Raw genomic sequence first — 56,732 nt, forward strand, 5'->3', positions numbered from 1 at the left:
CCGCGCAGGGCGTTGGGCATCAGCACGCAATACCGTCCCGCCAGCGAGATGTAAGTCGTCAGCGCCGCACCCTTGTTGCCGCGCTCTTCCTTGACGACCTGCACCAGCAGGACCTGACGCCGGCGGATGACCTCCTGGATCTTGTAGCCGCGCAGGAAACGAGCGGTGCGACGGGCCGCGGCGCTCTCGTCGCCGGTGTCGTTCTCGCCGCCGACCGTCTCGGGCGCACGCCGCCGCGCGCCCTCGTCGGACTCGCCCTCGGAACCCGCATCGGCCGCCTCGTCGGAGGCGTCCTCGGGGGTCTCGTCCTCGCCGTCCTCGGGCTGATCTTCCTCCTGCAGCGCCAGCAGCTTCTCGCGGTCGGCGACAGGGATCTGGAAATAATCGGGATGGATCTCGCTGAAGGCCAGGAAGCCGTGGCGATTGCCGCCATATTCGACGAAGGCGGCCTGAAGGCTCGGCTCGACCCGGATCACCTTGGCGAGATAGATGTTACCCTTGAGCTGCTTCTTGGTCGACGTTTCGACGTCGTAGTCTTCGAGCCGCTCACCATCCATCACGACCACGCGGGTTTCTTCCGCGTGGGTCGTATCGATCAGCATACGCTTGTTCATAAATCGGGGGACTCCGGTCGTCGCCCCGCGATGCACGTGCGCGGCCGCCGAAGCGGCGCGAGGCGGGCACTGGGCAAGGGGCGGACTTTGTATGGGGAGAGGTCGGGCCGCCATGATGCCTGCGCCGCCCGATGCAACGAACGGCGCGGCTTGCGGCGGCGCTGTCCGGTACTGTCGGAAGTGGCGGGTGGCTGGAACGCGGCATCGTGCCTCGACGGGTGAAAACGACCGGTCGGGACGACGCGCGCCAAGACCGGGAAGAGTGTAGCGGGGCGGGCGCGCATGTCGGCGCGGCACGATGCCCGAGGGGCCTGCGTCCGGTCTGCGGGATCGCCGGGAATGCCGGAAAAAGGGGCATCCTCGCTTGGCGATCGGACCGCTGAGGGACAGACCTTGCTCCGGTCAGCATGAACGATCCGTGACAGCACGGCAAGAGGCAGCATCGCACGCGCATCCGGTAGCGCGTATGCCATTGATCTGCCACGATCCTGCCGTCATCCTGAACCCGTCATGCAACCGGAGGGCGCCGCACCTCCCTGGAGATCCGCCCCATGTCTGCGGCAGACCCCGATCGCCGTTCGTCTGGTCTGGCACAATACCATCCAACCCGGCGCGGTTTCGTTGCCGCCGGACTGGCTGCGGTTTCTGCTCCGGCCGTTGCCGCCACGGTCCGCCATGGCCATCACACGCTGCATACCCTGTCGGCACCCGGCGCGGCTTCGCATGGCCTTCATGCGCCGGCCGTCCTGCGTGCGGCCCCGGCGCCGCTGCCGCTCGTGATGCTGGATCCGGGACACGGCGGCAAGGATCCGGGCGCGATCGGCGTTTCAGGTACCTATGAGAAGCATATCGCGGAGGCGGCCGCGACCGAACTGCAGCGCCAGCTCGTGGCCACCGGCCGCTATCGTGTGCAGATGACACGCAGCGAGGACCGGTTCATTCCGCTCGAAGGGCGCGTGGAGATCGCGCAGGACGCGCGGGCCGGCCTGTTCGTCTCGATGCATGCCGATGCGCTGCACGACCCGGGCGTGCGCGGCGCCAGCGTCTATACATTATCGACCGGCGCTTCCGATGCGCAGACGGCAGCGCTGGCGCGCCGGGAGAACAGTGCGGACCGGTTCGCCGGGCCTGCGTTTCACGGTGTCTCGCCGGAGATCCAGGAAATCCTGGCCAGTCTCGTTTCGGAAGAGACGCGACGGGGGTCGGCGCACATGGCCTCCAGCGTGGTGGCATCGTTCAGGAGCCGGATCGGCCTTTTGACCAACCCGTCGCGTCACGCGGCGTTCGTCGTGCTGAAATCCGCGGAAATTCCATCCGTTCTCGTGGAGATGGGCTTCATGTCCAATCACCTGGATGAGCAGGCGCTTCGCCAGTCAGCCCATCGCACGCAGGTTGCCTCGGCGATGTGCACCGCCATCGAGCGCTACTTCGCCCAGGGGCCGGGCCTTGCGCGGATGGCAGGCTAGGGCGATCGTCCCGGCCGTTTCGCAGGGACCGGGTTGCAGGAGAGAGTGCGCATGAAGATGCTTCGGATCATGGGAATGACGGCTGTGCTTGCGTCGGTCGGGGCGTGCGGACCGGTATTCGCGGCGACGATCACGGGCCAGACCAGCTGCGCCGATGCCCTGCGGATGCAGGAGCAGGCAGGACCGCAAGGCGAGGCAGAGCTCAAGCAGCGCATCGCAGTCGTCCTGAAGACGTATGCGCCTGAGGGCCTCGATGGAAAGGGCGGTATGCCAAGCCCGCAGACGACGGATGTCGCCATGGCCTATGGGAAGCACTGGTGCCAGCGCCATCCCGATCGCACACTGGCCGATGCAGCGCGCGCGGCGCAGCGTTCGCAGAACAAGTGGATGTCTCTACTGCAGAATGCCCGGCAATCGTCGGACGGACATTGAAACAGGCTTCCCACCCGTAGCCTGTTCGGGTTAGAGACGCGGCCATGACTTCGATCCTGACCTCCAGCGCGCGCCTGAACGGCCGCCGGCTCGTGCCGGCGCCGACGGCTTGCGTGCAGCGTCGGATTCGCGCGCTCGGCGCACGGCTCGAGCTTCGACTTATCGGCCCCTGAGCGTATCTCGCGACGCAGCAGGCTGCGTTGTCATGCTCAGGGGAGACAAAAAACAGGTGCGGAGCGGTCATGACGCTCCCGAATGTCCGATCAAGTCAGCAGGAAGTCCCGACACCATGAGCATCCAACATCCGTCCTTCGGCCGTATCGACAGCGATCGGATCATTTTCTTCGATACCACGCTGCGTGATGGCGAGCAGTCGCCGGGCTTCTCGATGAATCTCGACGAGAAGCTGCGCATGGCGCAGGCGCTGGCCGATCTCGGTGTCGATGTGATCGAGGCGGGCTTCCCCGTCGCCTCCGAAGGCGATTTCGAATCCGTCCGGCAGATTGCTGAGAGCATACGTGGCCCGGTGATCTGCGGACTGGCGCGCGCCTCCGTCAAGGATATCGAAGCCGCCGGCCGCGCGGTGGAAAAGGCCGAGCGCCGACGCATCCATCAGTTCATTTCGACGTCCGATCTGCACATGAAATACAAGCTGCGGATGGAGCGCGAGCAGGTTCTCGAACTGATCGCCATGGGCACGCAGACGGCCCGTCGCTTCACGGACGATGTCGAGTGGTCCGCCGAGGACGGCTCGCGCACCGACCCGGACTTCCTGTGCCGGTGCGTGGAAGTTGCAATCAGGAACGGCGCGACCACAATCAACATTCCCGATACCGTCGGGTATGCGACGCCCGAAGACATGCGCCGCATCTTCGCGATGGTGCGCGAGCGCGTGCCGGGGGCGGATCAGGTGATCCTGTCCACGCACAACCATAACGATCTGGGCCTGGCGGTCGCGAACACGCTGGCTGCGGTCGAAGGTGGCGCCCGACAGATCGAATGCACCATCAACGGCATCGGCGAGCGCGCGGGCAATGCGGCACTCGAGGAAACCGTGATGGCGCTGCGCACGCGGGCGGATGCGTATCCGTACCGCAACGGAATCGAGACGACGCGCCTGCTGTCCGTGTCGCGTCTGCTGGCGAACATCACGAGTTTCGACGTGCAGCCCAACAAGGCGATCGTCGGGCGCAATGCCTTTGCGCATGAGAGCGGCATCCATCAGGACGGGATGCTGAAGAATGCGCAGACCTACGAAATCATGACGCCGGAGAGTGTCGGCTGGAGCAAGTCGTCGCTGGTTCTGGGCAAGCATTCGGGCCGCGCCGCCTTCCGCGACAAGCTGGCAACCCTCGGTTATGCCGATCTGGACGATGTGACGATCAACCAGGCGTTCCAGCGGTTCAAGGATCTCGCGGACTCGAAGAAGATCGTTTTCGACGCCGATGTCGTGGCGCTGGTCGACGACGAGACGCGCGATCACGAGCGGGTACGGTTCGTGGCGCTCGACCTGATGGCAGGGTCGACCCGTCGTGCCGAAGCGACGCTGACGTTGAATGTGGATGGCAACGAGACCACCGCGACACGCGAGGGCAATGGCCCGGTGGATGCGGCCTTCAACGCCGTCCATGCGCTGTTTCCGCATGAAGCCACGCTGGCGCTCTACTCGGTGGGCGCCATCACCGAAGGGTCGGATGCCCAGGCGCGGACGACCGTTCGTCTGGAGGAAGCCGGCAAGCTCGTGGACGGACAGGGGGCGGACGCCGACACGGTCGTGTCAGCCGTGCGCGCCTATGTTCATGCGTTGAACAAGCTCATTGCCAAGCGCACGCGGCGCGAGCCGGAGGCGCTGAGCGCCTGAGGCGAACAGTGGGTCTGAGTAAAAAGAACCCCGGTGGAGACATCCGCCGGGGTTTTTCCTGTCAGTAGCCGTAACCGTAGCCGCCCTGGGTATAGCTGCCCTGCGGATACCCGCCCTGCGGGTAGGCATTGTTGTATGCGGGCGGCGGGGCTGCATTGGCGCCGTAGCCGTATTGCGGCGCCGGAGCAGCCTGCTGCGGCGGAGGTGCTGCATAACCGTATCCGCCCTGCGTCCAGTTGTTCTGGCCGTAGGCCGGGCGATAATACGGCTGCGCGTAGCCATTGGCCCCGGCGCCCGGCTGGTTCGGCGTCGTCACGGCACCTGCACCGGCGCCAAGAACGCCACCGGCCAGCGCCCCGATGGCGGCACCCCGGCCACCGCCCGCGAGCGCGCCGATGGCAGCACCTGTCCCGCCGCCGATCAGGCCGCCGCCGAGTGCGCGGGAGCCCGGGTTGTAGTCATTGGCACAGGCCGCCAGCATCAGCGGTGCGCAACCGAGCAGCACGACGGCGCGGGTCGCCGTGCGTCCGTTCAGGTAGTTCATGATGTCGCTCATGACGCAGCTCCGTGGCGGGTCTGATCGTAATTCAAGTCGCGGTCCATCGTTGCGTATCAATATCCGCGACGGTTGGGTGTCGTGGCCGCGCCGCCGGCTGCACCGACCGCACCGCCTGTCAGCGCGCCGATGGCAGCGCCCCGTCCACCGCCCGCCAGCGCGCCGATGGCTGCACCGCCGCCTGCACCGATGAGCGCTCCCGAACCCGCACGGGCGCCGGGATCATACGGATCGCCGCAGCCGCTGAGCGCGATTGGCGCAACCGTCAGGGTCGCCAAGGTCAGGGCGGTTGCAAATACTCTCTTAGAACGTGACATGATCATGTGGTCTCCTGTCGTTCCCGGGGCGACGTAGTTTTGCTCGTCGCATGCGGGCACGGTCGCGATATAAACGGATGAGCGATCCATTGGGTTGCGCGTGGGAGCGCGTCGGCCGCCGCCGGATGCCTGACCTTTGTAACGGGCCGATCGTGGCAGAACGTGACGCGGATGGGGCCGAATTCGGGCGCATCGCTACCGGATCGTGACATATGGGCCGGGTTTTCTGCCCGGCGCTCTTGCCGCGCGCCGGTGCCACCGCTAATGCCTGCGCCGGATCGCCATCTCGAGCCTGCGGGCAGGGCGTTTTGAGTCAGCCTGGAGGCTTGCAATGTTTTCTCGTTTGCTGGGTCTCATGTCGGCCGACATGGCGATCGATCTCGGCACCGCCAACACGCTCGTCTATGTGAAAGGCCGCGGCATCGTCCTCGATGAGCCGTCCGTCGTGGCGATCGCCGATGTCCGCGGCAAGAAGGTGGTGCTCGCGGTCGGCGAAGAGGCCAAGCAGATGGTTGGCCGCACGCCGGGCAACATCACGGCCATTCGTCCCCTGCGCGACGGCGTCATCGCCGATTTCGAGGTCGCGGAAGAGATGATCAAGCATTTCATCCGCAAGGTTCACAACCGCCGCGCCTTCGCCAGCCCGCAGATCATCGTGTGCGTACCGTCGGGTTCGACGGCCGTCGAGCGTCGCGCGATCCAGGAGAGCGCCGAGAGCGCCGGCGCGCGCAAGGTGCTGCTGATCGAGGAACCGATGGCGGCGGCGATCGGCGCGGGCCTTCCTGTGACCGAGCCGTCCGGCAGCATGATCGTCGATATCGGTGGCGGCACGACGGAGGTCGCCGTCATTTCGCTCGGCGGCATCGTCTATGCCCGCTCGGTCCGCGTCGGCGGCGACAAGATGGACGAGGCGATCATCTCCTACATCCGCCGCACGCATAGCCTGCTCGTCGGCGAGAGTTCGGCCGAGCGGCTGAAGATCGAACTTGGCTCCGCCATGATGCCGGATGACCCGCGCGATCCGGGACCGATCAAGGAGGTCAAGGGACGCGACCTCATCAACGGCGTGCCGCGCGAGGTTCTCGTCAGTCAGGCACAGATCGCGGAGAGCCTTGCCGAGCCGGTCAGCCAGATCGTCGATGCGGTGACGACAGCGCTCGAGAACTGCCCGCCGGAACTGTCGGCCGACATCGTGGACAAGGGCATCGTGCTGACGGGTGGCGGTGCGCTGCTCTATCGTCTGGACGACGTGCTGCGTCTTGCAACAGGGCTTCCGGTCACTGTGGGTGAAAACGCCCTGTCCTGCGTCGCGCTGGGAACCGGTCGCGCGCTCGAGGAGATCCGCAAGCTGCGCAATGTGCTGACCAGCATGTACTGAAACCATCCGGCCATCCGGCCGGGGCGGATCAAGCGGAGGGGTTGATCGAGGGTGCTGTGGTTGTCGATCCAGGCGCGGCAGGCTCTGGGCAAGCTCGTTCTGCCTGCATTGTTCGTGCTCGCCGTGGGATTCGTGATGCTGGGGTTCGCGCGACGCGGATGGATCGATCAGGCCCGCATGACGGTCGCGGATGTTCTGGCCCCGGCCTACGGTCTTCTCGTTCTGCCGGGAGAGCATGTGCGCGCCGCCCTGACGGACCTTCGCGGGGCGGCTGATCTGTCGTCGGAAAATGCCCGTCTTCGACGGGAGAACGACGGGCTGCGACGCTGGTATGACGTGGCGGTCGCGCTGGCGAACGAAAACGCGCAGCTCAAGGCCGCACTGAACTGGATCCCGGACGATGCGCCGGCTTTCGTCACGGGTCATGCCATCCGTGACGCCGGAGGTGTCTATGCACGCGCCATCCTGCTGCAGGTCGGCCCCGGCCATCAGGGACATGTCGGAGACGTGGCGCTCGATGCCGGCGGCCTGATCGGGCGCGTGACAGAGATCGGCGGACGCACGCTGCGCATCCTGCTGATCACGGACGAGGCCAGCCGGATTCCGGTGGCCCTGTCGTCATCGCATGGCAGCGCGATCATGGCGGGCGACAACTCGGCACTGCCGCGCCTGATCTTCTTCCCGCAGGACAACCCGCCACTTGAAGGCGAACGCGTCACCACGGGCGCCCAGAACGGCGGCCTGCCGCAGGGGCTGCCCGTCGGACGCGTTCATTACCGGCATGCGGGCGATCCCGTGGTGGTGCCGGATGGCGATCTCGGCCATCTCGATATCGTGCGTGTCTTCGAATATGCGACGCGGCCAGTCACAGAGCCTGAGGCGCCGGGGCGCGTGCCTGCGGGCGGCACGACCAGACCCACTCCCGGCGCGCCGGCTGCGGCGCCGGCACCCTTCGGCGCCATCGGGCCGGCCGGGCCGCGATCCGGCCTGCTCGATGGCCGTTATCTCCCGCAGCGGTCGCTCGGCTGACGCGATGGTTGCGGAACATTCCGGAAGCGGCATCAGACCGGAAATCAAGCCGCGCGCCAGTCTGCGGCAGCGGGCCGATGCAGGATTGCGGGCGGCAACGCCGGTCGGGTTCGCGTTCCTCTCGACGCTCGTCTTGTCCGCGCCCTTGGGCCTGCCCGGACAATCCGAACTGCTGTTCTCGGTTCTGTTCGGGACCGTGTTTTTCTGGTCGGCGCAGCGGCCGCGGCAGATGCCGCCATGGGCGGTCTTCGCGCTTGGCCTGTTTGCCGAAATGGTGACGTTCGGTGCGCCGGGCTCGATTCTGTTCATGCTTCTGGTGGTGCATGGAATTGCCCATCTCGGACGTCACAGTCTGACGGCGGCGAGCTTTCTGACGACATGGGCCATTCTCTCGGTGCTGGCGACGATTTCCGGCGTGGTCCAGTGGACGATGGCGTCCGTCGAGGCGTTTCATCTGCTCGGACCTGCGCCAAGCCTCTTCCAGACGACGCTGACAATCGGTATCTATCCGATCCTTAGCGCAGTGTTCGCGTGGGCGAACCGGACGGTCGCCAACCCCGAGCGAGCCTGAGATACCATCCGGCATGAAATTCAGAAAACGTCAGATCGGCCGCCTGATGCCGAAACGGGACCAGAGCAACCCCGTGCGCGGCGTCTTCTCCCGGCGTGCGCTGATCGTGCTCGGGGGGCAGGCCGCCGTTCTCGGCGTGCTCGGGCGGCGTCTGTACGATCTGCAGGTGACCAACGGCGCGCATCTGAGCCAGCTTGCCGAACGCAACCGGACCAGCAAGCGCCTTTTGGCACCGGCGCGTGGAATCGTGGTGGACCGGTTCGGGACCCAGCTCGCCAGCAACAAGGTCAGCTGGCGCGCCCTGCTGATGCCCGAGGAAACCACGGACATCGTGGGGACGATCGCACGGTTCTCCGAAATCGTGGCGCTGGACGATCGCGATCATGCGCGAATCGAACGCGATCTGAAGCATGTCCACAAATACGTCCCGGTCACGCTGAAGGACTTCCTGTCCTGGGATGACATGGCGCGGATCGAGCTGAACGCGCCCGGTCTGCCGGGTGTGCTGATCGACGTGGGTTCGAGCCGCCAGTATCCCTCGGGGCCGCTGACCGCCCATGTCGTCGGCTACGTAGCGCCCGCCAATGAACACGATGTCGCGGCCGACCCGACCATGGCGCTGCCGGGCATGCGCGTGGGGCGTGCCGGTCTGGAACAGACACAGGACACGGTACTGCGCGGCACGCCGGGCTCCGTCGAGATGGAAGTCAACGCGCGCGGCCGCGTGATGGGCGAGCTGGATCGCGTCGAGGGCCAGCAGGGCGCACAGGTCGCGCTGACGCTGGACGTAGGCCTTCAGCAGATGGTGCGCGACCGGATCGGCGATCAGTTCGCGAGTGCCGTCGTCATGGACTGCCGGAACGGCGAGGTGCTGGCGATGGTCAGCACGCCGTCCTTCAACCCGGCGCTGTTCGACAGCGGCGTCAGCCGGGGCCAGTGGGCACAGTGGGCATCCGATCCCGAGACCCCGCTGATCGACAAGACGGTGGCCGGTCTGTACCCGCCGGGCTCGACGTTTAAGCCCGCTGTGGCTCTGGCAGCGCTCAAGGCCGGGTCCGTTTCGCCGACCGAGCGGTTTCACTGCCCGGGCTACTACGACATGGGCGGCGTGCGCTTTCACTGCTGGTCGCGGTGGGGGCATGGCAACATCGACATGCATGATGCGATTAAGCTGTCGTGCGACGTCTATTTCTACCAGCTCGCGCGGGCGACCGGCATGGACCCCATCAAGGCGATGGGCAACGATTTCGGCCTTGGCTCGAAGCTCGGGATCGAGCTGCCGCATATCCGCACGGGCGTGATCCCGACACCGGACTGGCGACGGGCGCACGGGTTCCACTGGAACGGTGGCGATACGGTCAATTCGGGGATCGGCCAGGGCTTCGTCCAGGTCACGCCGATGGAACTTGCGACGTATGTGTCGCGCATCGCGTCCGGCCGCATGATCCAGCCCCATCTTGTGCGCAAGACAAACGGACAGGCCGACCCGCTGGGCGCGCTTGATGCCGCCGCGGCGCTGGATATTCCGACAGGCCACCTCGACGTGGTGCGTCAGGGCATGTTCGCGGTCGTGAATGCGTCCGACGGCACGGCGCCGAAGGCGAAGCTGGACCTGCCGGGTGTCCAGATGGCTGGCAAGACAGGCTCGGCGCAGGTGCGGCGCGTCTCGCGCGCGGTGCGCGAGGGGGGGCATTTCAAGTCGGCCGATCTGCCGTGGGAAGACCGGCCGCACGCCCTGTTCATCTGTTTTGCGCCGTTCGATGCCCCGCGCTATGCGGTTGCGGTCGTCATCGAGCACGGCAATGCGGGTGCCGATGCCGCAGCACCGCTGGCCCGCGACATCATGACGGATACGCTGATGCGGGATCCGGTGAACCACATCCATCCGCCGGGCGAGCGCGTCGCGGAGAACGACTTAGGCGAATTCTGATGCTGGGACCGCTACGCCACGAGAAACGGCTCTGGCGTCCCGAGCCCAGCTTCCGCCTGCTGTCCAAGCTCTGGCAGATCAACTGGCTCTACGTGCTGCTGATCTGTGCCCTGGCGGGTGTCGGGTATCTGGCGCTGTATTCCGCAGGCGGTGGTTCGTCGAAGCCGTTTGCGGCGCCGCAGGCGACGCGGTTCGGGTTCGGCCTCGTCCTGATGATCGGGACAGCTTTGCTGAGTCCGCGGCTTCTCATGCGCCTGTCCGGACCGATCTATATCGTAGCGATGGCTCTTCTCGTGCTCGTGCTGCGCATGGGGCATGTGGGGAAGGGGGCCGAGCGCTGGATCAATCTGGCCGGCCTGCAGTTCCAGCCGTCCGAGTTCGCCAAGATTGCGCTCGTGCTCCTGCTGGCAAGCTGGTTTTCAAGGCTCGGGCACCGCCGCATGGGCAATCCGCTCTGGCTGATCCCGGCGGCGGTGGCCGTCCTGCTGCCGGTGGGCCTCGTGTTGAAGGAGCCCAACCTCGGCACGGCATCCATCATCGGGGTGATTGGCGCGATCCTGTTCTTCGCGGCGGGCATGCGCTGGTGGCAGATCGTGATCCTGGTCGCGCCGGTGCCCTTCCTGGGCAAGTTCGTCTACGCCCATCTGCACGACTACCAGAAGGCGCGGATCGACACGTTCCTCCATCCTGACCACGATCCCTTGGGTGCCGGCTACAATATCATCCAGTCGAAGATCGCGCTTGGATCGGGTGGCATGTGGGGCGAGGGATATCTGCATGGAACGCAGGGGCAGCTGAACTTCCTGCCTGAAAAGCAGACGGACTTCATTTTCACCATGATCGGCGAGGAATGGGGCTATGTCGGCGCGATCTCCGTCATTGGCCTGCTGGGTCTGCTGGTCCTCGGCGGCATGTTGATCGCCCTGCGCAGCCGCAATCAGTTCGGTCGGCTGCTCGGTCTCGGGATCGCGATGGATTTCTTTCTCTATTGCGCGGTCAACCTGTCGATGGTCATGGGGGCGATCCCGGTCGGCGGCGTGCCGTTGCCACTGATTTCCTATGGCGGCTCGGCCATGCTGACGATGATGTTCGGCTTCGGACTGCTGCTGTCGGCTTATGTTCACCGTAACGAGCGGCTGGGGCCGCACGACCAGCCGACGGTCGAGTGAGGACGCGCCGCGGAGCGGCTCCGTGAGGGCCGTGCGCCCGCTGACGCCTGCGCTGCGACGGGCCTACGCCCGCAGCGCGTATGAGGCGGGTGGTCTGCACGTCAGGATCGGGAGGCGCCCTGTCGGATCCTGGCCGTTCCGAAGCGATGCCTTCGTCATCCTCGGCGCCTGCAATCCCGGCGGGCGGCGTGCGGCAGACGGGATCAACGCCCGCATGATGTGCGCGTTGGCCGAGCGACTCCGGCACGTTCCGTCGGTTGCCGGGCGAGGCGGCCTTGGCCAGTGGTGGGAACCGATGACCGGTGTCTGCATGCCTCTGGCACCTGCGAAACGGCTGGCGCGCGTATTCGGCCAGAACGCCGTCGTGCTCGTGCAGCGGGGCAGGTCCGCGCGTCTGGTTCAGGTCTGATCCGGCAAAGTTGAGTTGCATCCAAAGGGGCACGCGCGCGTCTTAGGCAGGACGAAACCCGTTTGGAGACGCGTGTCATGAGCATGTCTGAGATGATGACCCAGATGGCGGATAAAGGGGGTTTTATCGCCGCCCTCGACCAGAGCGGCGGCTCGACACCGGGCGCGCTCAAGCTCTATGGTATCCCTGAGAGCGCCTATTCGAACGAAGAAGAGATGTTCGCGCTGATGCACGAAATGCGCGCGCGCATCATCACGGCGCCTTGTTTCTCGGGCGACAAGGTCATCGGCGCCATTCTCTTCGAGCGGACGATGGACGGAGAGATCCAGGGAGTGCCGACCCCGCGCTATCTCTGGCGGGAGCGTGGCGTCGTTCCGTTCGTGAAGATCGACAAAGGGCTCGAGGCCGAGAATGACGGTGTGCGGCTGATGAAGCCGATGCCAGGGCTCGACGACCTGCTGGCCCGGGCTGCAGGGCTCGGTGTTTTCGGCACCAAGGAACGTTCGGTCATCCGCCTGCCATCCGAAACCGGCATTGCCGCCATCGTGCGGCAGCAGTTCGAGGTGGGCGAGCAGGTGCGCAAGCATGGGCTGGTCCCGATTCTCGAGCCGGAAGTCCTGATCGACAGTCCGGACAAGAAAAAGGCCGAGCAGATGTTGCATGATGCGATCGCGGCCGAGATCGAGAAGCTGCCGTCCGATGCGCGGATCATGCTCAAGCTGACGATCCCCGAGGTTGCGGGCCTTTATGACAACCTTGCGCGGGACGAGCGGATCGTTCGTGTAGTGGCGCTGTCGGGCGGCTATCCGCTGGATGACGCCTGTGAGCGGTTGAGCCACAACCGCCTGATGATCGCGAGTTTCTCGCGCGCCCTGATCGGCGACCTGCGCCACGAGATGGACGAGAAGCAGTTCGACGACACGCTCGCCATTGCCGTGAACAAGATCTACAAGGCGTCGGTCGACAAGGTCTGATCCGACCGCGCGTGAAAACGCCCCTCTGGCCCGGCCGGCAGGGGCGTTTTCATGTCAGCCCTCGATCTGCCCGAAATCGGCGATCGGCGTCAGCGTGTGACGCAGCGCGGCGAGCAGCGCCAGGCGGTTGGCGCGCAGAGCCGGATCGGCATCGTTGACCGTGACGTGCTCGAAGAACCGGTCGAGGCTGGGTCGCAACCCGGCCGCGGCCCGCATGGCTTCATCGAAGCGTTCATGCATCAGGGCAGCATGGATGGTGGGGACGGCCTCCGTCAGCGCCTCGGCCAGCCCGCGCTCGGCAGGTTCGCGATAGAGCGACGGGTCCGGCCGGCCATCATGCGGGCCGTCCTTCTTCTCCTCGATCCTCAGGATGTTGGCGGCCCGCTTGCTGGCTGCCAGCAGGTTCCGCCCGTCCTCCGTTTCCAGCATGGCCGCGAGTGCTTCGGTCCGGGCCAGCAGGCGCGTTAGATCGCCGTCGAGACCGCCGGCGAGCACGGCGGACAGGACGTCATGCCGGGCTCCCTCGCTTCGGAGCTGGACGCGCAGGCGGTCGGCCAGGAACGCGATCAGGCCGGTATCCGCCGCAGGACGTATGGCGTCGGGGAAGCCGCCTTCCGCCGCCGTGATGACCGCGCGGAGATCGAGACGCAGCGCGTTGTCACGCACGATGCGGATGACGCCGAGGGCTGCGCGACGCAGCGCGTAGGGATCGCCGGATCCGGTCGGCGTCTCGCCGATGGCGAAGAAGCCGGCCAGCAGATCGAGCCGATCCGCAAGGGCCACGGCAATCGAGACCGGTGCGCGCGGCGTGTCGTCGGCTGCGCCTTTGGGCTGATAATGGGCCGAAACCGCTTCGGCGACAGCCGCATCTTCCCCGTCATGCAGCGCATAGTACCGGCCCATGACGCCCTGAAGCTCGGGGAACTCACCGACCATGCCGGTCGTGAGGTCGGCTTTCGCGAGCCGCGCGGCGCGCGCCGCATGCGACGGATCCGCACCGACCAGCGGTGCGATCTCGGCTGCAAGGCGTTCGATCCGGGCGACGCGCGCACCTTGCGATCCAAGTTTCGCATGGAACGTAACGGCATCGAGCGCCGCAACGCGGCTTTCGAGCGTGCGTGCGCGATCCAGATCCCAGAAATGGCGGGCATCGGCGAAGCGGGCCCGCAGGACGCGTTCGTTGCCGGCAATGGTCAATTCGCCGTCGTCGGCGAACGTCATGTTGGCGACGAACGCGAAATGCGGGGCAGCGGCGCCTTCGGCCGTGCGCAGGGCGAAGTAACGCTGGTTCACCCGCATCGAGACCTGCATGACCTCAGGCGGCAGATCCATGAACGCCGCATCGATCGAGCCGAGCAGCGGAGAGGGATACTCGGTCAGGCCCGCGACTTCCTCGACGAGACCCGGATCGTCCACGACGCGCAGCCCCGCACCATCGGCCAGGGCCGCGATCCCTGCGGAAATCCGCGATTCCCGTTTGGCGGCTTCCACAACGACGTGACGCGCGGCCAGCTCTGTCCGCCACTGCGCGGCAGACGTCACGTGGAACGGCTCGGGCGCCAGGAAACGATGGCCTTCGCTCAGGTCCGACGACGCGAGACCATGCGCGTCGTCGCCCTCGCGCGCGAGCGAGAACGGAACCACCGCCCCATCGAGCAGGCACAGGATCCGGCGCAGTGGGCGCACCCACGTGAACAAGCTGGACTGCGTGGTGCCCTCATCGCCCCAGCGCATGGATTTCGGCCACGGGAAACGCCAGAGCAGATCGGGCAGGGCGGCTGCGATCCGGTCGCGTGCGGAGACCGCCGGGATTTCGCGGTTCAGCACCCAGAAGCCGTTCTCCTGCGTCAGCATCTCCCGCGTGGCGCCATGCTTGCGCAGGAACCCGGCCAGCGCCTGCTCGGGCGCGCTTTCGCGCGGGCCGCGTTCGCTCTGGGTGGATGCGGGAACGACATCGTCGACCGTGAGGATCAGCGCGATCCGGCGCGGACCCCAGACCGGGGTCGCATCGCGCGGGTTCAGGCTGTCCAGTGCGCGCGTGACAAGGGACGACAGGTCGTTCGCGGCGCGCGCCTGCAACCCGGCCGGAATTTCCTCGCAGAACAGTTCGATCAGGAGCTCAGCCATTGGTCTGTGCCTCCTTGGCCGCGACTTCAGGGGCCAGCCACGTCTCGCAGCAGAGCTTGGCCAGCGTCCGGACGCGCCCGATATAGGACGCGCGTTCGGATACCGAGATCACGCCGCGCGCGTCGAGCAGGTTGAACAGATGACTCGCCTTGACGCACTGGTCATAGGCGGGCTGCGCCACGCCGGCCTCGGCCAGTCGGACGGATTCCGCCTCCGCATCGCGGAAATGGCGCATCAGCATGTCGGTATCGGCCAGCTCGAAATTATGCCGCGAGTAGTCGAACTCGGCGCGCTTGAAGACATCGCCGTAGCGCAGACCGCGACCGTTGAAATCGAGGTCGTAGACGTTCTCGACGCCCTGAACGTACATCGCGAGACGCTCGAGCCCGTAAGTCAGTTCCGTGGACGGGACCGTGACCGGAATACCGCCAACCTGCTGGAAGTAGGTGAACTGCGTCACCTCCATGCCGTCGCACCAGACTTCCCAGCCCAGGCCCCAGGCGCCGATCGTCGGGTTTTCCCAGTCGTCCTCGACGAAACGGATGTCGTGAAGGTCCGGATCGATGCCGATCGCGCGATAGCTCTCGAGCAGGAGGTTCTGGCTCTCTTCGGGCGTCGGCTTCAACAGCACCTGATACTGATAATAGTGCTGCAGGCGGTTCGGGTTGTCGCCATAGCGTCCGTCCGACGGGCGGCGGCAGGGCTGCACATAGGCCGCTTTCCACGGAGCATCGCCAAGCGCGCGGAGGGTCGTGTGCGGAGAAAGCGTGCCGGCGCCCAGTTCGGTATCGTAGGGCTGGAGGATCGCGCAGCCCTGATCGGACCAGAACTGGTGCAGGCGCAGGATCAGCGCCTGGAACGAGAGGGGCGCATCGGCGCGGCCGGAACGTTGGGTCAAGAGGCGGGCTCCGGTGTCGGGGCAGGACCAAAAGGGGCTGCATCCTAGTGGCGGGTGCCGAACGCCACAAGGATGTGTCCCGGCGAACGGCTACGCGCGAGGCTCTGCTGGAACCTGCATCTTGCTCGCGCGTCATCGCATCGCCACATTGGAATCGTTTCAGGAAGCCGTATGCGGCTTTCATCCGAATTGTGCGGAGTGTCTGAGAATGAATAACGAAGAACGCGATCTGATCGCCCGGTTCGTGGCGCGGGTCGGCGGTGCACCGTCCGGCGGCGCTTTCGGTGGTTCGTCACAGGCACCGAGCCTGCCGCCGATCGATCCCGAAGCCGATCGTTTCATCGCCGAGAACTTCCAGCGCTATCCCGAGGCGCGCTACCGCGTGACGCAGATGGCTGTCGTGCAGGAAGCAGCGCTCGTGGAAGCGCAGAACCGCATCCGCCAGCTCGAGTTCCAGCTTCAGCAGGCCCAGAGCCAGCTGGCGCAGTCTCAGCAGCAGCGCGGTGCGTCCGGCGGTGGCGGCGGTCTGTTCGGTGGCCTCTTCGGTGGCGGCAACCGGCAGCAGCAGGCCGCGCCGCCTCCGGGCTGGGGCGGCCAGCAGGGCTACGCGGCACCGCCGCCTCCGCAGGCGAGTTTCCCGCCCGGCTATCAGCCCGGCATGTTCCAGAGCCGCGGCTCGGGCTTCCTCGGCTCGGCGTTGACCACGGCAGCAGGCGTTGCGGGCGGCATGCTGACGGCCAACGCGCTCGAGGGGCTGTTCAGCGGCCACCATGACGGCCTGGGCGGCGGCTTCGGTGGCGCTGGCGGCGGCAACGAGACCATCATCAACAATTATGGCGACTCGGGTGCCGATCCGTTCGGCGGCGCGGGCACGGATGTCGATCCGGGCTTCGACGCCGGCAGCTTCGGTGACAGCGGCGGCGGCTGGGGCGACGATCAGTTCTGATCGCAAGGCACCCTGCCAGGTCATCCTGACCTGATGTCCGGGACATGACCCGGCGCACTCCCTGATCGGGGTGCGCCGGGTTTTTTGTGTTCGGAACTCTCGCATCCATCGTCGGGGTCGGGGCGTTCGCATTTGCGGAACGGCCAGCGGAGATGCCTGATGATCGATACCAGTGCGTTATTTCATGATGTCATCGCGGAAGCAGACGTTGCACCGGGACAGATTGCAGGCGCTACGATCGGAGACCGAAAAGTCGCTCTTATCCGGGACGGAGAGACGATCCGCGCATTCAAGGGGACATGTCCGCACAAGGGCGCACCGATGGAGCAGGGGGCGCTCTGCGCGGCCGGAGACGAGTCCTGGCTCGTCTGCCCATGGCACAAGGCCGCGTTCAATGCAGCGGACGGTGCGCTGCGCGAACCTCTGGCGCTCGATCCCCTGCCGCAATACCCGGTTCAAGTGGTTGATGGTCGCGTGCTCGTGGCCCTGACCGAGATCGAGCGAGCCGAGCCTGCCAGGTGTGCCGAGCAGAAAAGCGTGCTGATACTCGGCGCCGGTGCGGCCGGCGTGGCTGCCGCGTGCGCGTTGCGGGAGAAGGGGTTCGCGGGAAAGATCACCATGGTCTCGGCCGAGGCGACCGCACCCTATGATCGCACGGCACTCAGCAAGATGACGATCGGCAAGGACGATCCGAAGGCGTCCGCGCCTCCGCTGCGGTCTGTCGCGTTCTACGAAGAGAACCGCATCACGCGCATCACGGGCAGGATCACCGCTTTCGATGCGGCATCCCGGACCGCCACGCTGGAAAGCGGGGACCGTCTGCAGGGCGATGATGTGATCATTGCGACGGGCTCGGTCGCGCGGACGATCGATGTGCCCGGCGCCGACCTGCCCGGTGTCCTGACACTGCGCACCCAGGAGGATGCAACACAGATCATCGAGACCGTTGATCCGGCAGGATCCGTCGTGGTGATCGGCGCGAGCTTCATCGGCATGGAGGCCGCATCCGCCCTGCGACAGCGCGGCGTCGGCGTGACTGTTGTCGGTCAGACGAAGGTGCCGTTCGAAAAACAGTTCGGCCGCGAGATCGGCGAACGGTTGCGCGCGCTGCATGCCGAGAACGGCGTCGCCTTTATCGGCGGCCGTTCCGTCGAACGCATTCAGGGACAGGACCGGGTCAGCGGCGTCGTGCTGGATGACGGCACCGAGTTGCGAGCCGACGCCGTGCTGGTCGGTATCGGTGCGAGGCCGTCGCTCGACGCGTTCACGAGGCTTTCCCACGCCGAGGATGGCGGTCTGCGGGTCGATTCCTTCCTGCGCGTGGCAGATCACGTCCATGCAGTCGGCGACATCGCAAGCATGTCACATGACGGACACCCGGTCCGGATCGAGCACTGGCGAACGGCTCAGGCGCAGGCCCGGATCGCGGCGGCAGCCATCCTTGACGAAACGCCGCCCGCCTTGCCGACGCCGTGGTTCTGGACCCAGCAGCACGGGAAGAAACTGGAATATCTGGGTTGGCCGGACAGTTTCGATGCCGTGGACATCGACGGCAGCCTGCAGGATTTCGATTTCCTGGCGATCCTGCGCCAGAAGGGACGGGCCGTGGGGCTGGTCGGGGCAGGGCGGGCGGCCGTCATGGCGCAGGCCGCCGTCGATTTCGACTCGGTCGCACAGGATAGCTGACCGGCGGCCGGCGCAGGCACGCGGGCGACCGCTTGACAGCGCGCGCCGCGGGCGGCTCATTGCGGCCAGTTTCATGACCGCCCGTTTTGCGCCGCCGTCTGACCCCGATCGACAGGAAGTTCCGCCCATGCATCCTTACCGCACCCATAGCTGTGCCGCACTGCGCGCGAGCGATGCCGGATCGAATGTGCGCCTGTCGGGCTGGATCCACAGCAAGCGCGACCATGGCGGGCTTCTGTTCATCGACCTGCGCGATCAGACCGGTGTGACGCAGATCGTCATTCCCGCCGGCACCGCGCTGCTGGAGACCGCCGAGAAGCTGCGCGTCGAGAGCGTGATCACCGTGACGGGCGAGGTCGTGCTCCGCGCCGAGGGCACGGTCAATCCGAACCTGCCGACCGGCGAGATCGAGCTGCGCGCGCGTGAGCTCGAGGTTCGCTCGCAGGCCGCCGTGCTGCCGTTCCAGGTCGCGGGACACGAGAACTATCCCGAGGACCTGCGCCTCAAGTATCGCTACATCGACCTGCGCCGCGAGAAGGTGCGTCGCAACATCCTGCTGCGATCGGACGTGATCGCGAGCCTGCGCCGCCGCATGATCGAGCATGGCTTCCACGAGTATCAGACGCCGCTGCTGACGGCCTCGTCGCCCGAGGGTGCGCGCGATTTCCTCGTCCCGGCACGTCTGCACCCGGGCAAGTTCTATGCGCTGCCGCAGGCGCCGCAGATGTTCAAGCAGCTCCTGATGGTGGCCGGCTTCGATCGCTATTTCCAGATCGCGCCGTGTTTCCGTGACGAAGCCTCGCGCGCCGACCGCAGCCCGGGCGAGTTCTACCAGCTCGATCTCGAGATGGCGTTCGTGACCCAGGACGAGGTGTTTGCGGTGCTCGAGGACGTCCTGAGCGGCGTCTTCGCGGAGTTCGGGCAGGGGCGCACGGTCAGCACGGCGCCTTTCGTGCGGATCCCCTACCTCGACGCCATGCGCGACTATGGTTCGGACAAGCCGGATCTGCGCAACCCTCTCAAGATCACGGAAGTCACGGACGCGTTCGCGAACTCGGGCTTCGGCCTGTTCGCGAAGATCGCGGCATCGGGCGGCTCGATCCGTGCCATTCCGGCGCCGGGTGCGGCCGATCGCCCGCGTGGGTTCTTCGACAAGCTCAATGCCTGGGCACGCGAGAACGGCTCGGGTGGCCTGGGTTACATCCAGTTCGATGCGACCGAAGGGGCAAAGGGGCCGATCGCGAAGAACCTCGAGGCCGAGCGGGTGGAGCAGATCCGCAGTGCCTGTGGCCTCGAGCCGGGCGATGCCGTGTTCTTTGCCGCAGGTTCGGGTGATGCGTTCGTCAAGTTCTCAGGTCTTGCGCGCACGAAGATCGCGCAGGAACTGGATCTGATCGAGCAGGGCGCATTCCGCTTCTGCTGGATCACGGATTTCCCGATGTACGAGCTGAACGAGGACACGGGGCGCATCGACTTCTCGCACAACCCGTTCTCGATGCCGCAGGGCGGCCTCGAGGCGCTGAACACGCAGGATCCGCTGACGATCAAGGCCTATCAGTACGACATCGTCTGCAACGGGATCGAACTGTCGTCGGGCGCGATCCGGAACCATCTGCCTGAAGTCATGCTGCGGGCCTTCGAGATCGCAGGCTATTCGGCCGACGATGTCGAGGCACGCTTCGGCGGCATGCTGAACGCCTTCCGTTACGGGGCACCGCCTCATGGCGGTTCGGCGCCCGGTGTCGATCGCATGGTCATGCTGTTGGCGGACGAGCCGAACATCCGCGAAGTCACGCTGTTCCCGCTCAACCAGCAGGCCGAAGACCTCATGATGGGCGCACCTGCCGCCGTCGAGCCCGCGCGCCTGAAGGAATTGTCGCTCGCGCTCGATCTGCCGAAGCCGAAGGTCACCGTTCGCCCGGAGTGAACTGTTACATTCCGGCACACGTCGCCACGCCTCGGCAGAAATGTGACACGATCGCACCACGAATTGGTGTCACATGCGTTCTCTGTAGCGGTCGCGGATTGCGACCGTTCGAGGAGACGATGACAACGATGAAAACGATGATGCGGCGTCTGGCAGCGGGTTCGCTTGCTGTGTCCGCGCTTGGTCTTGGCGTGGCAACAATCAGCCCGGCCTCTGCCCAGATGCCTCCTCCGCCGCCGCCCGGTCATGGCCGTCCGCCGCCGCCGCCGCCGCGCTACGAGCGCGTGCCGCCTCCGCGCCCGCACTGGAACTGGACCGCGGGTCACTGGGTCTGGGGGCCGCGTGGCTATGTCTGGCATGCGGGCCGCTGGTCGCGCCCGGGCGGGTACAATCGCCCGTACTGAGTGTTTTTGCGTGGTCTCTCAGTCGTCGCCCAGCGTGACGACGAGGGGCACGTGATCGGACGGCTGAGGTCGGCCGCGTGCGTCGCGATCGATCGCCACGTCCTGCAGCCGTTCCGCCATGCGGGGCGTCAGCAGGGCATGGTCGATACGCAATCCGCGATCCCGATCCCAGCATCCCGCCTGATAGTCCCAGAACGTATAGGCCCGGCCTGAGGGTCGAAGGGCACGCACGGCGTCCGTCAGACCCGACCAGACGAGCCGTCTCCAGGCTGCCCGTGTTTCGGGCCGCACCAGCGCGTCGTCCGGCGCCAACGCACCGGGGGCATAGTCCTCATCGGTTGGGCAGACGTTGTAGTCGCCCAGAAAGATCGCATCCTGATCGTTTTCGAGAAAGGCACGTGCCCGCGCCGCAAGCGCATCGAAGAAGGCGATCTTGCCCGCAAATCCGCCGTCACCGCCTGAATTCCCGTTTGGCAGATACAGGCCGCCTGCGCGCAGGTCGCCGAAAGCCACCTCGATGTAACGGGCCTGTTCGGCGACCGCTCCGTCCAGACCCGGCAGGGCACGCGTGGTGACGTCCAGCGGCGTGCGGGAGAGGACCGCGACCCCGTTATAGGCCTTCTGCCCGACCGTCTCCGCGTGCCATCCGTGCTCCGCGAACAGGGAGGGAAACTGCTCATCCGTGCATTTGATCTCCTGCAGGAACAGGAGATCGGGCTGTACACGCTCGAGCCATTCGAGCACCGCATCTGCGCGCGTGCGGATGGAATTGATGTTCCAGGTCGCGATCTTCATCAGGGATATGGATTACGCGAGCGAGAAACTTGTGCCGCAGCCGCAGGATGATGCGGCGTTGGGGTTGATGACGCTGAAATGGGCCCCCATCAGCTTGTCGGAGAAATCCAGCGCCGCGCCGCCGAGCAGATCGAGGCTGACAGGATCGACCACGACGCGCGACGGGCCATCTCCGAAGACCGCGTCGTCGGCGGCCTGCTCGCGCTCGAGCTTGAACTGGTACTGAAAGCCGTTGCAGCCGCCCGCCAGCACCGCGACGCGCAGCATCAGGCCATCGGGATCCGGCTGCTGGGACACGATCTCGCCGATTCGGGCCGCAGCACGCTCTGTCACGGAAAACGAGACCGTCATTGGGTCGTTCGTGGTCGTATCGCTCATGGTCGGGAGGTCTCGCTCATGCGATCGGGGGGAAATGACGCCCAGATATAGTGCGCACATGCCGGTATCGGAAGTGTGGCTCAGGGCGTATTGCGTTCACGGGCCTTTAAGCATTGTCTGCGAGGATTGCCCGAGCGGGAGAGGGAGACGATGGTCAACGGACGCGAAGTGGCCGCCTATGCGGTGCAGGCGCAAGGCAGCCGGGGGCGTCTGCATCCGGAACCCGAAGCGCAGAGCCGGACGCCATGGCAGCGTGACCGTGATCGCGTCATCCATTCGCAGGGCTTTCGCACCCTTCAGTACAAGACTCAGGTCTTCGTCAACCACGAGGGCGATTTCTTCCGCACGCGGCTGACCCATTCGCTGGAAGTGGCGCAGATCGCGCGCTCGATCGCACGTCAGCTCGGGCTGGACGAGGACCTGACGGAGGCGCTGGCGCTGGCCCATGACCTCGGTCACACGCCATTCGGGCATGCCGGCGAAGATGCCCTGAAGGCGGCCATGAAGGACCTCGGCGGCTTCGATCACAACACGCAGTCCATTCGCCTCGTGACCCATCTCGAAGCCCGATACTACGCATTCAACGGGCTGAACCTGACATGGGAAACGCTTGAGGGCCTCGCCAAGCACAACGGTCCCGTCAGGAATCCGTCGCCCTATCTGGCGGAATATGCGGACCGCCATGGGCTGATGCTGCAGACCCACGCGTCGGCAGAAGCGCAGGTCGCGGCCCTGTCGGACGACATCGCCTATCATGGTCACGATCTAGACGACGGGATTCGTGCAGGCCTGTTATGTTTCGACGATCTCGAAGGACTGCCGCTCGTCGGTTCGGCGCTGGCACAGGCACGGGCTGCAGGCAGCGCGTATCGGGCGCCGGATCCGGCCGATGCGAGCCAGCGCCTGCGGCACGAGATGGTGCGACGCGTCATCGATGCGCTGGCATCCGACCTGACGGCACAGACTCGGGCCAATCTTGCCGCGGCGAAGCCGCGTAGTGCCGATGACGTGCGCCTTTCGGCCGTTCCGCTCGTCGGGTTCAGCGATGAGGTCGCGCAGGCCAATGCGGCCGTGCGCAAGTTCCTGTATGCACGCGTCTACCGGCACTGGCGTGTCAACCGCATGACCCGCAAGGCGCGGCTGGTTACCGGCGATCTCTTCTCGGTGCTGTTCGAGGACCCGAGCCTGCTGCCCGATCTCTGGCGCGCGCGCACACAGGAGGCGGACCCGTTTGGGCGCGCCCGAATCGTGGCTGACTACATCGCAGGCATGACGGACCGGTTCGCGATGGAAGAACACCGGCGCCTGACGGAGCTTTCGGCCCTCGGGTAAGGGAATGTTCCGTGCAGGATGGACCGAGCCTGCGTCTCCGCATGGCGCATGAAGTCCGTGCACTCTTCGCATCTGTTGTTCCGGCCAATCTGGAGATCGGTTGGCAATGCAGCAGGTTCCGCACCATTCCCCGATCCGACAGTACTGCGCGGCCGGATCGATGCTGTCATGAGGGACCCTGACATCATTCGTTCGTCGCGGCGCTCGACGGGCGCGCCCTGACTGCGAAGCCTGGTGAGCACGTGATATCGCAGTGCGCCCGGATTTCGTATTCTGCCCGCTGGCGTACCTGTGCGTTGCGTGAGAGCTGAAGGCGGGCAAAGGGCACCGTGCCGCGCTCGAGACGAGCCATGCGCAAGCGTGTGCGCTGCTGTCTGCCTCGCGGGTTTTGCTGTTCGCAAGGGCAAGTGCTGTTGCGCTTCGGCCGGGGCTGCCGCAAGAACGGCCATTCCTTTCTGATCGGATCACACTATGTCGGACTGCCTCTTCACCGAACTCCAAGCCCAGGTCTGCGATGCGTTGCGCGTCGTCGTGCCCGGCGTGCCGGACGAGGTGCTGGCGCGGGTCGAGGTGACGACAACACGTGATCCCGCGCATGGTGACATGGCCACCAATGCTGCCCTGCTGGTGTCCAAGACCGCGCGGCGCAAGCCTGCCGACATCGCGCAGGACCTGTCGCGCCTGCTCGCGGAGCGCCCGGACGTGGCGCGTGCGGAAGCCGCGGGTCCGGGCTTCGTGAACCTGACGCTCAAACCTGCGGCCTTCCACCGCGTGGCGAAGGATGCGCTGACGTCCGGTGCCCGCTTCGGTGCCTCCCGCATGGGGGCCGGTCGGCGGATCAATGTCGAATACGTCTCCGCGAATCCCACCGGCCCGATGCATGTCGGTCACACGCGTGGCGCGGTCGTGGGCGACGTGCTCGCGAACCTTCTGGAAAAGACCGGTCACGCGGTGATCCGGGAATACTACATCAATGATGCGGGCGCGCAGGTTGCAGCACTCACCTGGGCCGCCTATTGGCGCTATCTTCAGGCGATCGGCACGCAGGTGGACGAGGACGCGTTCGGCGCGCTGGCCCCCACCGGCCTGCAGTATCGCGGCGAGTATCTGATCCCGATCGGAGAGGCGCTGGCCCGTACTCATGGCCGGGCCCTGGCTGGCGAGAACGGCGCGCCTGCCGAGCCATCGCTGTGGTTCGACACGGTTCGTGCCGAGACGCTGGCACAGATGATGGGCATGATCCGCGATGATCTCGCAGCGCTCGGCATCACGCATGAGGTCTTCAGCTCGGAAGCCGAGGTGCTGGCCGGAGGCGGGGTGGATGCGGCAATCGCGGCACTCGATGCGAAGGGATTGCTCTACGAGGGCGTGCTGGAGCCGCCGAAGGGCAAGACGCCTGACGACTGGGAGCCGCGCCCGCAGACGCTGTTCCGCTCCACGCAGTTCGGGGACGACACCGATCGCGCCCTGCGCAAATCCGATGGGTCCAACACCTATTTCGCGAACGATATCGGCTATCATGCGCAGAAGGCCCGGTCGTCCGATGCGCTGATCGACGTTCTCGGCGCTGATCACGGCGGTTACGTGTCGCGGATGCGGGCGGCCGTCAGCGCGCTGACCGAGGGCAAGACCGAGTTCGAAGTCGTGATGTGCCAGATCGTGCGCATCGTCAAAGGCGGCGAGCCGGTGCGCATGTCCAAGCGCGCGGGCACATTCGTGACCCTGCGCGACCTGATCGACGAGGTCGGACGGGACGCGGTACGGTTCACGATGCTGACCCGCAAGGCCGACGCGCAGATGGAGTTCGATCTCGATGCCGTCGTCGCCCAGACACGCGACAATCCGGTGTTCTACGTCCAGTACGCGCACGCGCGCTGCCGCTCCGTGTTGCGCGCTGGTGCGGAGCTGCTGGGGCAGCCGGCCGTCGCGCCGGAGGCTCTGGCGCAGGTTGATCTGTCGCCCCTGACCGCAGATGCGGAGCTTGCGGTATTGCGGCGGATGGCGACGTTCCCGCGCGTGGTGGAAGGTGCGGCACAGGCGCGTGAGCCGCATCGCATCGCCTATTTCTGCGGTGAGCTCGCGGCCGATTTCCACGCCTTGTGGAACAAGGGGCGCGACGAGACCACGTTGCGGTTCCTTCAGGATGATGACGAGACGGGAACCCGGGCGCGTCTGGCGCTGGTCGAAGCCACCGCGAGCGTGATCCGCTGCGGTCTGGTGCTGCTGGGCGTGACCCCGGTCGAGGAGATGCGGTGAGCGGATACGGCCCTTCCGACCGGCGCGATCCGCGCCGCGACAGCATGCGTCCCGACGACGGTCGGCCGGACGACGTCACGCGCGGTGATCCGCCCGGCGCGCCACGTCGGCCGCCGGGTGCCGCGCGCGAACGCATGAGTGCTGATTATGATGACGACCGCGCACCGCGCCGCCCGTCAGCGGGTGCGTCGGCCGGGCGTCCGTTCAACGTCGATGCGTGGACACGGCGCCTGATCTATGCCGCGGCCGGTATCGGCGCGGTCCTTCTGGCGGCCGTCGGCGGGTGGACACTGATGTCCGGCCATCGGGGTGGCATCCCGGTGCTCGGACCGCCGCCAGGCCCCGTGCGGGTCAAGCCGGTCAATCCGGGTGGGATGGAAGTCGCGGACAGCTCGGGTGCCGAGACCGACATGACGGGCCACGGCGATGCCCATCTGGCGCCGGGCCCCGAGCAACCTGATCCGACGGCGCTCGCACGTCAGTATGGCACCACGCCGCCGGCAACCGGTGGCGATGCTGGCAGCGCCAGATCCGCGGACGCGGACGGCGCGAAGGCAACGCCGTCGCAGGCTACAGCCTCCGCCTCGCCATCGGATGACAGGACGTTACCATCGGCCCCTGCCGATGCGCCGGCACAGGCGTCATCGCCCGCCGCTCATGCCCCCAGTGCGCCTTCGCCTGCGCCTCACGCGGCACCCGCACAGGCGACACCGTCTTCGCATGAGGCACCGGTAACTCCTGTTGCTGTACCGTCGCGCCAGCCGGCGCCTGCCGCGAAGCCTGCGCCCGATGCGGCCAGGGCCGACACCGGAACGGATGTCGGCGGTGCCGCGCAAGGCGGCCAGCACATGGTGCAGCTTGCGGCGGTCGAAACCGAAGCTCAGGCGCATGAAGAGTGGGCGCGCCTCCAGCATCGGGCGCCGGATCTGCTCTCGGGCCGGAGTCCGGTTGTGCTTCCGGTGGATCGGGGCGGACGCACGCTGTACCGTCTGCGGGTTTCGGGATTTGCCGATCTGGCTGCCTCGCGTGCGTTCTGCGCGAAATTGCGTGCCGAGCAGGTCGCGTGCACGCCGGCTGCATTCTGACCGATGCGCGCGTCCGGCGACATCGGGCCTGAGCCGCCGAGGCGTAAGGAGGTCGAGCTCGTCCCGGCGCCGTATCTGAGCCTGGATGGTTTCGAGGGCCCGCTCGACCTTCTGCTGGAACTGGCACGCGCCCAGAAAGTGGATCTGGCCCGGATTTCGATCCTGGCGCTGGTCGAGCAATATCTGGCGGTTGTCGAACAGGCGCGTGGCATCCGGCTCGAACTTGCAGCCGACTGGCTGGTCATGGCGGCTTGGCTCGCCTGGCTGAAATCGCGCCTGCTTCTGCCTGCCGAAGCAGCCCCGGACGAGGATGCCGAGGAAGCCGCGTCGCTCCTGCAGGACCGCCTGATCGAACTGGACCGCATGCGCGTGGCTGCCGCCTGGATCGGGGAGCGACCGCAGCTGCGCCGTGACGTGCATCCAAGGGGTGCTGCGGAATCGCTCGTCGCGTATGACCGGTCCGGGCTCGTTGCGGAGCCGGGCGCGCTGATCGCAGCCTATGTCGCGATGGTGCGCCGGCAGGCGGGCCGGCGCGTGTATCGCCCGAAGGTGCGCCGATACTGGAGTGTCCAGGACGCGTTGTCGCGGCTGAGGTCGATGCTCGGCGATGTCGCGGCCATGCCGGGCTGGCAGGCGCTGTCCGCGTTCCTGCCCGAGACACTGGAAGATGCGCAGGGGCGGCGCGGCGCGCTGGCCGGTGCGCTTCTGGCAAGTCTCGAACTGGCGCGCGGCGGTGAACTCGAACTCAAGCAGGATGAAGCCTTCGGCGAGATCATGCTGCGCCCGGGCGAGGCCCTCAGCGAGGAGGAGGCGGCGTGAGCGAGGCGGCGCAGGAGCACGCGACTCCATCCAATGGGGTGAATATCGCCTTGTCGGCAGAGCAACTCGATGCGTGCCTCCGGCTGGTCGAAGCGCTGGTGTTCGCAAGCGTGGAGCCGGTTCGCGAATCCTCGATCCGCGCGCTGCTGGTCGGCCAGGCCCTGATTGCCGAGGATGCTTCTCTTGCGCCCGTGATGGAGGCGTTCGTCGCTCGTTACGAGACGTTCGGGGTCGAGCCTGTCCCGGTAGCCGGCGGGTGGCAGTTCCGCACGCGTCCCGATCTTGCGCAGGCGCTGACTCGCGTCATTGAGCGGCCGCGCCGTCTTGGCCGTTCGGCGATGGAGACGCTGGCGGTGATCGCCTATCACCAGCCCTGCACCCGGACCGATATCGAATCGATCCGTGGCGTGGCCCTCAGCCAGAACGTGCTGGATGCCTTGCTGGAGGACAGCCTGATCGTCCCGCGTGGACGCAAGGAAGTGCCCGGGCGTCCGGTGCTGTGGGGCACGGGGACGGGTTTCCTGCAGCAGTTCGGCCTGCAGGATCTCAGCCAGCTGCCGCGACGTGAGGAGCTGTTGCTCGACGTGCCGAATGTGGCGCCCGCGCCGCTCCTGGATACGCAGGCTGGGAGCGCATCCGACGACGCCGCGGCGGACGTGGTTCCCGCGAACGACGTGCCATGATAGGTCAGGGCCGGCTTTTGGGTGTGACAGCCCGGTTTTCGATGAGATAGGGCGATGTTCGACTTCAACTGGTCCGAGATCGCGCTGATCGTCATCGTGGCGCTGGTCTTCATCGGACCCAAGGACATGCCGGTCGCGATCCGGACGCTCGGGCGCGGGATCAGGTCGCTGCGCCGCATGGCGAGCGAATTCCAGACGCATGTCGAAGACATGGTCCGCGAGGCCGACCTTGGCGAGGCCCGCGAGCAGTTCAGGGACCTCAAGCGGTTCGACGTACGCGGCCAGTTCATGAAGGCGATCGACGGCGACCGCACGATCCGCAACAGTCTGGACTCGCTCGAGTCCGAACGTCGCGATCCGGCGCCGGCACCGGGCTTCACGCCACCCGAGACGATGCCGGTCCAGCCCGAGGCAACCACGACGAACGTGGAGCCGCCGCGCGACGAGGTGACCGGCCCGGCCATCCTGCCGCCCTCGGTTGCGCGCCGCGTGTATGAAGATCGCAAGCGTCACCATGCCCCGTCGATCGTGCCGCCTCCGCGCGCGATCCACGCGGGGCATCGCGTGGCGCTGGAGACCAACGATGTCCGATAGCAGGCCGATGGACGACAATCCGATCAACGATCAGGCGATGCCGCTGCTCGACCATCTGATGGAGCTGCGCCGGCGGCTGCTGTGGTCGATCGCGACGTTCGCGGTGGCGTTCCTGATCTGCTACCACTTCGCAGGCCAGATCTACCTGTTTCTCGCGGCCCCCCTCGGCGAGATCATGCGCCAGCAGGGGCAGCAGCCGCACCTGATCTATACCGCGCTCTACGAGGCCTTCTTTACCTATGTGAAGGTCGCGGTGTTCGGCGCGACGTTCCTGTCGTTCCCGATGATCGCGGTGCAGGCCTGGATTTTCATCGCACCTGGTCTGTACCGGAACGAAAAGCGGGCCTTCCTGCCGTTTCTGGTAGCAACGCCCGTACTGTTCGTCCTCGGCGGGGCGGTCGCCTACTATGCGGTCTTTCCGATGGCGTGGAAGTTCTTCCTGTCGTTTCAGACGACGGGCGCGAACGGGGTTTCGATCGAGCTGCAGGCCAAGGTCTCGGAGTATCTCAACCTCGTCACGAAGCTGATCCTCGCCTTCGGTATCGCGTTCGAGCTGCCTGTCGTGCTGTCGCTTCTGGCCCGGGTCGGGATCATCAATACCCGCGGCCTGCGCAAGTTCCGCCGCTATGCCTATGTCTGCGCGTTCGTGGCCGCCGCCATTCTGGCCCCGCCTGATGCGATCACCATGACCGGTCTGGCTGTGGCCCTTATGGTGCTTTACGAGATCTCCATTATTGCAGCCCGGATCGTGGAACCGAAAGCCGATCCGGATCCCTGAGTTTGAAGCAGAGTAAGATCCATGCATGACCTGCGCGCCCTTCGCGCCGATCCCGACGGTTTCGATGCCGACCTCGCACGGCGGGGCCTTCCCGCGCAGGCTGCGGATATCGTTTCGCTGGATGAGGAACGCCGCGCGGCTTTGACGGCGCTTCAGGATCAGCAGGCCCGGCGCAAGACGCTGGCGCGCGAGATCGGCCAGGGCAAGAAGGCGGGTACTGACACAAGCGCGCTCGAGGCCGAGGCCGTGCGTCTGCGTGACGAGATGACGGCGCTGGAAACACGCGCCGCCGCCGCCCAGAGCGAGATCGATGCCCGTCTGGCGTCCCTGCCGAACCGGCTCGACCCGTCCGTGCCCGACGGCGAGGACGAGACGCAGAATGTCGTCGTGAAGCAGTGGGGCGAGGTCCGGCGGCCGAACTTCGCGCGACAGCATTTCGAGCTGGGCGATGCGCTGGGCATGATGGATTTTCCGACCGCCGCCAAGCTGGCCGGCACGCGCTTCGTCGTGCTGCGCGGGGCCCTGGCGCGTCTGGACCGTGCGCTCGGGCAGTTCATGCTCGACCTGCACACCACGGAGTTCGGCTACACCGAAACCCAGGTGCCGCTTCTGGTCAACGATGCGGCGATGTACGGCACCGACAAATTGCCGAAATTCGCCGAGGAGTCGTTCCGCACGGAAGATGGACGCTGGCTGATCCCGACTGCGGAGGTGCCGCTTACGGCGAGCGTTGCAGGCGACATTCTGGAGGCGGCGTCGCTGCCGCGTCGGATGACCGCGCTGTCGGCGTGTTTCCGGTCGGAAGCGGGTGCGGCCGGACGCGATGTGCGTGGCATGCTGCGCAGCCACCAGTTCTACAAGGTCGAGCTCGTGTCGGTCACGACACCGGATGCAAGCGAGACCGAGCACGAGCGCATGACGCGGGCGGCGGAGACCGTACTGGAGCGCCTGGGCATTGCCTATCGCCGGATGCTGCTGTGTGCCGGCGACACCGGGTTCGGCGCGGCGAAGACGTTCGATCTCGAGGCGTGGCTGCCGGGGCAGGGCGCGTGGCGGGAGATTTCCTCCTGCTCGAACACGCGCGACTTTCAGGCACGGCGCATGAATGCCCGTTATCGCGCGGAGGGCGGCCCCGCGTTTGTCCACACTCTAAATGGCTCGGGCCTTGCCGTGGGCCGGACATTGATCGCGGTGATGGAGACCTACCAGATGGACGACGGCCGGATCGAAGTGCCGGAGGCGCTTCGTCCCTATATGGGCGGTCTCGAAATCATCGGCTGATCCTTCCCGGGCAGGGGCGGCAAGTCGGGTTGTATATTGTGGCGGACGCATTGCCCCGGGCGGCGCCACGTTGTTTGAACGCCCAGGTCGGGCCTGGCCGAAGCGGAAATTCTGGATGGCGGCGTTCCCTGACGCGCCGTGCACCTTGCATGGACGGGAACCAGTGGGCCGCTGCAGGCTCCTTGGTATGAGCAATACGCAGCTCATGTTCGGATGCCGTCGCCAGCCTCAGATGCCTGATGTGTTGCGCGTCTGACTTGGCAAGGCGCCCCGCAGGGATTTCCGGCTGGCTGATCTTTCGGATCGACCCGACTTTATCTCGGGGCGTAAAGTTCGCCGGAATGGAGCAGGCGCCTGCACCCGCCTCTCTCAAGATAGCAGGATGTGCGCCGAATTTCCGGGTGATCGGCCCTCTGTATTTCGCTGGATCGATAATCCTGAGGCGTTTTGCAGGATCTGAGTGCCGCCTCCGCGTAACATCCGCGCTCTTCGAACTTTTTTGCGCGCTCCATGAACGTTCGGTGGCACGCTGACGTTCGACCGAGAACGGCAACGAAAAAGAGCGCAGAATGACTGAACGGCGACCCGCTGGCGCGACACCGCGCACCGTCCTCGTCGTGGAAGACGATGCGCTGGTGCGCCTCCTTGCAGTCGAACTGCTCAAGGAAGCCGGCCATAGCGTGCATCAGGCGCCGAATGCCCGCACGGCTCTTCGCCTGCTCAAGAGCAATCCCGAGATCGACACGCTTTTCACCGACGTATCCATGCCGATCGGCATGGACGGCGTCAGGTTGGTCGGAGCCGTACGTGAGGCATATCCCGACATCCAGGTGATCGTGACGTCCGGTGCACGGCACCCGAAGGCCGGCGACATGCCGCTGGGCGGGGTCTTTCTGCCGAAACCGTATGAGCCGGCCCATGTGCTGGCTGCGATCGGCGGAGCGGCCACCGCGTAAAGTCGTCGGGCCATATGTTCATGGCCCGTTTGACCGGATCAGTCCCGAACCGGTGGTCTGAGCCCGCGTCTGGCGGAATGTCAGCCGCGTCGTCTGCTGCTCCTGTCCCGTCCGCCGCTCTTGCGCGGCCCCGAACGCGGTGCCCGGCTGTCTTCCCTGTGTTCGCGTCCGCGGCTGTGCTGGCGCAGGACGGCTTCGATCCAGTCGTTCAGCGTGGCCGTGTTCGCTTCCGCGTCGTCGATCGCGGCGTAGGTCTCGGGGAAACGCTGGGCCATCCAGCGCCATGCAACGAGGCGCTTGTGGCGCTTTTCCGCGCGCTCGAGTTCCTGCCGGCTGGCCTGCGATGGGGCCACGAGATGGCCGGTGCCCGGTGGCTGAACCCTGCGACCCGCTGCATGATCCGACGCCCAGTGCGTCAGGCGGACGATGCCGTTGTCCCGTTCGTCAACCGGGCACATGGCATAGGTCCAGCGCTGCGACAGGTCGAGACCGTCCACGCCCTCCAGGTTTGCCGCAATCGCCACGGCCTGCTCCATGTCCGCGAGACGGTAGTTGGGATCGTCCGGCCGCAGCACGGCGCGCTTGATTCGGGCCAGCACACCATACAGGCTTTCGGATCCGATCTCGTCGGCCACCGCGCGCACGATATCGGCGTCGGGCTGCACCAGCGGGCGCAGTTCCGTGATCGGCTCGGGCGGCGCATGCAGCATCGCGCGGATGAAATTCGGGCTCCCGGCATTGGCCAGCACGCCCACGATTCCGTCCTCATGCAGTCCGTAGCGTCCGGCGCGTCCGCCGATCTGCTTGATTTCCTGCGTCGTGAGATCGCGCGTCTGGGTTCCATCGAACTTGCGCAGGCTGGTGAAGATCACGCGCTTGATCGAGAGGTTCAGGCCCATGCCGATGGCATCGGTCGCAACAAGGATGTCCGCATCGCCCGAATTGAAGCGCTGCGCCTCCGCGCGACGCACCTCCGGGCTGAGCGCGCCGTAGACCACTGCGATCCGCCGACCGCGCGTCAGCAGTTCCGCGCGCAGGTCGAGAACCTCGCGCCGCGAGAACGCGATCAGCGCATCGCCCGGGCGCAGTTCGTGCAGGCGGATGGTCGCGGATGCCGCACGCAGCGGGCTCTTGCGTTCGAGCGAGATCTCGTCGACCGGATCGCCGCACAGCTCGGCGATCCGTCGCACCAGCGGCACGCAGTCCGCAGCCCCCAGCACGAACAGGTGCCGCGCGGGCGCGCCCATGATCGCTGCGGTCCAGGCAGCGCCCCGGTCCGGGTCAGCCAGCATCTGGGCCTCGTCGATGATCGCGACATCGACCGGATTGTGCAGCGGACACATCTCGACCGTCGCGGCCAGATGGCGCGAGCCGGGCACCGTGATCCGCTCTTCACCGGTCGCGAGCGAGGCCGCGACACCGCGTGCCGCCAGTGCCTCGCGAAATTCGTGCGCCAGCAGCCGCAGGGGCGCCAGCGCCAGTCCGCTCTCGGCCTCTGCCAAAGCGTTGAGCGCGGTATAGGATTTGCCGGAGTTGGTCGGACCGGTCACCAGCGTGATGCGCCGGTTCAGCGCGCGGGCCGTGCGGAAATGCGCGGCATAGCGATCGAGGGCTGCGACGCGCGCGACGGCGGCATTGCCGGCGCTGCCGGTCTCCGGCACGAGGGACAGCAGATCCGCGCCACCCCGGCGCCCCGGTTTCGCATCCGGCATAACCCCGCGCCAGAGCGGCAGCTGCGTGCGCAGGCGCTTGAGTTCGACCGGATCGAACTGGAAATCTTCCGTGCCGTCGGGACGCGGAATGCGTCGCGTAACGGGCAGGCGGTTTTCCGCGATCCAGCGCAGGGCCTCGCGCGGACTGCAATGCAGGATGCGCGGCACCGCATCGAAACTGACGAGGCTCTGCTCCCACGCGGAAATCCGCGCATTTTCGGCCGCGCGGCGTTCGGCGGCCCGCGTCTCGATCTCGGCGCGGGCTGCCGTATCGGCTTCCTGCCGGGCCAGGGCGCTGCGGGCGAGCGTGTCGTCATCCACGCCGAATGCGGTGCCGACGGCGCGCGCCAGCAGGTCGAGCTGACGCGGCGACAGCACATGGCCGGAATCGACCAGGTCGGCCTGCACCGTGTCGAACGCGTCCTGTGCGTTCTGTCCCAGCGTGCGCAGGCGCTCGAACACGACGCCGTCCAGTATCGCCCGCAGTGCATACTCATCCGCCGTGGGATCGATGGTGCGGGCGGCGGCGGCCTCCATGTCGGGCTTGTCGATCCAGACCTCGCCCGCGCGCCGGGTGACATTCATTAACTGCGTGGCCCAGCCCTTGCGACGCACGACGCACAGGACCTCGCGGAAGGCATCCGGTTCGATCCGGGCCTCGCCGCCCGGCGTCAGGCGACGGGCAACCTGACGGGTCAGGCGCTGCATTTCACGCGGGGCGGCGTCGAGCCCGGTTTCGGCGAGTGCGCGGTCGGTTGCGACCTGTGCGGGGGAGAGGGCGTCCATCACTCCTTATGGTCGGATCGGGGGGCGCCTCGCAACCGTGTGAGCCAGCGCGGTGCCGTGGATCGATGGGTCCAAGGGGTTGCCATGTATTCAAGGCCGACCAGCGCCGAGAACGAGCCGACGCCGATCAGCGTCATCAGCATCATCGCGCCATAGACCCCGACCGTGTTCATCTGCGCGTTCGCGGACAACAGATAGGTGCCCAGGCCCATTTTCGACGATGCGGTCCACTCCCCGATGACGGCGCCCGTCACCGCATAGGATGCGCCGATCTTCAGCCCGGAGAACAGCGGGCCGAGGCACGCCGGCAGACGCACGATCAGGAACGTGCGCCAGGCGGAGCCACCCAGAAGACGGGCGAGATTGATCTGGTCGGGATCGACGCGGGCAAGACCGTCCATGACGTTCACGACGACCGGGAAGAACACGATCCACGCAACGATGATGAGCTTGGGCGTCATGCCGAAGCCGAATACGATCACGAGCGGGGCCGCGATGCCGACGATCGGGATGGCCTGGGAGGTCACGAGCGCCGGATAGGCAAGGCGTCCGAACAGCCGGATTTCCGACATCGCCACGGCAAGCACGATGCCGATCGCAGCCCCCAGCAGATACCCCGCGATCGTCTCGCTGAAGGTCTGCCACAGCAGCGCGCCCGATTGTCCCGCGTGGCGGATCAGTTCGGCGATCGTCTCGACCGGCGTCGGGACGATGTAGGGCGGCACGTGCGCGATCATGACGACCGCCTGCCAGAGCGCGAGCACGAGACCCATGGCGAGAAGCCAGAAGCCGCAGCGCACGAGCAGCGGATGGGCGCGCGTCACGCCGCACCCGACATGGATGCGGACGGGTCCGGGCCGCCATAAAGAAGGGAGAGCGCTTCGGCCTTCAGCGCCATGAATGCCGGCGATGCCATGCAGGCAATGTCGCGCGGGCGTGGCAGGTCGACATGCAGGATGCGTGCGATCCGGCCGGGGCGCGGCAGCATGACGACGACGCGATCGGCCAGAAAGAATGCCTCGTCGATGTCATGCGTCACGAAAAGGACCGTGCGTTTCAGGCCCGACCAGATCTCGAGCAGCCATTTCTGCATTGCAAGCCGGGTCTGGCTGTCGAGCGCGCCGAACGGCTCGTCCAGCAGCATCAGCTCCCGCCCGGCCGCGATCGTGCGCATAAGCGCAATGCGCTGGCGCATGCCGCCCGACATGGCGCCCGGATAGTGATCGAGATACTCGCCAAGCCCGTATCGCCGTGCCAGATCGGCAGCCTGCGCGCGGTCCTCACGGGTCACGCCCCGTGTCAGCGCCGCGCCCAGCACGATGTTGTCGAGCGCCGTACGCCACGGCAGCAGCAGATCCTTCTGCAGCATGTAGCCGACATAGCCGGGCTTCCCCATGATATCTGTCCCGTCCAGCGTTATCGCGCCTGAATCGATCCGCAGCAGGCCCGAGACCGCGTTGAACAGCGTGCTCTTGCCGCAGCCCGATGCGCCGAGGATGCAGACGAACTCACCCGGTGCGATATCGAGGCTGACGTCATCGAGCACGCGGTTGGCGCCGAAAGCATGGCGGACGTTGCAGATTGCAAGTTTCGGGGCATGGGGCATGGCGTCAGAGCATCCTGACCGTGTCGCCCTCGAAATAATAGACTTCCTCGTATTTGCAGGCGAGCGGGCTTCCGATCCGCGCGATGTGGGGCTCGAACGTGAAATAGGTGACGGAGCCAAACGTCTGCGCGTTCTTCGCATCGATGATCGCGAAGTCGGCCGGGTCGGTGGCGAGGCTGTGGCCATAGGCGTCCAGCAGGTCGAGGTTTTCATACCCTGCGTCGCGGATCTTCGCGGCCATGATGCTGTGGAGTTCGGCAAACGTCATGGATGGCGTGACAATCTTGATGAAGTCGGCATGCAGCGCCCGCTGCAATGCCATGCCGGCCGCCTGTTCGGTTCCGGCCGTTTCGGCATCGACCACCTGACCGCCGCGCAGAAAGTATGTGCGGGCGCTGTCACCGAAAATCGTGCCGATCCGGGGGCCGACGTCGATCGTCACCATGGCATCGGGACCGATCGGCGTCTCCGACGGTGTGTAACTGCTGTCGAATACCGAGAGGCGCAGGCGGTCGCCGGCCAGAACGAAGGCAGGCGTGTTGCCCCAGAAGCCCGACGCCCCATGCTTCAGCATCAGCTCATGGCAGGCAGTATGGAGGCTGGCTTCGGAACTTTCGGGCGTCATGAAGCCCGCAATGTCCCGCAGGACCGTGCGCGCGATATCCTGGGCCGCGCGATAGGCATCGAGGTCAGTCGGTATTCTGGGGCACGGGACAGTCTGCATGGCGTTACCTCGGGAGATAGGCGTTGGTGAAATAGGTCTTGGGATCGCGCACATGGTCGATCACGCCGATGTCGTGCATCGCCCCGGCAAGGGCGGCCCATGACACCGCGCTTTGCTGCAGAAGCTCCGGTAGCGCGCCCAGATAGGGGATCGTGGTGTGCCAGCCGACACGGTCGTAGAGCGGGCTGTCCACCATGGGGTAGGTCCGCGCGAACAGGGCGGCGGCTTCGTCGGGATGGCTGATGCTCCATGCCGTCGCGTCGTGCGTGGCAGCCAGGAACGCACGGGCGTCATCGCCATGGGCGGCGAGCCATCGTGGAGACGCGGTGTAGGCCCAGATCGGGAGATCGGGCACGCCCGTGCGGTCGCGGCAGGCGAGGGACGGCATCCTGCCTGTTTCCGCAATCGAATCCGCGACCGAGAACGGGGCGACGTTGGTCGCGAGGTCGAGCCGCCCGGCCAGCAGGAGCGGCAGGTCCTCGAACTGCGTGATGATCTGCTGCACGTCGTCCGGGTTCGTGATGCCGTTCCGGGCAAACAGGAGATGCATCATCACGGCGGTCCAGGAATCGGTGAAAACGCCGATCGTCTTGCCGCGCAGATGCCCAAGGTCGATCGCCTGGCCCGGTCGGCCGACGACGCACCAGCTGTTATGCTGGTCGAACCCGGCGATCGCGGTCAGGGGCAGGCTGATGTTCGCTGCGAAAATGACGTCCGTGCGGGACTCCATGCCGATTTCGGCCTGCCCGGTTGCGAGCATGCGCGCCGTCGTCTGCGCGTCCGGCGGCAGCACGATGGAGACGTCCAGCCCGCGGGCCCGATAGAGCCCCTGTGCCTGTGCAACCACGATCGGGATGAGCAGGAAACCCTGCACGGGCCAGAAATAGACGAGGCGGACCGGATGAAGGGGCTCGGCCACGGCAGGCGACCGCGTGCCATCGAACAGTACCATGAGGCCCAGAAACAGCGACAGAAATCGGGCCGTCCGCATCCGTTTCCTTTCGCGCGCACTGTATGAAGACAACATTCCCTGTAGTCCGAGCGTTCCGCCTGCGCAACCTTTCGGGGTTTGGCAGATGCACCGAAGTGTTTGCGTAATCCGTCCGATGTTCTAGAACGCCCAACCATCGATCCGGTCCGGTCCGTACCAGGACGTTCACATGGGGCCATTGTCCACGCGCCTTTGCGCGCCAACGCCAGCAGCAGAGAGTGTCGCCTGATGTCAGATGTCGCGTTCCCCGTACTCGATACGCCGCTTACCGGCCTCGTGCCGTATGAAGGGCATCCGGGCCAGTACCGTCTCGGTGCGCCTTCCAAGGAATACGGTCATCTGCAGGCCTGCAAGGTGACGTCCGTCCATCACTGGACCGACCGGCTGTTCAGCTTCACGACCACGCGCGATGCCTCCCTGCGTTTCGAGAACGGCCAGTTCGCGATGATCGGGATCGAGGTCGAGGGCAAGCCGCTCCTGCGCGCCTATTCGCTCGCTTCAGCGAACTACGAGGACCAGCTCGAGTTCCTGTCCATCGCCGTGCCGGAAGGGCCGCTGACGTCGCGCCTGCGCCACGTGAAAGTAGGCGACACGGTGCTCGTCGGGCGCAAGCCGACCGGCACGCTGCTGCTCGACAACCTGCGCCCCGGCCGCAATCTCTACTTCCTCGCAACCGGCACCGGGCTCGCGCCGTTCATGTCGCTGATCAAGGACCCAGAGGCGTACGAGCGCTATGACAACGTCATCCTCAGCCACACCGTGCGGACTTCGGGTGAGCTGGCTTATGCCAACCACATCCGTCACGAACTGCCGCAGCACGAGTTTCTGGGCGAGGACGTTGCCGCGAAGCTGAAGTATTATCCCGCTGTCACCCGCGAGGAATTCGCGGTCACCGACCGGATCACGACCCTGCTCGAGAATGGCAAGATCTTCGCCGATCTCGGCATCGATGCGCTGGATCCGGAACATGACCGCGTCATGATCTGCGGGAGCCCCGAAATGCTGGCCGATACCGAGAAGCTTCTCGTCTCGCGCGGGTTCGACGAAGGCAACATGAACAACCAGGGTGCCTACGTCATCGAAAAAGCCTTCGTCGACAAATAAGGACCTCCATCATGGCGCAGACCTCCTCCGATACCCCGCTTTACGACCTCTTTGTCATCGGCGCCGGTTCGGGCGGTGTGCGCTGCGCCAGGATCGCGGCCCAGCATGGAGCCTCGGTCGGCATCGCCGAGAGCCGGCACTGGGGCGGGACCTGCGTCAATCTGGGCTGCGTGCCCAAGAAGCTCATGGTCTATGCGTCCGAATATCCGGACATGATCGACGATGCGGTGGCTTACGGCTGGGACGCGGCTCATGGAGAACATGACTGGACCCGGCTGATTGACGCGAAGGATCGCGAGATCGAGCGCCTGAACGGCATCTATGTGAAGATGCTGGGCAAGGCGGGGGTCGCTCTCCACACGGGCCGCGCGACGATCAACGGTGTCGATGCGGACGGTATATTCTCGCTCGAGATCGGACCGTCGCCACTGGCACCCGACGCCGCGCCGCAGTCGGTCCGCGCGCGCCGGGTCGTGATCGCGACGGGATCGCATCCGGTCCGCCCGCCCATCGCAGGCGCTGAGCACGCGATCGTCTCGGACGACGCCTTCCACCTGCCGCAGCGCCCCGAGCGCGTATGTATCGTGGGGTCCGGCTATATCGGTGTCGAATTCGCCAGCATCTTCGCGGGTCTCGAGTCGCATGTCGATCTCGTCTACCGCCAGGACAGACCCCTGCGCGGCTTCGATGACGAACTGCGCACGCACCTGGCCGAGATGCTGCCGGGACGGGGAATCGTCGCCCATCCGAAAGCGTCGCCGGTCGAGATCGCACAGGACGGTGAAGGCTATCGCGTTGTCCTCGATAACGGTGGCGTCATCGAGACCGACTGCGTGTTTCTGGCGACAGGGCGCAAGCCCAATATCGGCGGCCTTGGTCTGGAGGCCCTCGGTGTGGCGTTGCCGGATGGGCGCATCGCGGTCGACGAGGCGAGCCAGACCAATCGGCCGGGCCTCTACGCTATCGGTGACGTGACGGACCGTCACAACCTGACGCCCACGGCCATTGCCGAGGGGCATATCCTGGCCGAGCACCTGTTCGGCGAAAAGCAGCGGGCCTGGTCGTTCGATACGACGCCCAAGGCCGTGTTCTTCACGCCGGCGCTCGCGAGCTGCGGGCTGACCGAGGACGAGGCTGCTGCCGGGGACGATATCGAGATATTCTCGACATCGTTCACGCCGCTGCGCCAGACGATTTCCGGTCGGGAGACCAAGGTGTTCATGAAACTGGTCGTGCGCGCGCGGGATCAGGTCGTTGTCGGCGCGCACATGATCGGCGGCGATGCGGCGGAAGTCATGCAGGCGGTGGCAATCTGCATCACCGGAGGGCTGACGAAGCACGATTTCGACCGGACGATCGGCATCCACCCCACCTCCGCCGAGGAACTGGTCACGATGCGCAGCCCCACGCGGCATGTGCCGCAGCGTGGGGCCGCATCCTGACGCGGCCCTCGTCGGTCAGCCGCGCAGGAAGTTCAGCAGGTCCCGGTTGAGGCGGTCGGGCTCTGTCGCGAAGAGCCCGTGGGGCGCGCCTTCGTATTCGATATATTGCGCACCCGAGATCGCCTCGGCTGCACGTCTGCCGGTGACGTTCGCCGGCACGGCTGCGTCGCTCGATCCGTGGATCACGAGCGTCGGGACCGTGAACGCTGCCAGGTCCGGGCGGAAATCCGTCGTAGACCATGCTTTCGCGGCAGCAAGTGTCGCAATCGGGCTCGCCATGATGCCCAGCATGAAGCTCCAGTTCAGCAGGGCATCGCTGACGGGCTTGCGCAGCATGCCGACGCCGTAGAACTGCTTGGCGAAATCGGTCAGGAACGCGAAGCGGTCCTTGCGGATCGCGCTGTCGATCCCGTCGAACACGCTCTGGTCCACGCCGTCCGGGTTGTCATCGGTCTTGAGAAGGAACGGCACGACCGAGGCCACGAGGGCGACGCGCGCAATACGGCTGGCCCCGTGACGGGACAGGTAGCGCGCGACTTCACCGCCACCCATCGAAAATCCGACGAGCGTCGTGCCCTGAAGATCGAGTTCCTCGATCACGGTTGCCAGATCGTCGGCAAACGTATCGTAGTCGTACGGTCCGATCGGATGGCTGGACTGGCCGAAACCGCGGCGATCATAGGTGATGACGCGATACCCTGCCTCGAGCAGGGCAACGGTCTGGTATTCCCACATGTCGCCCGTCAGCGGCCAACCGTGGATGAGGATGACGGGCGCGCCGGTGCCTGCGTCCTTGACGTGCAGATTGACCCCGTCGCGGGTCTGGATGGAAGGCATGTCTGGCGGCTCCGTCATCAGATGTCTGGTCCGGGATTAACCGAAGGCCGCGATCGAGGTTCCCTCGCACCATGATGCCGCCGGCAACATTGGCAGTCACTCGCCATGGTCCCGGCACTCTTGCTCGGAAGAAGTATCGCGCGGGCGCGCTCTGGCGCGGAGCTGGCAGAGAGCGCGTCAGGGAACGACGACGGTCACCATGTCCTTGCCGAAACCATTGAGGATCGCCTGCGCATCCCAGGGCGTCGACGGATCGCCTCGGTGAAAGATGCCCTCGTGCAGCCCGTTTCCATTGGCGACAGGTGTGCCGTGTGACGCAATGAAGCGCACCGTCGAACCGGGGCTCTTCAACGCAGCCCAGTTCTGTGCACGGACCTGCTCGATTGCCGGGATTGCCGCTGCGGACTGCCGCAGCCCATCAGCGCGAACGTTCAGCAGAAATGCCATGCCGCAGGCCAGCAGAACTGCGCGCGTGCGGGACAGCGCCAGCGGCAGCAGCCCTGCCAGCGTCGCGACGGAGAGCAGGACGAGCGTTTCCTGCACCGTCGTATGCCGCTGGCAGCAATACATGCCGAATGCGCGCAGGGCCGCGGCGATGGACAGCCATGCGCCGAGGATCATGGCGCCGCCCCATGCGAAAGCCAGCCGCCGATCGGGCGCCGGATTGTCAGACCCGCGTGCGAACAGGACAACGCCCGCCAGAAGCATGGCCGAGCCAATCCACATGTTCGGCGCAAGTCCCGAAACCAGCGCCGGGCCGTTCAGAAAGATCCGTCCGAGAATCGGCAGCGCGCCCAGCAGGCTGGCGCCGGTCGCATTGGCATAGGGCGTATGAGCCCAGACCTCGCTCGCGTCCTGCATTCGTCCGAACCAGGTCAGGCCGCATATGACGGCTCCCACGATCCCGGGCACGATGAGCGGGAGCCGAGCGACAGGGCGGCGCCATGTCAGGGCGGTGGCCAGGCCGCTCCAGGCAAGGGCTACCGTCGCACCGATCTCGTTGCTGCAGGCCGCCACGATCTGAAGTGCTGCAAGCCGCCACAGATCGGACGATGAACGAAGCGGTCCCCTCAGCAGCACGGTCGCGCCGATGACGGCTCCGATCATCGGCACATAGGCGCAGGCGCCGACCGGCCAGTAGAACGCTTCTCCGGGTTCGCGCAGCATGAGTGCGAGTGCCAGCAGGGTCAGACCCGTTGCAACGCCCCGTCCGTCGCGCCGGAGCGCCGGTATTGCGACGGCGAGAACCACGGCTATGAACCAGAGCAGGCCTAGAATTTCGGGGATCAGTGGACGGCCGACGACCATCGCCGTGCGCATGTAGGCCCAGTCCAGAATCTCGCTTAACGGACGGGGACTGCGCCCGGTGACCTCGGCGCCGACCATCCGGTCGAAGGGATAGCGGATGCCGACGCGCTGGATCGCGTGCAGCATGCCGAATTCGTCGCCCTGCCAATGTCCTGCCGGCAACAGGCGTGCGTAAGAGCAAAGGACGATTACGGCCATGCCTGCGACCGCGCCCCGGGCAAGCAGCTTGAGGAGATGGCCCGGCGCCGCCGGTCTAGTCACCATGACGTTCGAGAATCTCGCACGTGTCGCCCACGGAGATTGATCCCGTCTGCTCGATGACGGCCTGCACGCCGAACGTCGGCGCACCGGTATGCTTGCGAAGGCGGGCAAGCGTGCGCAGCGGCTCGGTCTTGTTCGGACGCCGCGCAGTCTTTGGATTGATCGTCACGATGATGCAGCGGGTGCATTTCTGCGTGACGCGCAGGATGCAGCCGCCGACGCGCAGGCGCAGCCAGTGATCCTCATCCCACGCCGGCGTGTCGGCGATCACGATGTTCGGCCGGAAACGATCCATCGGAACGCCGTTCGACAGCTCGCTGTTCAGTGCCTCGAGCGAGGCTTCCGTCGTGATGAGAAGCGGCAGGTCGTCGGCAAGGTTGACGGCGCTGTCTCCGCCATCGAAACGGGCCCGCCGGGCCTGCGGGTCGCACTGGAAGGCGAGGCGCACCGGCTTGTCGAGCTGCCGGCTCAGCGTGTCGGACACGCTAGCATCGGCCAGCCGCAGGGCGTGAGGCGTGCCCCAGAGCGAACCTTCGCAATCCCGGGGGCCTTCAGGCCATGGCACCGCGTTTTCGAGAAGGTCCGGAAAATGCAGCCCGTCCGCGCTCGCGTGGACGTCGATCAGCGCCATCGTGGCAACTTCACGCTGGGTCAGGATCGTGCCGGCTTCGTCCAGCAGAACCCACCGCCGGTCGAACTGCAGGCCCTGAGGCTCGAGCACGGCTGTATCGAGCAGCTCGCACCCGAGGCTTTTGACCGGATAGCGCCGCAGGGACGAGACGATCATGCGGGTCGGATCAGCGCGGTGCGACCCAGCCGTTTCCCGTCGCATCTCCAAGAGAGCCCTGCTGGGTCGGAGAACTGTTGGTATAGGACGAGCCGAACTTGGTCAGATTGGCGCCCGTCACCGGGTCGCGCTGGATCGTCGAGAGATGATCCGGGTCCGGCCCGTGGTTGATGTCGTTGGACGGCGTGTCCTGATAACCGGGCGGCAGATTGTGCTTGCCGTGGGCGGTGTAGTGCTCGCCCGGGCCCGCATGCTCGACGCTGTTGTCCTGGCCCTGCGTGTTGGTCGACTGCGCCGCGTGGTCGCCTGCCGTGTAGGGCAGGCTCTGCGCGTATGCCGCGCCCGCAAAGCCCATGGCCGTCACGGCGAGAAGAGCGGCGCGGGCGGCATTATACCGGTGGCGGATCATCGGCATGGCCTTCCGTGTCCTGATGTGGCGGCGGGGTCGCCGGTGATGAAAAGACTTGGCGTGCGGGACAACCTTGCGGCATGCCCTTCGCCTAACGGGCGACATCCCATATTCGAGGCAGTGCTGCCAGCATATTCTCGCAGTACTGGCCCGATGGTCGGTCCCGCCGACCGGGGGTGCGCCCTGATCAGGGAGGATGCGCATGGACGATCTGTTCAAGCCTGCGGACGATACCGCGTCCAGGCCCCTCGCACCCGGCGCCGTGCACATGCCGGGCTTTGCGGCCCCGCTCGAGCCGGCCCTGCTGGCCCATATCGAGCGCATTGCGCGCGCCGCGCCGTTTCGCCATCTCGCAACGCCCGGTGGCGGGCGCATGTCGGTCGGGATGACGAACTGCGGCGACGTCGGCTGGTATTCGGATGCCGCGGGCTATCGCTATGTCGAGACCGATCCTTCGACGGACCGGCCCTGGCCGAAGATGCCGGTAATGTTCCTCGACCTTGCCGTGTCCGCGGCCGAGGCTGCGGGCTATGCAAGTTTTGCGCCGCAGGGATGCCTCATCAACCGGTATGAACCCGGCGCCCGGATGGGCCTGCATCAGGATCGCGACGAAAACAGGGTGGATGCGCCGGTGGTCTCGGTCTCGATCGGGGCGAAGGCGATCTTCTCGTTCGGCGGGCCGAACCGGTCGGATCCTTGCCAGCGCGTGCTCCTCATGGGAGGAGACGTGGTCGTGTGGGGCGGGCCGTCGAGACTGTATTTCCATGGCGTCGGCGCGCCACGCAGCCCAGGCTTCGGCGATGGCGTGCGCTACAATCTGACCTTCCGGGCGTGCGGCTGAAGCGATAGACGGCCGCCGGCCCGGATTTGTTGTGCCGCGCTCTTTGCGCGGCCCTGCAAAGTTCGCCATAAGACCCGGTTCCCGGCACGAGAGGCGTGCCGGACAGAGATAAAGGATGACGACCGTGACCATCGATTCCCGTGACGAAGCACAGCGCGCGGCCTGGACGCCTGCGAGCTGGCGCGGGTATCCGGTCCGACAGATGCCGCGCTATGACGATCCCGCCGCCCTTGAGGCCGTGGAAGCGCGTCTGCGCCGGTATCCGCCCCTCGTCTTCGCGGGCGAGGCGCGGCGTCTCAAGGCCCAGCTTGCCGCGGCATCCCGTGGCGAGGCGTTCGTCCTGCAGGGTGGCGCCTGCGCCGAGAGCTTCGACGAATTCACGGCCGACATCGTCCGCGACACGTTCCGTGTTCTGCTGCAGATGGCGGTCGTGCTCACGTTTGCCGCAAAGGTTCCGGTGGTGAAGATCGGGCGGATGGCCGGCCAGTATGCCAAGCCGCGCTCGTCCGAGACCGAGACCATCGGCGACACCACGCTGCCCTGCTATCGTGGCGACATCATCAATGGCCCGGCGTTCGACGCGGCCGCGCGTGCGGCCGATCCGCACCGGATGGAGACGGGCTATTTCCAGTCCGCCGGGGTCATGAACCTCCTGCGCGCCTTTGCGTCGGGTGGATTTGCGAACCTGCACGAGGTGCATCGCTGGAATCTGGGCTTCGTGGAGCGCTCGCCGCTTGCGGCGCGCTATCGTGATCTGGCGCAGCGCATCGACGAGACGCTGTCGTTCATGGGCGCCTGCGGCCTGTCGCAGCGCGCGCCCCAGATCGACGAGACGGAGTTCTACACGTCGCACGAGGCGCTGCTCCTGCCGTACGAGCAGGCGCTGACCCGCGTGGATAGCCTGAGCGGCGAGTGGTACGATTGCTCCGCGCATTTCGTGTGGATCGGCGATCGGACGCGCCAGCCGGACGGCGCGCATGTCGAGTTCCTGCGCGGGGTGCGCAATCCGATCGGCATCAAGGTCGGACCGACCACCGATGCAGCGGATCTGGATCGTCTTCTCGATATCCTCAACCCGAGCGACGAGGCCGGGCGCATCACCCTGATCTCGCGCATGGGGGCCGAGCGCGTGCACGACCTGCTGCCGCCGCTGCTCGATCGCGTGCGTGCGCTCGGCCGCAAGGTGACGTGGGTCTGTGATCCGATGCACGGCAACACGGTCTCCACCATCAACAAGATCAAGACCCGTCGCTTTGAGTCCATCGTGGCCGAGGTGCGCGGGTTCTGCTCCGTGTTTGCGGATGCAGGCATCCCGCCGGGTGGCGTGCATATCGAAATGACGGGTCAGGACGTCACCGAGTGCGTCGGCGGCGCCCATCGCCTGACCGAGGATGATCTGGGCAACCGCTACGAGACGTTCTGCGATCCCCGGCTGAATGCCGAGCAATCGCTGGAGATGGCATTCCTGCTGGCCGAGGAACTGACCGAGCAGGTTCGGGCGCGCGTCGAGCGTGCGTGAACGGCCCTCGGGCCGTTCGTATGACAGGAGAGAAGGCCTGGGCATGACGGATCGGAAGACGCCGGATCAGGCATGGCTGCGCGCATCCGCGTTCGGGCCGCATCAGTCGCTCGACGAGGCGACGGTCGCGGCACGGACGGATGCCTACTTCAACCGCACGCGCGAGATCGTCGAGCGCTTCGGCGATGTCCGCGTGACCTACGCCGTGTTCATTCGCCGGCCTGTCGTCGCGGCGACGGGGCTCATGACCGCATGGCTCGAAAACGTGGCGGCGGAGGGCGGTTTTTCGATCGAGATCGAACGTCTGCACGCGGAAGGCGCGTGGGTCGGTGCCGGTGAGCCGCTGCTCTACCTGACCGGCTCCTTTGCGCGTCTGGCCAATCTCGAGACGCTGTTGCTGCAGCGCCTCGGGTCGGTCTGTGTCGCGGCCCACAACGCCTATCAGATGGCAATGGCGCTTCCGAACGTCGCGTTTCTCGCGATGGAAGCGCGCCATTGCGCGGGCTTCGAAATGCAGGAACTGATGGCCTATGCGGCATCGGTCGGCAGCGTCGCGGCCCGGCGCGAGGGCGCGCGGGGCTTCATCGGCAATGCGAACGATGCGACCGCGCCGTTCTTCGGCATGGAGCGTGGCCTGGGCACCATGCCGCATGCCCTGATCGGTTATGCGGGATCGACGCTGCGGGCGGCGGAGATGTACCAGGAGGTCTATCCGAACGATCCGCTGGTGGTGCTGGTCGATTATTTTGGCCGGGAAATCACGGACGGCCTTGAAGTCTGCCGCCGCTTTCCCGATCTCGCGGCAGCAGGCCGGATCAGCCTGCGGCTCGACACGCATGGCGGTCGGTTCCTCGAAGGCCTCGACCCGCAGAGTTCCTATGCCGTGCTGGAAGCTCACACGCCCGGCACGATCCGCCGCTATCGATCCGAGCGCGAACTGCGCCATCTGATCGGAACCGGTGTTTCGGCGGCGGCAATCTGGCGCCTGCGCGAAGCGCTGGACCAGGCGGGCTTTCCGCAGGTTCGGATCGTGGCATCGTCCGGGTTCGGCGTCGAGAAATGCACGGCCATGGCTGACGCGCATGCACCGGTCGATGTCGTGGGCACCGGCTCGTTCATTCCGGACAGCTGGCACGAGACCTACGCCACGGCGGACATCGTGGCCTATGACGACGAGCCGCGCGTGAAGATCGGTCGTGAATTTCTGCTGCGCGCACTGGCTGAACGCAATCGCCCGTGACGCAGCGTTTCGAGACAAGCAAGGCAGAACCATCATGAACAACGATCGCGTCTATGACGCCCATGCCGGAATCGGCCCTGATGCGGACGAGGATTTCGAGCCCGTCGTGTCCGATCGTGGTTGGGTCGTGCGCATCATCGACCAGTCCGGTGCATCGGAAGGCGATACGGTCGAGGAGGTCAAGGATTTCCAGGATCTGATGCATGCCAATGCCTTCGCCCGTGCCTATGTCCGCGACAGCATCGAGCGCTGCCGTGTCGGCGGTGCGGCGGGTCGTGAGGTGATCGAGGCGTGGTTCTCCTTCGGCGAAGACGCCGAAGTGGTCGATGCCGGCGACGATGGCTGGAAATCGGCCAACGAGCTGGACGATTTCGCGGCCAACATCGCAACGCCGATGGAGCGCGACTGGCGCGCGCTCGACCCGCGTCGTCTGGTCGAGGATGACGAGCCGGAGGAACTCTGACACGTCACCTGACCGGATCAGCGATTCCGTTCGATTCGCGTCAGGGCCTGTGCCAGAACCTCGTCATGCCCTGATCGAAGACTGGCGACAGTCGTTGGCAGCGGAACGTCCGGATGGACCCCGACTCCTTCGAACGGCGTGAAATCCGGGAAGTACTCGCGTCGCGTGCTGACGCGAAAGCGCATGCCCAGATCGGGAAATGACACGAAGTAGGGTTGGCCCGTGCTGCCATAGGTCGTCTCCCCCATGATCACACCACGATGTGCATTGTGCATCGTGGTGATGAAATCCTCGCAGGCTGAAGCGCAGTGCCGGTCGGCGAGGAAATAGGCCCGCCCGTGGAAGACCGGATGGTCCGGCTCAAGCGGCTCGCCGCCTGTCCGCAGCATGGCCCGGGGGAAGGTCGGAACGTCTGCTTCCGCCCATGCTTCGATCGTTCCGAAATGGGCTGGCGTGGCGTCGATCATGTCCCTGACCGGATGTTCGAGGACCGTATGGATCAGGTCTATCGGGGTTGAACCGCCGCCGTTGCCGCGCACATCGAACAGGATGGCCGGTGCGGAAGCATGTGCCTTTACCGCCGCGACGGCTGCGGCTTCGAATTTCGGATCGTCGAAGCTCGGGATTTCGATCCGGACGATCCCGCCTTGCAGCATGCTGACACGAACCCCCTCGGGTTGCGTGTAGAGGCCTTTCCATGGGGTCTTGAGAGCCTGCACGCGATCGACGCGGACACTCCGACCGTCGGCCAGTGTCAGGCTAAAGCGAACCGGCCAGATCAGCCCGGTCGAGAATAGCTGGCTTTCGCTTTCGGTGTCGTTGCTGCGGCGGACGAGCGGCAGCCTGGCGGAAGCCCAGGTCTCGAACGGCTGGTCATCGATCTGCCTGATGACAGCGCCGGGCGGAACATTGTCGAGCTGCGAGCGCGTAATGACCCAGTCATTGCCCAATTTTTCCGCGCGGAATGGCAGCTCAGGCTCGCAGGCCAGTGTCGTGTCGGTGAAGCTGGTGTGGCCGTTGCGCAGGGATCCGAGCAGCCGCATGGCCGCGAGATCGAAGGCCACGCGTGTCCGTGCAGCTATGGCTTCGGTGACGAAGCGCTTGTATTCGGCATCGAAATCGTAGGCGTCCGGCAGCGCTTCGGCATGGGCGAAATAGCGCTCCACCGTGTCATAGAGGCGTGTTGCCACATAGATCTTCTGCGACAGCTCTGGCGCGGGAAGGGTATCAGTCGTGTCCAGCGGCGGACAGGCCGGGGCGGCCATGGCGCGTGCGCTGCCGATGAGTGTTGCAAGAATGACCGCGCAGCAGCGTGCCGAAATCGCCAACTTCGTTTCCTCCCCAGAGGTTTCCCGACCAGGCGACGGCTATTCAGGCGGCGCGCCGTTCCACTGGTGTAACCTTTCAGGAGGCGATTCGTAACACAGAGACAACAAAACGTCTCTTCATGTCGTATCCGGAACCATGTCCGGAAACGAACGGTCTGCCCGGAAACGGACAGACCCCAATGGACGCCAGGCGGACAGTCGCCTACGTCAGCAGTAGCGCCTCGACTTCCGCTCTTTCGGGCGCTGCGTCGGCGGCGCCTCGCTTCGTCGTGGCGAGTGCTCCGCAGGCAGCGGCGAAGCGAACGGCCTGACCCAGGGGCCGCCCTTCGCTCAGGCTCAGCGCGAGCCCGGCATTGAAGCAGTCTCCGGCAGCGACGGTATCGATCGCGGTCACGGCAAACGGATGTATGAAGCCGCTCCCGGTCGCGTCGCACCAGTACACGCCGTTGGCTCCGAGTTTGACGACAGCCGCCCGCGCCCCCTTCGCGCGCAGCGCGGCACCTGCGTCCGCCGCCTGCGCTGCGTCGCGCGGACGAAGGCCGACCAGCCGCTCGGTTTCGGTCTCGTTGGGCGTGACGACGTCGATCTCCGCCCAGAGCGCGTCGGGCAGGCCGTCATGAGGTGCCGGCGCCGGGTCGAGAAGAACGATCGCGCCGGCTGCCCGCGCGCGGCGCGCCGCCTCGATGACGGCGGGCATCGGGATTTCCAGTTGCAGCATGACGACGCGCGCGCCGGCGATAGCCGCCTGCGCGCGGTCGAGATCGCCGACATCAACGGCCATGTTGGATGCGCCGATGACGGTGATGCAGTTTTCGCCACGTGCGTCGATCCCGATCAGGGCGAGGCCCGTGCCGTTCCCGGCATCATCCGAGAGCCAGCGACAATCGGTACCGAACTTCGAAAGGCTCTCGCGCGCCTGTGTCCCGAACGCGTCCTTGCCGACCCGTCCGACGAGCGCCACGCCACAGGCGGCACCTGCCAGCCGTGCGCAGGCGGCGGCCTGATTGGCGCCCTTGCCACCCAGACCGGTTGCGTAGCGCGTGGCGTGAATGGTCTCGCCCGCACGGGGGAGGGCAGGGGAATAGGCGGTCAGGTCGATATTGACGCTGCCGATGGAGAGAATGCGTGGGGACGGAATGTCGGGGTTCATGGTCGGTACCATTGTCATGACCTGTCCGGAAACGAACAGCATCCAGCGATCTTGGCCGATTTATCACGTATCTTCAACGGCCTGAGCGGCTGGTGTGCATCCGGCACGATAGCGTGATCAGGATTGTCCACCCGGTGTGCCGATGTCAGCGCGTGTCCTGTTCGAGACTTGCCGCTAGGCGGCACTCTCCGTGCGAATCTGCGAAATTTCCCTTTCCATGGCCCAGCCTTCGAACGGTGATCCGTCTGGCCAACGTGCATTCTGCCGGCGACGCGCGCGTTCATGTGGCGTCCGCATTCAGGTGGGTATCAGCGTGGAGACAGCGTGTAGCCCGGACGGTCGGCATACACCGCAAGGCGGGTGTCCAGCGAGCCAACATGCAGTTCGAGTTTGTGCCCGTCAGGATCGAGAATGTAGAGCGATGCGCCTTCGCTGCGGTTGTCGCGCCATATTGGCGCCTGAACCGCAACACGCGCCGCGAAGGCAGCAAAATCGTCGGGGGCAACGTCGAAGGCGATGTGTGTGTAATCGGGATGCGGCGCGGTGCGGGCCTTCGGGTCGAATGACAGGCAGAGCCAGAGCGTGCCGGCCTCCAGATAGGCGCCGCTGTCCCATTGTGCACGCAGGACGCATCCGAGCGCATCGCGATAGAACGCGATTGCGCGGTCAAGGTCGCCTGTTGCGAGCGTGATGTGATTGATCCCCCTGATCGCCATCCGTCTCGCTCCTTCCTCTCGCGTCGGTACTCTGGCACCCATGCGCGTGGCAGGGCATAAGGCATGGCATGAAACTGCGCTTCGCTCCCAGCCCGACCGGCTACCTTCATGTCGGCAACGCCCGTCTCGCCATCGCCAATGCGCTGTTCGCGCGTCGTCATGGCGGCCAGTTCATGCTGCGGATCGACGATACCGATCTGTCGCGTGGAAAGCCCGAGTATGAAACGGCGATCCAGACGGACCTGAAATGGCTCGGTCTGCACTGGGACGAGTTCGTGCATCAGTCCCACAGGCTCGATCGCTACGCGCTCGCCATCGAAAAGCTGAAGGCCTCGGGGCGCCTCTATCCGTGTTTCGAAAGCGAGGTCGAGCTGGCCGCCAAGCGCGAGGCACGGCTGCGCGCGCGCAAGCCGCCGATCTACGACCGCGCGATGCTGCGCATGACGCCCGAGCAGCGCGCACAGGCCGAAGCCAACGGCAAGGTGCCTTACTGGCGCTTCAAGCTCAGCGACGGGGCCAAGGGATGGCACGATCTCGTCATGGGATCGAGTTCGGTCAAGCTGACGGCCATCTCCGACCCGGTTCTGGTCCGGGCGGACGGGACGGTGCTCTATACGCTGGCATCCGTGGTGGATGACATGGAACTGGGCATCACCCATGTCGTGCGCGGCGAGGATCACGTCACCAACACCGGCGTTCAGCTCGACATCGCCGAGGCCCTTGGGGCGAAGCCCGACCGCTTCAGATTCGCGCATCTGCCGCTGCTGCTGGATCAGGGCGGCGGCAAGCTGTCCAAGCGGTTCGACGCGCTGTCATTGAAGAGCCTGCGTCAGGACGGCATGGAGGCGGACAGTGTCGTGGCCTATCTCTCGCGGATCGGCTCGTCCGAGGATCCGCACCCGATGAGCGTCGCCGAGGCCGCCGAGACATACGATCTCGCGCATGTCTCCAAATCGGCCGCCCGTTTCGACATGGGCCAACTGCTGGCGCTCAACCGTCATGTCTTGCAGGCGACGCCGTTCGAGGCGGTGCGCGACCGGCTGCCGGAAGGCGCGGATGCGACGTTCTGGGACGCGATCCGGGGAAACGTCGATCTGCTGGCCGAGGCACGGCACTGGTGGGACGTGACGCATGGCGACATCACGCCGCCGGTTCAGGACGGAGAGGGCGCATTCCTCGCCCAGGCGCTCGAGACGCTGCCGCCCGCGCCCTGGGACGGGCAGACGTGGTCGACGTGGATCGCAGCGCTCAAGGACGTGTCGGGCCGCAAAGGACGCGTGCTCTTCAGGCCCCTGCGGCTGGCCCTCACGGCCGAGGAATCCGGCCCTGAACTTCATGCCTTGCTGCCGCTGATGGGGCGCGACCGGACAGCGGGACGATTGGCGGTGGCAGCGCGCGGGTGATCCGGACCGCGTTACTGGCCGGCGGCGCCCTCTGCGGGCTGGCGTATCTCGGCGTGGTCGGCACGTTGTATGCGCAGCAGACCGCGCTCGAATTCCCAGCCGATCGCACGGCGATACAACTGCCGGACGGCGGCTTCGCGGGGCTTCAGGTCGTGTCGGTGCGGACAAGTGACGGGCTGGCACTGCATGCCTGGTATCGCGCGCCCGATCCCGGGCGGCCCACGATCCTGTTCCTGCACGGTAACGGCGGCAATCTGAACGGGCTGCACGCGCAGATCTCGCGGCTTGCCATTCCGGGATGCGGCCTGATGGCGCTGGAATATCGCGGCTACGGCGGCAATCCCGGCGTGCCGAGCGGCGCGGGGCTGGCACGTGATGCCGATGCCGCGATGGCGTTCCTTGCCGAGCACGGCGTCGCGTCCTCGCGCGTCGTGGTTTATGGCCATTCTCTCGGAACGGGTGTCGCAACGGAGCTTGCCGCACGGATGAAGGTCGCGGCTCTCGTACTGGACTCACCGTTCACGAGCATCGCGGCCGTTGCGCAGAAGCGGTACTGGTATCTGCCGGCGGGACTGCTGCTGCGGTCAAAATTCCCGGTCCGGGCCCTGCTGCCGCATGTCGAGGCGCCCGTGCTGATCCTTCAGGGCGCGCGCGACCGCACCGTGCCGCCCGCCATGGGGCGCGCCGATTTCATGGCGGCGCGCGATCCGAAAGTCATCTGGTGCGCGCCGGACGCCGGCCACATGCAGGTGCTGGAGCAGGGCGGGGACGCCGTCCTGCGCAGCTTCATCGCGCGTTACGTCGAAGGCAGCTGAACGGCAGCGCGTTCGGCGCCGATCAGGGCCAGACCTTCGGCCACGGACACGAACTCGCCGCCCGTGTCGATCCGGTCCGCGCTGAAGCGCTGGCTGAACAATGCGCGGACGGACGGCACGAATGATGTGCCGCCCGTCAGAAACACGCGGTCGATGTCCGCGGCAGCACAACCGGCGCTGGCCAATGCGTCGTCGATCGCGGTCGCAAAGCGGGCGAGGTCCGGTGCGATCCAGCCTTCGAATGCATCGCGCGTGATGGTCTCTTCGATCTCGAGGCCGGCGTGGCAGAAGCGCAGCGTGGTTTCGGTGTCGCGGGAAAGGGCCGCTTTCGCTCGGGCGACGGCGCCATAGAGCGCATGCGCCTGCTGGTCTTCGATCAGCCGGATCAGGTGACGCAGTTTTTCAGGGTGCGTCGCGGTGCGGGCGACGTCCGCGATGGCGCGCAGCGTCTGTGGATTGCGCATCAGCGAAAGACGGTGCCAGCGCCCGAGATCGGCATACCATTCGACCGGCACCGGCAGTGGCGCGCCGCCCATGACGCGATAGGTCTCGTGCATGCCGAGATGAGGTGCGATGACATTGGTCAGAATACGATAATCGAGCTGGTCGCCCGCGATGCCGACACCGGCATGGCCGAGCGGCCGTGCGCGCGGCTCGGCTGCCGGATCGAACCGAAGGACGGAAAAGTCGCTCGTGCCGCCGCCGAAATCACCGACCAGAACGACAGCCGGGCGTTCGAGCCGTCGGGCAAAGCGTTGGCCGGCGGCTTCCGGTTCATAAGCCAGTGCCGTGCCGGAAAAGCCGGCTTCCGCCAGACTGGCCTGAAGCCGCTCTGCGCCCAGATCGTCGTCGGCGCGTTCGCCGGCAAAGCGCACGGGTCGACCGACCGTGGCGTGGGCGTGCGCGGGATCGAAGCCGAAGCCATCCATCAGGCGGCGCAGGAACGTCGCGATCAGCGCCTCCAGCGTCAGGCGATGGCCGAGCAGGCGCGTCTCGCGGAAGGACGCCTGCGCGAGATAGGACTTCATCGACAGGATCAGCCGGCTTTCGGCCGGGTCGTCGAGATAGGCCTCGATCGCGTCGTCCCCGATCGCGTCATGCAGGACGAGCTTGCCGCGTAGCTGTTCCTGCCAGAGGCACAGAACCGTCCGGCAGGTTTCCCTGCCCACGGGCAGGGTGAGTGTCTTGGTCTGACCGTCGGGCGTGACGATGGACACGACGCTGTTGGACGTGCCGAAATCGATGCCGAGATGAATGGGGGAACTCACGAACGACGGCCTTGCTGCATTGTGGGCTGGATCGGGGAAGCGAGCGCGCCGTTATAGTGATCGCAGACCGATTGTCACATGTTTCATGACAGGCCTTGTCTCTATGCGTGCCGGAGACTGGCGAGCGTCCGGATCGTCCGAGGCCTTTCGCGGATTGGCGCGCTATTCCTGCCATGCCCGTCAGGACGGGCTGCGGGGACGATCCGGGAATGACGATTTGACGGCGCTGGCGGCACGCCGACACCGTCTTGATGCGTGGGCTGATCGGACACTTCGCCCAGGCGATGGCGCACGCCTCAGGGCGTAGCGAACTGCTCGTAAAGCTCGAGGGGAAGCGCGTCGGGATCTTCGAAAAACGTGAAGCGCGCACCCGTGAATTCGTCGACGCGGATCGGTTCGCAGGCAACGCCCTCTGCGGTCAGGCGTGCGACCACCGCATCGAGATCCTCCACCGCGAAAGCCAGGTGTCGCAGGCCGCGCGCTTCCGGTCGGCTCGGGCGCGCGGGCGGCTCTGGAAACGAAAACAGCTCGATCTGGCTGTCGCCGATCGCCAGATCGCATTTCCATGACCGGCGTTCGGCACGCCAGATTTCGCGAATGACGTGCAGGCCCAGAATGTCGCGATAGAAGGCGCGCGAACGTTCATAATCGCTCGCGATGATGGCGACGTGATGAATGGAGCGCAGCATCGTCGCTTATTTCCCGCCGCGTCGTGCGTGCCGTCCATGCGACAGTTCGCTGACGACGCCATGCAATGTCCGAAGCTCCTGCTCCGTGACCTCGCCACGCTGGAACAGGTGGCGCAGGTTGCGGACCATGCCCGGACGCTTCTGCTCGTTGCGCAGGAAGCCGCACGCGTCGAGATCGCGGATCAGGTGATCCATGAAGTTCTCGAGCTCGCCCTTGGTCGCGACGTGCGTCTCGTTCGTCATCAGCGTGCGCGGCGGGGTATCATCGGCATACATCCACCACTCGTACGCCATGACGAGCACGGCCTGCGCGAGATTGAGCGACATGAAGCCGGGGTTCAGCGGGTAGCGGATCAGCGCGTCGGCGCAGGCCATGTCGTCATTGTCCAGCCCTGCGCGTTCCGGCCCGAACAGGAGGCCGGTGCGCAAGGACCGCCGCTCGCAGGCACGCAGCTCGGCGGCAGCCCCGCGCGGCGTCATCACGGGCTTGACGATATGACGCGGGCGCGGGCAGGTCGCATAGACGTGCTGCAGGTCGGAGACGGCATCGGCGACCGTCTCGTGCACGGTCGCGGCGTCAAGGATGCGGTCCGCGCCCGAGGAGGCATACCAGGCGCGTTCCTGGGGCCAGCCGTCGCGCGGGCTGACGAGCCGCAGGTGGAACAGGCCGCCATTGGCCATGGCGCGCGCCGTCGTGCCGACATTCTCGGCAAGCTGCGGGCGGACGAGAATGACGACGGGCGAGAATTCCCCGATCGGTGCCAGGTCCGCGCCACCATCGCGCCCGGTCATGCGCGCCTCCACGTCGTGCCGCCCGCATTGTCTTCGAGAAGGATGCCATCAGCCGAAAGCTCGGCCCGGATCGCATCGGCACGGACGAAATCGCGCGCCTTGCGGGCGGCGAGACGCTCGGCGATCAGCGCTTCGATCCGTGGTGCGTCGAGGCCTGCGCGGAACCATGTATCCGGCGACTGCCCCAGGAGGCCGAGCATGGCGCTTGCCGCCCTGAGCGCGGACGACGCGTCCGCATCGCCTGCCAGGGCCGCGTCGGCGAGCGGGTGGAGGGCTGCGATCGCCAGCGGCGTGTTGAGGTCGGCGCAGAGCGCTGCCATCACTGCCTCGGGCACGGGCGCATCGCTGATCGGGGGTGTGCGTTCGAGCGCGCGGTAGAAGCGGTCCAGCGTGCGCCGCGCATCGTCGAGCTTGTCCCACGTGAAATCGAGCACGGAGCGGTAGTGCGTGCTCAGGAACAGCAGGCGCAGCGCTTCGGCAGGCGCGCGTTCGATCACCTCGCGGATCGTGTGGAAATTGCCAAGCGATTTCGACATCTTCTCGCCGCCGGACAGCAGCATCGCGTTGTGGATCCAGACGTTCGCGAACCGCCCCTTCGGAAAGCAGCACATCGACTGCGCGCGTTCGTTCTCGTGGTGCGGAAACAGCAGGTCGTCGCCGCCGCCATGAATGTCGAAGCTCTCGCCGAGATAGCGATGCGCCATGGCGGAGCATTCGATGTGCCAGCCGGGGCGACCGCGGCCATACGGGCTGTCCCAGCCGGGCTGGTCCGGCTCGGAGGGCTTCCACAGCACGAAATCGCCCGGATCGCGCTTGTAGGGGGCGACCTCGACCCGCGCGCCGGCCAGCATCTCGTCGAGGCTGCGGCCCGACAGCTGTCCGTAGCCCGG

54 protein-coding genes (2 of these 54 cut by a window edge) are annotated in these 56,732 nt (G+C 66.1%); 31 read left to right on the top strand and 23 right to left on the bottom strand.

Going from position 1 to position 56,732, the window contains the following annotated elements; translation table 11 throughout:
• Window positions 1-614, bottom strand: the 5' end (the start) of a protein-coding gene (locus B8446_RS07415) for a ribonuclease E/G (RefSeq protein ID WP_048848714.1). 2,257 nt of this gene lie to the left of the window's left edge; the window shows 614 of its 2,871 coding nt (coding positions 1-614); its start codon is at window positions 612-614; its stop codon lies beyond the left edge, outside the window.
• A 551-nt stretch (window positions 615-1,165) separates the two neighbouring features.
• Here B8446_RS07415 and B8446_RS07420 point away from each other — a divergent pair.
• The 3 genes from B8446_RS07420 (at window position 1,166) to B8446_RS07430 (ending at window position 4,373) form a co-directional block, all read left to right on the top strand.
• Window positions 1,166-2,080, top strand: coding sequence for an N-acetylmuramoyl-L-alanine amidase family protein (locus B8446_RS07420; RefSeq protein ID WP_048848715.1), 915 nt, complete (start codon window positions 1,166-1,168; stop codon window positions 2,078-2,080).
• A gap of 51 nt (window positions 2,081-2,131) precedes the next feature.
• Entirely contained in the window at window positions 2,132-2,512 is a 381-nt protein-coding gene (locus B8446_RS07425) for a hypothetical protein (protein WP_048848716.1), read from the top strand.
• 289 nt (window positions 2,513-2,801) lie between these two features.
• On the top strand, window positions 2,802-4,373 hold the full coding sequence (locus tag B8446_RS07430) for a 2-isopropylmalate synthase (RefSeq protein ID WP_048848717.1): 1,572 nt from the start codon (window positions 2,802-2,804) through the stop codon (window positions 4,371-4,373).
• A 61-nt stretch (window positions 4,374-4,434) separates the two neighbouring features.
• On the opposite strand, the gene B8446_RS07435 is transcribed toward B8446_RS07430, so the two are convergent.
• Both B8446_RS07435 and B8446_RS07440 read right to left on the bottom strand, forming a co-directional pair.
• Window positions 4,435-4,929, bottom strand: coding sequence for a YMGG-like glycine zipper-containing protein (locus tag B8446_RS07435; RefSeq protein ID WP_241767687.1), 495 nt, complete (start codon window positions 4,927-4,929; stop codon window positions 4,435-4,437).
• Between the two features lie 56 nt (window positions 4,930-4,985).
• A complete protein-coding gene (locus B8446_RS07440; RefSeq protein WP_048848718.1) occupies window positions 4,986-5,252 on the bottom strand; it encodes a hypothetical protein in 267 nt (88 codons plus the stop codon).
• Window positions 5,253-5,577: 325 nt separating this feature from the next.
• On the opposite strand from B8446_RS07440, the gene B8446_RS07445 reads away from it, so the two are divergent.
• The 7 genes from B8446_RS07445 to B8446_RS07475 all read left to right on the top strand — a co-directional run bounded on the left by B8446_RS07445 (window position 5,578) and on the right by B8446_RS07475 (window position 12,706).
• Window positions 5,578-6,624 (top strand): rod shape-determining protein, encoded by a 1,047-nt coding sequence (locus B8446_RS07445; RefSeq protein ID WP_048848719.1) that lies wholly within the window; start codon window positions 5,578-5,580, stop codon window positions 6,622-6,624.
• A 54-nt stretch (window positions 6,625-6,678) separates the two neighbouring features.
• Window positions 6,679-7,653, top strand: coding sequence for a rod shape-determining protein MreC (gene mreC / locus B8446_RS07450; protein ID WP_084712178.1), 975 nt, complete (start codon window positions 6,679-6,681; stop codon window positions 7,651-7,653).
• The gene (locus B8446_RS07455) at window positions 7,619-8,224 is read left to right on the top strand and encodes a hypothetical protein (protein ID WP_048848720.1); all 606 of its coding nucleotides are present in this window, start codon (window positions 7,619-7,621) and stop codon (window positions 8,222-8,224) included. The genes mreC and B8446_RS07455 overlap by 35 nt, the downstream gene beginning before the upstream one ends.
• A 13-nt stretch (window positions 8,225-8,237) precedes the next feature.
• Window positions 8,238-10,154: a penicillin-binding protein 2 gene (gene mrdA, locus B8446_RS07460; protein ID WP_048848721.1), complete on the top strand. Its 1,917-nt coding sequence runs from the start codon at window positions 8,238-8,240 to the stop codon at window positions 10,152-10,154.
• The gene (gene rodA / locus B8446_RS07465; RefSeq protein ID WP_048848722.1) at window positions 10,154-11,323 is read left to right on the top strand and encodes a rod shape-determining protein RodA; all 1,170 of its coding nucleotides are present in this window, start codon (window positions 10,154-10,156) and stop codon (window positions 11,321-11,323) included. The genes mrdA and rodA overlap by 1 nt, the downstream gene beginning before the upstream one ends.
• A 22-nt stretch (window positions 11,324-11,345) precedes the next feature.
• Window positions 11,346-11,732 carry a DUF3293 domain-containing protein gene (locus tag B8446_RS07470; protein WP_048848723.1) on the top strand — a complete coding sequence of 129 codons (387 nt, stop codon included), beginning with the start codon at window positions 11,346-11,348 and terminating at the stop codon, window positions 11,730-11,732.
• Window positions 11,733-11,809: 77 nt separating this feature from the next.
• Window positions 11,810-12,706: a fructose bisphosphate aldolase gene (locus tag B8446_RS07475; protein WP_048848840.1), complete on the top strand. Its 897-nt coding sequence runs from the start codon at window positions 11,810-11,812 to the stop codon at window positions 12,704-12,706.
• A gap of 54 nt (window positions 12,707-12,760) precedes the next feature.
• Here the strand turns inward: B8446_RS07475 and glyS are convergent, their stop codons facing one another.
• Both glyS and B8446_RS07485 read right to left on the bottom strand, forming a co-directional pair.
• Window positions 12,761-14,833, bottom strand: a complete 2,073-nt coding sequence (glyS, locus tag B8446_RS07480) for a glycine--tRNA ligase subunit beta (RefSeq protein WP_048848724.1) — start codon at window positions 14,831-14,833, stop codon at window positions 12,761-12,763.
• On the bottom strand, window positions 14,826-15,731 hold the full coding sequence (locus tag B8446_RS07485) for a glycine--tRNA ligase subunit alpha (protein ID WP_048848725.1): 906 nt from the start codon (window positions 15,729-15,731) through the stop codon (window positions 14,826-14,828). Before B8446_RS07485 ends, glyS begins: the two co-directional genes overlap by 8 nt.
• 208 nt (window positions 15,732-15,939) lie before the next feature.
• Between B8446_RS07485 and B8446_RS07490 the strand changes: the two genes are divergently transcribed.
• The 4 genes from B8446_RS07490 (at window position 15,940) to B8446_RS07505 (ending at window position 20,694) form a co-directional block, all read left to right on the top strand.
• Entirely contained in the window at window positions 15,940-16,677 is a 738-nt protein-coding gene (locus B8446_RS07490) for a DUF2076 domain-containing protein (protein ID WP_048848841.1), read from the top strand.
• A 159-nt stretch (window positions 16,678-16,836) separates the two neighbouring features.
• A complete protein-coding gene (locus B8446_RS07495; RefSeq protein WP_048848726.1) occupies window positions 16,837-18,363 on the top strand; it encodes an FAD-dependent oxidoreductase in 1,527 nt (508 codons plus the stop codon).
• Window positions 18,364-18,490: 127 nt separating this feature from the next.
• The gene (gene aspS / locus B8446_RS07500) at window positions 18,491-20,290 is read left to right on the top strand and encodes an aspartate--tRNA ligase (protein ID WP_048848727.1); all 1,800 of its coding nucleotides are present in this window, start codon (window positions 18,491-18,493) and stop codon (window positions 20,288-20,290) included.
• A 119-nt stretch (window positions 20,291-20,409) separates the two neighbouring features.
• Entirely contained in the window at window positions 20,410-20,694 is a 285-nt protein-coding gene (locus B8446_RS07505; protein WP_048848728.1) for a YXWGXW repeat-containing protein, read from the top strand.
• Between the two features lie 18 nt (window positions 20,695-20,712).
• On the opposite strand, the gene B8446_RS07510 is transcribed toward B8446_RS07505, so the two are convergent.
• Complete coding sequence (locus tag B8446_RS07510) at window positions 20,713-21,489, bottom strand: exodeoxyribonuclease III (protein WP_199484068.1); 777 nt, start codon at window positions 21,487-21,489, stop codon at window positions 20,713-20,715.
• 12 nt (window positions 21,490-21,501) lie between these two features.
• Entirely contained in the window at window positions 21,502-21,867 is a 366-nt protein-coding gene (locus B8446_RS07515; protein WP_084712160.1) for a HesB/IscA family protein, read from the bottom strand.
• A 150-nt stretch (window positions 21,868-22,017) separates the two neighbouring features.
• On the opposite strand from B8446_RS07515, the gene B8446_RS07520 reads away from it, so the two are divergent.
• The 9 genes from B8446_RS07520 (at window position 22,018) to B8446_RS07560 (ending at window position 31,651) form a co-directional block, all read left to right on the top strand.
• Window positions 22,018-23,199, top strand: coding sequence for a deoxyguanosinetriphosphate triphosphohydrolase (locus B8446_RS07520; protein WP_048848730.1), 1,182 nt, complete (start codon window positions 22,018-22,020; stop codon window positions 23,197-23,199).
• A gap of 471 nt (window positions 23,200-23,670) precedes the next feature.
• Window positions 23,671-25,455 carry an arginine--tRNA ligase gene (gene argS / locus B8446_RS07525; RefSeq protein WP_048848731.1) on the top strand — a complete coding sequence of 595 codons (1,785 nt, stop codon included), beginning with the start codon at window positions 23,671-23,673 and terminating at the stop codon, window positions 25,453-25,455.
• Complete coding sequence (locus B8446_RS07530) at window positions 25,452-26,540, top strand: SPOR domain-containing protein (RefSeq protein ID WP_048848732.1); 1,089 nt, start codon at window positions 25,452-25,454, stop codon at window positions 26,538-26,540. The genes argS and B8446_RS07530 overlap by 4 nt, the downstream gene beginning before the upstream one ends.
• Before the next feature lie 3 nt (window positions 26,541-26,543).
• The gene (locus B8446_RS07535; RefSeq protein ID WP_084712161.1) at window positions 26,544-27,359 is read left to right on the top strand and encodes a segregation and condensation protein A; all 816 of its coding nucleotides are present in this window, start codon (window positions 26,544-26,546) and stop codon (window positions 27,357-27,359) included.
• Complete coding sequence (gene scpB / locus B8446_RS07540) at window positions 27,356-28,042, top strand: SMC-Scp complex subunit ScpB (RefSeq protein WP_053053760.1); 687 nt, start codon at window positions 27,356-27,358, stop codon at window positions 28,040-28,042. Before B8446_RS07535 ends, scpB begins: the two co-directional genes overlap by 4 nt.
• Window positions 28,043-28,096: 54 nt before the next feature.
• Complete coding sequence (gene tatB, locus B8446_RS07545) at window positions 28,097-28,636, top strand: Sec-independent protein translocase protein TatB (RefSeq protein ID WP_048848733.1); 540 nt, start codon at window positions 28,097-28,099, stop codon at window positions 28,634-28,636.
• Window positions 28,626-29,414 (top strand): twin-arginine translocase subunit TatC, encoded by a 789-nt coding sequence (gene tatC, locus B8446_RS07550; protein WP_048848734.1) that lies wholly within the window; start codon window positions 28,626-28,628, stop codon window positions 29,412-29,414. The genes tatB and tatC overlap by 11 nt, the downstream gene beginning before the upstream one ends.
• Before the next feature lie 21 nt (window positions 29,415-29,435).
• The gene (serS, locus tag B8446_RS07555; protein ID WP_048848735.1) at window positions 29,436-30,695 is read left to right on the top strand and encodes a serine--tRNA ligase; all 1,260 of its coding nucleotides are present in this window, start codon (window positions 29,436-29,438) and stop codon (window positions 30,693-30,695) included.
• Window positions 30,696-31,264: 569 nt separating this feature from the next.
• Complete coding sequence (locus B8446_RS07560; protein WP_048848736.1) at window positions 31,265-31,651, top strand: response regulator; 387 nt, start codon at window positions 31,265-31,267, stop codon at window positions 31,649-31,651.
• An 80-nt stretch (window positions 31,652-31,731) separates the two neighbouring features.
• On the opposite strand, the gene B8446_RS07565 is transcribed toward B8446_RS07560, so the two are convergent.
• From B8446_RS07565 to B8446_RS07585, 5 genes are read right to left on the bottom strand one after another with little or no spacing between them, the layout of a single operon-like run.
• Entirely contained in the window at window positions 31,732-34,149 is a 2,418-nt protein-coding gene (locus B8446_RS07565) for a DEAD/DEAH box helicase (RefSeq protein WP_084712162.1), read from the bottom strand.
• A complete protein-coding gene (locus B8446_RS07570; RefSeq protein WP_048848738.1) occupies window positions 34,149-34,973 on the bottom strand; it encodes an ABC transporter permease in 825 nt (274 codons plus the stop codon). The genes B8446_RS07565 and B8446_RS07570 overlap by 1 nt, the downstream gene beginning before the upstream one ends.
• Window positions 34,970-35,755, bottom strand: a complete 786-nt coding sequence (locus B8446_RS07575) for an ABC transporter ATP-binding protein (RefSeq protein ID WP_048848739.1) — start codon at window positions 35,753-35,755, stop codon at window positions 34,970-34,972. Before B8446_RS07575 ends, B8446_RS07570 begins: the two co-directional genes overlap by 4 nt.
• A 4-nt stretch (window positions 35,756-35,759) precedes the next feature.
• Window positions 35,760-36,479 (bottom strand): M24 family metallopeptidase, encoded by a 720-nt coding sequence (locus B8446_RS07580; protein ID WP_048848740.1) that lies wholly within the window; start codon window positions 36,477-36,479, stop codon window positions 35,760-35,762.
• A 4-nt stretch (window positions 36,480-36,483) separates the two neighbouring features.
• Window positions 36,484-37,470 (bottom strand): ABC transporter substrate-binding protein, encoded by a 987-nt coding sequence (locus B8446_RS07585; RefSeq protein WP_048848741.1) that lies wholly within the window; start codon window positions 37,468-37,470, stop codon window positions 36,484-36,486.
• A gap of 228 nt (window positions 37,471-37,698) precedes the next feature.
• Here B8446_RS07585 and B8446_RS07590 point away from each other — a divergent pair, with 228 nt between their 5' ends.
• Both B8446_RS07590 and gorA read left to right on the top strand, forming a co-directional pair.
• On the top strand, window positions 37,699-38,574 hold the full coding sequence (locus tag B8446_RS07590; protein ID WP_048848742.1) for a ferredoxin--NADP reductase: 876 nt from the start codon (window positions 37,699-37,701) through the stop codon (window positions 38,572-38,574).
• Between the two features lie 11 nt (window positions 38,575-38,585).
• Window positions 38,586-40,016, top strand: a complete 1,431-nt coding sequence (gene gorA / locus B8446_RS07595; RefSeq protein WP_048848743.1) for a glutathione-disulfide reductase — start codon at window positions 38,586-38,588, stop codon at window positions 40,014-40,016.
• Window positions 40,017-40,031: 15 nt separating this feature from the next.
• Here the strand turns inward: gorA and B8446_RS07600 are convergent, their stop codons facing one another.
• The 4 genes from B8446_RS07600 to B8446_RS07615 form a co-directional block, all read right to left on the bottom strand.
• On the bottom strand, window positions 40,032-40,853 hold the full coding sequence (locus B8446_RS07600) for an alpha/beta fold hydrolase (protein ID WP_048848845.1): 822 nt from the start codon (window positions 40,851-40,853) through the stop codon (window positions 40,032-40,034).
• Window positions 40,854-41,030: 177 nt separating this feature from the next.
• On the bottom strand, window positions 41,031-42,425 hold the full coding sequence (locus B8446_RS07605) for a hypothetical protein (RefSeq protein ID WP_048848744.1): 1,395 nt from the start codon (window positions 42,423-42,425) through the stop codon (window positions 41,031-41,033).
• Window positions 42,415-43,209, bottom strand: coding sequence for an MOSC domain-containing protein (locus tag B8446_RS07610; RefSeq protein WP_048848745.1), 795 nt, complete (start codon window positions 43,207-43,209; stop codon window positions 42,415-42,417). Before B8446_RS07610 ends, B8446_RS07605 begins: the two co-directional genes overlap by 11 nt.
• Window positions 43,210-43,219: 10 nt before the next feature.
• Window positions 43,220-43,624 carry a hypothetical protein gene (locus B8446_RS07615; protein ID WP_048848746.1) on the bottom strand — a complete coding sequence of 135 codons (405 nt, stop codon included), beginning with the start codon at window positions 43,622-43,624 and terminating at the stop codon, window positions 43,220-43,222.
• A gap of 196 nt (window positions 43,625-43,820) precedes the next feature.
• Here B8446_RS07615 and alkB point away from each other — a divergent pair, with 196 nt between their 5' ends.
• The 4 genes from alkB (at window position 43,821) to B8446_RS07635 (ending at window position 47,681) form a co-directional block, all read left to right on the top strand.
• Window positions 43,821-44,459: a DNA oxidative demethylase AlkB gene (gene alkB, locus B8446_RS07620; RefSeq protein WP_199484069.1), complete on the top strand. Its 639-nt coding sequence runs from the start codon at window positions 43,821-43,823 to the stop codon at window positions 44,457-44,459.
• Between the two features lie 130 nt (window positions 44,460-44,589).
• A complete protein-coding gene (locus tag B8446_RS07625) occupies window positions 44,590-45,978 on the top strand; it encodes a class II 3-deoxy-7-phosphoheptulonate synthase (RefSeq protein WP_373277137.1) in 1,389 nt (462 codons plus the stop codon).
• Window positions 45,979-46,021: 43 nt separating this feature from the next.
• A complete protein-coding gene (locus B8446_RS07630) occupies window positions 46,022-47,218 on the top strand; it encodes a nicotinate phosphoribosyltransferase (protein WP_048848749.1) in 1,197 nt (398 codons plus the stop codon).
• Window positions 47,219-47,252: 34 nt separating this feature from the next.
• Window positions 47,253-47,681, top strand: a complete 429-nt coding sequence (locus B8446_RS07635) for a hypothetical protein (protein WP_241767688.1) — start codon at window positions 47,253-47,255, stop codon at window positions 47,679-47,681.
• A gap of 17 nt (window positions 47,682-47,698) precedes the next feature.
• Here the strand turns inward: B8446_RS07635 and B8446_RS07640 are convergent, their stop codons facing one another.
• From B8446_RS07640 to B8446_RS07650, 3 genes are all read right to left on the bottom strand, one after another.
• Window positions 47,699-49,009, bottom strand: a complete 1,311-nt coding sequence (locus tag B8446_RS07640) for a S41 family peptidase (protein ID WP_048848750.1) — start codon at window positions 49,007-49,009, stop codon at window positions 47,699-47,701.
• Window positions 49,010-49,211: 202 nt separating this feature from the next.
• Complete coding sequence (locus B8446_RS07645) at window positions 49,212-50,177, bottom strand: ribokinase (RefSeq protein WP_241767689.1); 966 nt, start codon at window positions 50,175-50,177, stop codon at window positions 49,212-49,214.
• 290 nt (window positions 50,178-50,467) lie between these two features.
• Window positions 50,468-50,875 (bottom strand): VOC family protein, encoded by a 408-nt coding sequence (locus B8446_RS07650; protein WP_048848751.1) that lies wholly within the window; start codon window positions 50,873-50,875, stop codon window positions 50,468-50,470.
• Window positions 50,876-50,943: 68 nt separating this feature from the next.
• Between B8446_RS07650 and gltX the strand changes: the two genes are divergently transcribed.
• The gene (gene gltX, locus B8446_RS07655) at window positions 50,944-52,278 is read left to right on the top strand and encodes a glutamate--tRNA ligase (RefSeq protein WP_048848752.1); all 1,335 of its coding nucleotides are present in this window, start codon (window positions 50,944-50,946) and stop codon (window positions 52,276-52,278) included.
• Window positions 52,275-53,093, top strand: coding sequence for an alpha/beta hydrolase (locus B8446_RS07660; RefSeq protein WP_048848753.1), 819 nt, complete (start codon window positions 52,275-52,277; stop codon window positions 53,091-53,093). Before gltX ends, B8446_RS07660 begins: the two co-directional genes overlap by 4 nt.
• Here the strand turns inward: B8446_RS07660 and B8446_RS07665 are convergent.
• The 4 genes from B8446_RS07665 to cysS all read right to left on the bottom strand — a co-directional run.
• A complete protein-coding gene (locus B8446_RS07665) occupies window positions 53,075-54,361 on the bottom strand; it encodes an Hsp70 family protein (protein ID WP_048848754.1) in 1,287 nt (428 codons plus the stop codon). The two genes, B8446_RS07660 and B8446_RS07665, sit on opposite strands and share 19 nt — an antisense overlap.
• A gap of 296 nt (window positions 54,362-54,657) precedes the next feature.
• On the bottom strand, window positions 54,658-55,050 hold the full coding sequence (gene gloA2, locus B8446_RS07670; protein WP_048848755.1) for an SMU1112c/YaeR family gloxylase I-like metalloprotein: 393 nt from the start codon (window positions 55,048-55,050) through the stop codon (window positions 54,658-54,660).
• 6 nt (window positions 55,051-55,056) lie between these two features.
• Window positions 55,057-55,842, bottom strand: a complete 786-nt coding sequence (locus B8446_RS07675; protein ID WP_084712183.1) for an RNA methyltransferase — start codon at window positions 55,840-55,842, stop codon at window positions 55,057-55,059.
• Window positions 55,839-56,732: the 3' portion of a cysteine--tRNA ligase gene (cysS, locus tag B8446_RS07680; protein WP_048848757.1), read on the bottom strand. The gene runs 462 nt beyond the window's last position; the window shows 894 of its 1,356 coding nt (coding positions 463-1,356); the start codon falls outside the window, past its right edge; the stop codon is at window positions 55,839-55,841. Before cysS ends, B8446_RS07675 begins: the two co-directional genes overlap by 4 nt.

This window comes from Tanticharoenia sakaeratensis NBRC 103193 (genome assembly GCF_000963885.1).
GTDB lineage: Bacteria > Pseudomonadota > Alphaproteobacteria > Acetobacterales > Acetobacteraceae > Tanticharoenia > Tanticharoenia sakaeratensis.

Bases quoted from the DNA above. Each gene is read 5' to 3' on its own strand.
- B8446_RS07420 (WP_048848715.1), top strand. From the start codon at position 1,166: ATGTCTGCGGCAGACCCCGATCGCCGTTCGTCTGGTCTGGCACAATAC.
- B8446_RS07425 (WP_048848716.1), top strand. From the start codon at position 2,132: ATGAAGATGCTTCGGATCATGGGAATGACGGCTGTGCTTGCGTCGGTC.
- B8446_RS07430 (WP_048848717.1), top strand. From the start codon at position 2,802: ATGAGCATCCAACATCCGTCCTTCGGCCGTATCGACAGCGATCGGATC.
- B8446_RS07435 (WP_241767687.1), bottom strand. From the start codon at position 4,929: ATGAGCGACATCATGAACTACCTGAACGGACGCACGGCGACCCGCGCC.
- B8446_RS07440 (WP_048848718.1), bottom strand. From the start codon at position 5,252: ATGATCATGTCACGTTCTAAGAGAGTATTTGCAACCGCCCTGACCTTG.
- B8446_RS07445 (WP_048848719.1), top strand. From the start codon at position 5,578: ATGTTTTCTCGTTTGCTGGGTCTCATGTCGGCCGACATGGCGATCGAT.
- B8446_RS07455 (WP_048848720.1), top strand. From the start codon at position 7,619: ATGGCCGTTATCTCCCGCAGCGGTCGCTCGGCTGACGCGATGGTTGCG.
- mrdA (WP_048848721.1), top strand. From the start codon at position 8,238: ATGAAATTCAGAAAACGTCAGATCGGCCGCCTGATGCCGAAACGGGAC.
- rodA (WP_048848722.1), top strand. From the start codon at position 10,154: ATGCTGGGACCGCTACGCCACGAGAAACGGCTCTGGCGTCCCGAGCCC.
- B8446_RS07475 (WP_048848840.1), top strand. From the start codon at position 11,810: ATGAGCATGTCTGAGATGATGACCCAGATGGCGGATAAAGGGGGTTTT.
- glyS (WP_048848724.1), bottom strand. From the start codon at position 14,833: ATGGCTGAGCTCCTGATCGAACTGTTCTGCGAGGAAATTCCGGCCGGG.
- B8446_RS07490 (WP_048848841.1), top strand. From the start codon at position 15,940: ATGAATAACGAAGAACGCGATCTGATCGCCCGGTTCGTGGCGCGGGTC.
- B8446_RS07495 (WP_048848726.1), top strand. From the start codon at position 16,837: ATGATCGATACCAGTGCGTTATTTCATGATGTCATCGCGGAAGCAGAC.
- aspS (WP_048848727.1), top strand. From the start codon at position 18,491: ATGCATCCTTACCGCACCCATAGCTGTGCCGCACTGCGCGCGAGCGAT.
- B8446_RS07505 (WP_048848728.1), top strand. From the start codon at position 20,410: ATGACAACGATGAAAACGATGATGCGGCGTCTGGCAGCGGGTTCGCTT.
- B8446_RS07510 (WP_199484068.1), bottom strand. From the start codon at position 21,489: ATGAAGATCGCGACCTGGAACATCAATTCCATCCGCACGCGCGCAGAT.
- B8446_RS07515 (WP_084712160.1), bottom strand. From the start codon at position 21,867: ATGAGCGATACGACCACGAACGACCCAATGACGGTCTCGTTTTCCGTG.
- B8446_RS07520 (WP_048848730.1), top strand. From the start codon at position 22,018: ATGGTCAACGGACGCGAAGTGGCCGCCTATGCGGTGCAGGCGCAAGGC.
- argS (WP_048848731.1), top strand. From the start codon at position 23,671: ATGTCGGACTGCCTCTTCACCGAACTCCAAGCCCAGGTCTGCGATGCG.
- B8446_RS07535 (WP_084712161.1), top strand. From the start codon at position 26,544: ATGCGCGCGTCCGGCGACATCGGGCCTGAGCCGCCGAGGCGTAAGGAG.
- tatB (WP_048848733.1), top strand. From the start codon at position 28,097: ATGTTCGACTTCAACTGGTCCGAGATCGCGCTGATCGTCATCGTGGCG.
- tatC (WP_048848734.1), top strand. From the start codon at position 28,626: ATGTCCGATAGCAGGCCGATGGACGACAATCCGATCAACGATCAGGCG.
- serS (WP_048848735.1), top strand. From the start codon at position 29,436: ATGCATGACCTGCGCGCCCTTCGCGCCGATCCCGACGGTTTCGATGCC.
- B8446_RS07560 (WP_048848736.1), top strand. From the start codon at position 31,265: ATGACTGAACGGCGACCCGCTGGCGCGACACCGCGCACCGTCCTCGTC.
- B8446_RS07565 (WP_084712162.1), bottom strand. From the start codon at position 34,149: ATGGACGCCCTCTCCCCCGCACAGGTCGCAACCGACCGCGCACTCGCC.
- B8446_RS07575 (WP_048848739.1), bottom strand. From the start codon at position 35,755: ATGCCCCATGCCCCGAAACTTGCAATCTGCAACGTCCGCCATGCTTTC.
- B8446_RS07580 (WP_048848740.1), bottom strand. From the start codon at position 36,479: ATGCAGACTGTCCCGTGCCCCAGAATACCGACTGACCTCGATGCCTAT.
- B8446_RS07585 (WP_048848741.1), bottom strand. From the start codon at position 37,470: ATGCGGACGGCCCGATTTCTGTCGCTGTTTCTGGGCCTCATGGTACTG.
- B8446_RS07590 (WP_048848742.1), top strand. From the start codon at position 37,699: ATGTCAGATGTCGCGTTCCCCGTACTCGATACGCCGCTTACCGGCCTC.
- gorA (WP_048848743.1), top strand. From the start codon at position 38,586: ATGGCGCAGACCTCCTCCGATACCCCGCTTTACGACCTCTTTGTCATC.
- B8446_RS07600 (WP_048848845.1), bottom strand. From the start codon at position 40,853: ATGCCTTCCATCCAGACCCGCGACGGGGTCAATCTGCACGTCAAGGAC.
- B8446_RS07605 (WP_048848744.1), bottom strand. From the start codon at position 42,425: ATGGTGACTAGACCGGCGGCGCCGGGCCATCTCCTCAAGCTGCTTGCC.
- B8446_RS07610 (WP_048848745.1), bottom strand. From the start codon at position 43,209: ATGATCGTCTCGTCCCTGCGGCGCTATCCGGTCAAAAGCCTCGGGTGC.
- B8446_RS07615 (WP_048848746.1), bottom strand. From the start codon at position 43,624: ATGCCGATGATCCGCCACCGGTATAATGCCGCCCGCGCCGCTCTTCTC.
- alkB (WP_199484069.1), top strand. From the start codon at position 43,821: ATGGACGATCTGTTCAAGCCTGCGGACGATACCGCGTCCAGGCCCCTC.
- B8446_RS07630 (WP_048848749.1), top strand. From the start codon at position 46,022: ATGACGGATCGGAAGACGCCGGATCAGGCATGGCTGCGCGCATCCGCG.
- B8446_RS07635 (WP_241767688.1), top strand. From the start codon at position 47,253: ATGAACAACGATCGCGTCTATGACGCCCATGCCGGAATCGGCCCTGAT.
- B8446_RS07645 (WP_241767689.1), bottom strand. From the start codon at position 50,177: ATGACAATGGTACCGACCATGAACCCCGACATTCCGTCCCCACGCATT.
- B8446_RS07650 (WP_048848751.1), bottom strand. From the start codon at position 50,875: ATGGCGATCAGGGGGATCAATCACATCACGCTCGCAACAGGCGACCTT.
- gltX (WP_048848752.1), top strand. From the start codon at position 50,944: ATGAAACTGCGCTTCGCTCCCAGCCCGACCGGCTACCTTCATGTCGGC.
- gloA2 (WP_048848755.1), bottom strand. From the start codon at position 55,050: ATGCTGCGCTCCATTCATCACGTCGCCATCATCGCGAGCGATTATGAA.
- B8446_RS07675 (WP_084712183.1), bottom strand. From the start codon at position 55,842: ATGACCGGGCGCGATGGTGGCGCGGACCTGGCACCGATCGGGGAATTC.